This window comes from Flavobacterium ovatum, from assembly GCF_040703125.1.
Classification (GTDB): domain Bacteria; phylum Bacteroidota; class Bacteroidia; order Flavobacteriales; family Flavobacteriaceae; genus Flavobacterium; species Flavobacterium ovatum.
Window position 1 is genome coordinate 4,132,742 of record NZ_CP160035.1, and the last position, 57,671, is coordinate 4,190,412.

45 protein-coding genes and 1 riboswitch (1 of these 46 cut by a window edge) are annotated in these 57,671 nt (G+C 34.8%); of the genes, 22 read left to right on the forward strand and 23 right to left on the reverse strand.

Annotated features, from left to right (window positions below):
- Window positions 1–172, reverse strand: the beginning of a protein-coding gene (locus ABZP37_RS16975) for a TonB-dependent receptor (protein WP_366184428.1). The gene continues 1,664 nt to the left of window position 1, outside the view; 172 of the gene's 1,836 nt are visible here — the first part of the coding sequence; its start codon is at window positions 170–172; its stop codon lies off the left edge, out of view.
- Between the two features lie 32 nt (window positions 173–204).
- Window positions 205–439, reverse strand: a riboswitch (cobalamin riboswitch).
- A 289-nt stretch (window positions 440–728) separates the two neighbouring features.
- On the opposite strand from ABZP37_RS16975, the gene ABZP37_RS16980 reads away from it, so the two are divergent.
- The 6 genes from ABZP37_RS16980 to ABZP37_RS17005 all read left to right on the forward strand — a co-directional run bounded on the left by ABZP37_RS16980 (window position 729) and on the right by ABZP37_RS17005 (window position 7,698).
- Complete coding sequence (locus ABZP37_RS16980) at window positions 729–1,433, forward strand: Crp/Fnr family transcriptional regulator (protein ID WP_366184430.1); 705 nt, start codon at window positions 729–731, stop codon at window positions 1,431–1,433.
- A gap of 324 nt (window positions 1,434–1,757) precedes the next feature.
- Window positions 1,758–3,017: an alginate export family protein gene (locus tag ABZP37_RS16985; RefSeq protein WP_366184432.1), complete on the forward strand. Its 1,260-nt coding sequence runs from the start codon at window positions 1,758–1,760 to the stop codon at window positions 3,015–3,017.
- Window positions 3,018–3,047: 30 nt separating this feature from the next.
- Window positions 3,048–4,427: a CmpA/NrtA family ABC transporter substrate-binding protein gene (locus ABZP37_RS16990; RefSeq protein WP_366184433.1), complete on the forward strand. Its 1,380-nt coding sequence runs from the start codon at window positions 3,048–3,050 to the stop codon at window positions 4,425–4,427.
- Window positions 4,428–4,662: 235 nt separating this feature from the next.
- The gene (locus ABZP37_RS16995; RefSeq protein ID WP_366184435.1) at window positions 4,663–5,751 is read left to right on the forward strand and encodes an ABC transporter permease; all 1,089 of its coding nucleotides are present in this window, start codon (window positions 4,663–4,665) and stop codon (window positions 5,749–5,751) included.
- A 159-nt stretch (window positions 5,752–5,910) separates the two neighbouring features.
- A complete protein-coding gene (locus ABZP37_RS17000) occupies window positions 5,911–6,750 on the forward strand; it encodes an ABC transporter ATP-binding protein (RefSeq protein WP_366184437.1) in 840 nt (279 codons plus the stop codon).
- Between the two features lie 189 nt (window positions 6,751–6,939).
- Window positions 6,940–7,698 carry an ABC transporter ATP-binding protein gene (locus ABZP37_RS17005; RefSeq protein WP_366187555.1) on the forward strand — a complete coding sequence of 253 codons (759 nt, stop codon included), beginning with the start codon at window positions 6,940–6,942 and terminating at the stop codon, window positions 7,696–7,698.
- A gap of 315 nt (window positions 7,699–8,013) precedes the next feature.
- On the opposite strand, the gene ABZP37_RS17010 is transcribed toward ABZP37_RS17005, so the two are convergent.
- The 3 genes from ABZP37_RS17010 to ABZP37_RS17020 all read right to left on the reverse strand — a co-directional run bounded on the left by ABZP37_RS17010 (window position 8,014) and on the right by ABZP37_RS17020 (window position 10,767).
- Window positions 8,014–8,367, reverse strand: coding sequence for a hypothetical protein (locus tag ABZP37_RS17010; protein WP_366184439.1), 354 nt, complete (start codon window positions 8,365–8,367; stop codon window positions 8,014–8,016).
- 115 nt (window positions 8,368–8,482) lie between these two features.
- Entirely contained in the window at window positions 8,483–9,115 is a 633-nt protein-coding gene (locus ABZP37_RS17015; protein ID WP_366184441.1) for a response regulator transcription factor, read from the reverse strand.
- Entirely contained in the window at window positions 9,112–10,767 is a 1,656-nt protein-coding gene (locus ABZP37_RS17020) for a sensor histidine kinase (RefSeq protein ID WP_366184443.1), read from the reverse strand. The genes ABZP37_RS17015 and ABZP37_RS17020 overlap by 4 nt, the downstream gene beginning before the upstream one ends.
- 560 nt (window positions 10,768–11,327) lie before the next feature.
- Between ABZP37_RS17020 and ABZP37_RS17025 the strand changes: the two genes are divergently transcribed.
- Window positions 11,328–12,584: a DUF2254 domain-containing protein gene (locus ABZP37_RS17025; RefSeq protein ID WP_366184445.1), complete on the forward strand. Its 1,257-nt coding sequence runs from the start codon at window positions 11,328–11,330 to the stop codon at window positions 12,582–12,584.
- A gap of 100 nt (window positions 12,585–12,684) precedes the next feature.
- Here the strand turns inward: ABZP37_RS17025 and ABZP37_RS17030 are convergent, their stop codons facing one another.
- The 6 genes from ABZP37_RS17030 to ABZP37_RS17055 all read right to left on the reverse strand — a co-directional run bounded on the left by ABZP37_RS17030 (window position 12,685) and on the right by ABZP37_RS17055 (window position 18,260).
- The gene (locus ABZP37_RS17030; protein WP_366184446.1) at window positions 12,685–12,915 is read right to left on the reverse strand and encodes a hypothetical protein; all 231 of its coding nucleotides are present in this window, start codon (window positions 12,913–12,915) and stop codon (window positions 12,685–12,687) included.
- A 255-nt stretch (window positions 12,916–13,170) separates the two neighbouring features.
- Entirely contained in the window at window positions 13,171–13,719 is a 549-nt protein-coding gene (locus ABZP37_RS17035) for a chlorite dismutase family protein (RefSeq protein ID WP_366184447.1), read from the reverse strand.
- Between the two features lie 223 nt (window positions 13,720–13,942).
- Window positions 13,943–14,749 (reverse strand): ABC transporter ATP-binding protein, encoded by an 807-nt coding sequence (locus ABZP37_RS17040; protein ID WP_366184449.1) that lies wholly within the window; start codon window positions 14,747–14,749, stop codon window positions 13,943–13,945.
- Window positions 14,750–15,039: 290 nt separating this feature from the next.
- Window positions 15,040–15,915: a nitrate ABC transporter permease gene (gene ntrB, locus ABZP37_RS17045; RefSeq protein WP_366184450.1), complete on the reverse strand. Its 876-nt coding sequence runs from the start codon at window positions 15,913–15,915 to the stop codon at window positions 15,040–15,042.
- Between the two features lie 103 nt (window positions 15,916–16,018).
- Window positions 16,019–17,251, reverse strand: a complete 1,233-nt coding sequence (locus ABZP37_RS17050) for a CmpA/NrtA family ABC transporter substrate-binding protein (RefSeq protein WP_366184452.1) — start codon at window positions 17,249–17,251, stop codon at window positions 16,019–16,021.
- 304 nt (window positions 17,252–17,555) lie between these two features.
- Window positions 17,556–18,260 (reverse strand): Crp/Fnr family transcriptional regulator, encoded by a 705-nt coding sequence (locus ABZP37_RS17055; RefSeq protein ID WP_366184453.1) that lies wholly within the window; start codon window positions 18,258–18,260, stop codon window positions 17,556–17,558.
- Window positions 18,261–18,426: 166 nt separating this feature from the next.
- On the opposite strand from ABZP37_RS17055, the gene ABZP37_RS17060 reads away from it, so the two are divergent.
- From ABZP37_RS17060 to ABZP37_RS17070, 3 genes are all read left to right on the forward strand, one after another.
- Window positions 18,427–21,942: a molybdopterin-dependent oxidoreductase gene (locus ABZP37_RS17060; protein WP_366184455.1), complete on the forward strand. Its 3,516-nt coding sequence runs from the start codon at window positions 18,427–18,429 to the stop codon at window positions 21,940–21,942.
- A gap of 115 nt (window positions 21,943–22,057) precedes the next feature.
- Window positions 22,058–23,503 carry a rubredoxin gene (locus tag ABZP37_RS17065; RefSeq protein ID WP_366184457.1) on the forward strand — a complete coding sequence of 482 codons (1,446 nt, stop codon included), beginning with the start codon at window positions 22,058–22,060 and terminating at the stop codon, window positions 23,501–23,503.
- Window positions 23,504–23,518: 15 nt separating this feature from the next.
- Window positions 23,519–24,067, forward strand: coding sequence for an acyl-CoA thioesterase (locus ABZP37_RS17070; protein ID WP_366184459.1), 549 nt, complete (start codon window positions 23,519–23,521; stop codon window positions 24,065–24,067).
- Window positions 24,068–24,191: 124 nt separating this feature from the next.
- On the opposite strand, the gene cobA is transcribed toward ABZP37_RS17070, so the two are convergent.
- Window positions 24,192–24,983 (reverse strand): uroporphyrinogen-III C-methyltransferase, encoded by a 792-nt coding sequence (cobA, locus tag ABZP37_RS17075; protein ID WP_366187557.1) that lies wholly within the window; start codon window positions 24,981–24,983, stop codon window positions 24,192–24,194.
- Window positions 24,984–25,504: 521 nt separating this feature from the next.
- The gene (gene rocD, locus ABZP37_RS17080; protein ID WP_366184461.1) at window positions 25,505–26,791 is read right to left on the reverse strand and encodes an ornithine--oxo-acid transaminase; all 1,287 of its coding nucleotides are present in this window, start codon (window positions 26,789–26,791) and stop codon (window positions 25,505–25,507) included.
- Between the two features lie 324 nt (window positions 26,792–27,115).
- Between rocD and ABZP37_RS17085 the strand changes: the two genes are divergently transcribed.
- Window positions 27,116–28,132 (forward strand): M28 family peptidase, encoded by a 1,017-nt coding sequence (locus ABZP37_RS17085; RefSeq protein WP_366184463.1) that lies wholly within the window; start codon window positions 27,116–27,118, stop codon window positions 28,130–28,132.
- Between the two features lie 160 nt (window positions 28,133–28,292).
- Here the strand turns inward: ABZP37_RS17085 and ABZP37_RS17090 are convergent, their stop codons facing one another.
- The 3 genes from ABZP37_RS17090 to ABZP37_RS17100 all read right to left on the reverse strand — a co-directional run bounded on the left by ABZP37_RS17090 (window position 28,293) and on the right by ABZP37_RS17100 (window position 30,669).
- On the reverse strand, window positions 28,293–28,733 hold the full coding sequence (locus ABZP37_RS17090) for a hypothetical protein (protein WP_366184465.1): 441 nt from the start codon (window positions 28,731–28,733) through the stop codon (window positions 28,293–28,295).
- Window positions 28,734–29,031: 298 nt separating this feature from the next.
- Window positions 29,032–29,397, reverse strand: a complete 366-nt coding sequence (locus ABZP37_RS17095) for a hypothetical protein (RefSeq protein WP_366184466.1) — start codon at window positions 29,395–29,397, stop codon at window positions 29,032–29,034.
- Window positions 29,398–29,490: 93 nt separating this feature from the next.
- Window positions 29,491–30,669 (reverse strand): AIR synthase related protein, encoded by a 1,179-nt coding sequence (locus ABZP37_RS17100; protein ID WP_366184468.1) that lies wholly within the window; start codon window positions 30,667–30,669, stop codon window positions 29,491–29,493.
- 213 nt (window positions 30,670–30,882) lie between these two features.
- On the opposite strand from ABZP37_RS17100, the gene ABZP37_RS17105 reads away from it, so the two are divergent.
- From ABZP37_RS17105 to ABZP37_RS17120, 4 genes are read left to right on the forward strand one after another with little or no spacing between them, the layout of a single operon-like run.
- Complete coding sequence (locus tag ABZP37_RS17105) at window positions 30,883–31,542, forward strand: TetR family transcriptional regulator C-terminal domain-containing protein (protein WP_366184470.1); 660 nt, start codon at window positions 30,883–30,885, stop codon at window positions 31,540–31,542.
- Window positions 31,542–32,846, forward strand: a complete 1,305-nt coding sequence (locus ABZP37_RS17110) for an AarF/ABC1/UbiB kinase family protein (RefSeq protein ID WP_366184472.1) — start codon at window positions 31,542–31,544, stop codon at window positions 32,844–32,846. Before ABZP37_RS17105 ends, ABZP37_RS17110 begins: the two co-directional genes overlap by 1 nt.
- Window positions 32,843–33,121, forward strand: coding sequence for a TIGR03643 family protein (locus tag ABZP37_RS17115; RefSeq protein ID WP_366184474.1), 279 nt, complete (start codon window positions 32,843–32,845; stop codon window positions 33,119–33,121). Before ABZP37_RS17110 ends, ABZP37_RS17115 begins: the two co-directional genes overlap by 4 nt.
- Window positions 33,118–33,801 (forward strand): SDR family oxidoreductase, encoded by a 684-nt coding sequence (locus ABZP37_RS17120; RefSeq protein WP_366184476.1) that lies wholly within the window; start codon window positions 33,118–33,120, stop codon window positions 33,799–33,801. The genes ABZP37_RS17115 and ABZP37_RS17120 overlap by 4 nt, the downstream gene beginning before the upstream one ends.
- 104 nt (window positions 33,802–33,905) lie before the next feature.
- Here ABZP37_RS17120 and ABZP37_RS17125 read toward each other — a convergent pair whose 3' ends face one another.
- Window positions 33,906–36,095, reverse strand: a complete 2,190-nt coding sequence (locus ABZP37_RS17125) for a glutamine synthetase III (RefSeq protein WP_366184478.1) — start codon at window positions 36,093–36,095, stop codon at window positions 33,906–33,908.
- 273 nt (window positions 36,096–36,368) lie between these two features.
- Between ABZP37_RS17125 and ABZP37_RS17130 the strand changes: the two genes are divergently transcribed.
- From ABZP37_RS17130 to ABZP37_RS17140, 3 genes are all read left to right on the forward strand, one after another.
- Window positions 36,369–37,385 (forward strand): glutamine synthetase beta-grasp domain-containing protein, encoded by a 1,017-nt coding sequence (locus tag ABZP37_RS17130; RefSeq protein ID WP_366184480.1) that lies wholly within the window; start codon window positions 36,369–36,371, stop codon window positions 37,383–37,385.
- 285 nt (window positions 37,386–37,670) lie between these two features.
- Window positions 37,671–38,153, forward strand: coding sequence for a hypothetical protein (locus ABZP37_RS17135; protein ID WP_366184482.1), 483 nt, complete (start codon window positions 37,671–37,673; stop codon window positions 38,151–38,153).
- 244 nt (window positions 38,154–38,397) lie between these two features.
- Window positions 38,398–39,351, forward strand: coding sequence for a TerC family protein (locus ABZP37_RS17140; RefSeq protein WP_366184484.1), 954 nt, complete (start codon window positions 38,398–38,400; stop codon window positions 39,349–39,351).
- A gap of 63 nt (window positions 39,352–39,414) precedes the next feature.
- Here the strand turns inward: ABZP37_RS17140 and ABZP37_RS17145 are convergent, their stop codons facing one another.
- The 3 genes from ABZP37_RS17145 to ABZP37_RS17155 all read right to left on the reverse strand — a co-directional run bounded on the left by ABZP37_RS17145 (window position 39,415) and on the right by ABZP37_RS17155 (window position 48,937).
- Window positions 39,415–39,921, reverse strand: a complete 507-nt coding sequence (locus ABZP37_RS17145; protein WP_366184486.1) for a hypothetical protein — start codon at window positions 39,919–39,921, stop codon at window positions 39,415–39,417.
- A 260-nt stretch (window positions 39,922–40,181) separates the two neighbouring features.
- Window positions 40,182–46,643 carry a T9SS type A sorting domain-containing protein gene (locus ABZP37_RS17150; RefSeq protein WP_366184487.1) on the reverse strand — a complete coding sequence of 2,154 codons (6,462 nt, stop codon included), beginning with the start codon at window positions 46,641–46,643 and terminating at the stop codon, window positions 40,182–40,184.
- A 1,091-nt stretch (window positions 46,644–47,734) separates the two neighbouring features.
- Window positions 47,735–48,937, reverse strand: a complete 1,203-nt coding sequence (locus ABZP37_RS17155; protein ID WP_366184489.1) for a 3-oxoacyl-[acyl-carrier-protein] synthase III C-terminal domain-containing protein — start codon at window positions 48,935–48,937, stop codon at window positions 47,735–47,737.
- Between the two features lie 273 nt (window positions 48,938–49,210).
- Between ABZP37_RS17155 and ABZP37_RS17160 the strand changes: the two genes are divergently transcribed.
- Together ABZP37_RS17160 and purU are read left to right on the forward strand one after the other, a co-directional pair.
- On the forward strand, window positions 49,211–49,915 hold the full coding sequence (locus ABZP37_RS17160) for a DUF4197 domain-containing protein (protein WP_366184491.1): 705 nt from the start codon (window positions 49,211–49,213) through the stop codon (window positions 49,913–49,915).
- A gap of 51 nt (window positions 49,916–49,966) precedes the next feature.
- Window positions 49,967–50,821, forward strand: a complete 855-nt coding sequence (gene purU / locus ABZP37_RS17165) for a formyltetrahydrofolate deformylase (RefSeq protein ID WP_366184492.1) — start codon at window positions 49,967–49,969, stop codon at window positions 50,819–50,821.
- Window positions 50,822–51,090: 269 nt separating this feature from the next.
- On the opposite strand, the gene ABZP37_RS17170 is transcribed toward purU, so the two are convergent.
- The 4 genes from ABZP37_RS17170 to def form a co-directional block, all read right to left on the reverse strand.
- Window positions 51,091–51,870: an alpha/beta hydrolase gene (locus ABZP37_RS17170; protein ID WP_366184493.1), complete on the reverse strand. Its 780-nt coding sequence runs from the start codon at window positions 51,868–51,870 to the stop codon at window positions 51,091–51,093.
- Window positions 51,871–51,930: 60 nt separating this feature from the next.
- A complete protein-coding gene (mazG, locus tag ABZP37_RS17175) occupies window positions 51,931–52,704 on the reverse strand; it encodes a nucleoside triphosphate pyrophosphohydrolase (protein ID WP_366184494.1) in 774 nt (257 codons plus the stop codon).
- Between the two features lie 101 nt (window positions 52,705–52,805).
- Window positions 52,806–53,279, reverse strand: coding sequence for a DUF5606 domain-containing protein (locus tag ABZP37_RS17180; RefSeq protein ID WP_366184495.1), 474 nt, complete (start codon window positions 53,277–53,279; stop codon window positions 52,806–52,808).
- An 80-nt stretch (window positions 53,280–53,359) separates the two neighbouring features.
- Window positions 53,360–53,947, reverse strand: a complete 588-nt coding sequence (gene def / locus ABZP37_RS17185) for a peptide deformylase (RefSeq protein WP_366184497.1) — start codon at window positions 53,945–53,947, stop codon at window positions 53,360–53,362.
- A 203-nt stretch (window positions 53,948–54,150) separates the two neighbouring features.
- Here def and ABZP37_RS17190 point away from each other — a divergent pair, with 203 nt between their 5' ends.
- A complete protein-coding gene (locus ABZP37_RS17190; protein ID WP_366184499.1) occupies window positions 54,151–56,367 on the forward strand; it encodes an FUSC family membrane protein in 2,217 nt (738 codons plus the stop codon).
- A gap of 352 nt (window positions 56,368–56,719) precedes the next feature.
- Window positions 56,720–57,658, forward strand: coding sequence for a family 16 glycosylhydrolase (locus ABZP37_RS17195; protein WP_366184501.1), 939 nt, complete (start codon window positions 56,720–56,722; stop codon window positions 57,656–57,658).
- Window positions 57,659–57,671: the final 13 nt, after the last annotated feature.

The window sequence follows — 57,671 nt, forward strand, 5'->3', positions numbered from 1 at the left end:
TTCGACTGATTAAGGAATCATTCAAATGCTGAATAGACTGCGTATTCTTAAACTGTTTAAGGTAAGTGTCTGAAACGACAACTTCCTTTAACTTATGAATACTGTCGGATTGTGCCCATACAAACTGGCACATCAAAAATAAGATGTAAAAAATCGAGTTATTTCTTGTCATAATACTTGAAACCCCTTTTTCCCGAGAGATTTATATTAGTTAAGAAAAAAGGCAGGTCTCCTGGCTTGCGTCTTGTTGTTTACCTTCTCATTCGCCAAGGGGAACAATGGTTGTGTAGATAACAACAAGCTTTCTAGCTTACAGTTGCGGGAACAGCTCAGGATTTTAGATTAATTTTTATTGGCAAAAGCAATGATTAATCTACCACCTGATTCCCTTTTAATGCTCTTTAAAATTTAAAAAGCAACCTCAATTCGAGCGCAAATGTAGTTTTATATTTGCCTTTAAACTAAATAAAAATTGTATTTTTTTTCACAGTTGGGACACAACTACCCAAATTGAACGGCTTAATTTTGGTCTAAATTAATAAAACGGCAATTGCAAAACCAATATAAATTAGTGTCTAATTTTGCTTAATAACTAGAATAACCCTATCTAATTACCAAATTCTCAAATACACAAAAACGAATTACTTTAATCGATACAATTAAGTATAAATACGTATTTTTAACTAAATTTATAAGAAATAGAAGAAATCTTCTAAAATCAAAACGTCATGCAAAGATTAAACGCCGATTGTAGTACTTGTGAAAATGCAAGCTGTTTTATAAAAAAACACCTGCATCTAGAAAAGATGCAAGATTTTGTATTGCAAAAAAATACTTTTGCTTGCAAAAAAGGTCAGCAGTTCATGATTGAAGGCGCACCAATACAAGGGTTATACTTTTTATACCAAGGAAAAGTAAAAATTATAAAAACGGGAATTTATGGCAAAGAGCAAATCGTTCGTTTGGCAGTTCAAGGAGATACTATAGGATTTAGAGGATTTGGAACAAGAAACCGTTACCTTATAGGAGCAGCTGCTATAGAAGATACTGTATTATGTAATTTCAGTAATGAAATCATGGAAAGCATACTCAAAACCATTCCTGAGTTCACCTATGATATGATGCTATTTTATGCCGAAGAACTCAATAAGAGCGAAAATAAAGTAAAAAAAATTGCCCAAATGAATGTACGCGAAAGAGTAATTGACACCTTATTACACTTATACAACAAATTTGGACATACCAACAATCTTATCAATGTGAGTTTGTCTCGAAAAGAAATTGCCGATTTTGCAGGAACTACAGATGAGCAAGTGACGCGTATCTTCTCGAGTCTCAAAAAAGAAGCTTTAATAAATACCGTAGGTAAAAAAATAAGCCTCGTACAAATTAACAAACTACAAGGAGAAATAGTAGAACACAAACAATTCTAAATTCCCACTACAAATACATTTCATAAAGCTCATTTTTAATGAGCTTTTTTTATGCCTTATACTCAAAAACACTAAATACTTACGTAAGAATACTCGATTCTAACAAACAAAAAAACAAAAACCACAAGTTCACATACCACTAACAAACAGATGATTAGCTAAAAAACATGTCAAACAACAGTTTTTTATCTGTACTATATTTGATAAAACACCGCTTAAAAACCTATTCTTTATTGTTTTTTACAATACATATAAGTATAAATACGTACGTATATTTGCCTTATCAATAATTAGAAAAACAATTATCAATCTAAACCCATTATTATGAAGCTACTTAAAACAATTTCCTTTTCAGTATTAGGATTAATTAGCGCTAGTACCTACGCACAAGAATTTAACGCCGACATTCAAATTAGACCACGTTATGAATATACAAACGGTTTTGGAACTTTATTAACTCCAACCACAGAACATACTTCTTTTATAGGGCAACGTTCTAGAGTAAACTTAAACTACGGTGATTCTAAATTAAAAGTAAAAGTGGCATTGCAAAATCTACGTACTTGGGGAGATAGAAATACGATTCCAAAAAGTGATGTAAACGGAGTTGCCATTTATGAAGGATGGGCACAATATAGTTTTACTGATAAATGGAGTACAAAAATTGGTCGTCAAGTACTATCTTATGATAACCAACGTATTTTAGGAGGTTTGGATTGGGCTAATCAAGGTCGTAGCCATGATGCTGCTTTAATCACTTACAAAGACAGTAAAAATCAATTGGATTTAGGATTTGTATTAAATGCAGATAACGAAAACAAAGTCGCTCCATCTACTCCATACAACACAGATCACAAAAACATGCAATATGCTTGGTACCATACCAATGCAAACAAAGTAGGATTGAGTTTCTTGGCAATGAACGTAGGTAGGGATTACTTAAAAGCTCCTGCTGAAATTGAAACCAATTACAATCAAACATTAGGTACATATATAACCTATAAAGGCAAAAAGGTAGCTTTAGACTTTAGTTTTTACGGACAAACAGGAAAAATTGGAACTAACAAAGTTTCTGCCTACAACGCTTCTGCCAATGCAACTTTCGCATTAAGTTCAAAAGTAAAAGCAACTCTAGGATATGAATTTTTATCAGGAAAAGATCAAAACGATTTAAGCACAGATGTAAAATCTTTCAACCCTCTTTTTGGAACCAACCACGCTTTCAATGGTTTTATGGATTACTTCTACGTTGGGAACCACGCAGGTTCTGTAGGATTGCAAGATGTATCGTTAAAATTGGATTTCCCAATCAAAAAAGTAAATCTTTCTTTGACTCCACACCTATTCTATGCTCCTAATAAAGTATTCGCTGGACCAGTTGAAAAAGACGCTTACTTAGGAACAGAGGTGGATTTAACAGCTGCATACAAACTATATAAAGATGTCGTTGTTGTAGCAGGATATTCTCAAATGTTTGGATCAAGCACGATGGAAACCCTTAAAGGTGGAATTGCAGGAACTACCAACAACTGGGCTTGGGTAATGGTAAACATCAATCCACAAATCTTTTCAAGTAAAAAATAATCAAGTTATAAAGAACTAAAAACAAATAAGATGAAAAAATTAGTATTTAAAATTTCATTACTAGCCATAACTGCTTTAGGAGTTATCAGCTGTAAAAAAGACGCAAAAAAAGAAGGAGCTGCAGAAGCAACAACTGAAACTTCTTCTACCACAGAAAAACTAACTTTGGAGAAACCACAAGTAACTTTAGGTTTTATCAAATTGACCGATATGGCGCCACTGGCCATCGCCAAAGAAAAAGGATTCTTTGAAGACGAAGGATTGTTTGTAACACTAGAAGCACAATCCAACTGGAAAAACGTTTTGGACCGTGTAATTGATGAACAGATTGATGGTTCACACATGTTGGCAGGTCAACCGATTGCTGCGGCAGTTGGATTTGGAAGACAAGCCAAATTGGTAACGACTTTCTCCATGGACTTGAACGGAAACGCAATTACAGTTTCTAACGATGTTTGGTCAAAAATGAAACCAGGATTGCCGTTGAAAGATGGAAAGCCAGTGCACCCAATTAGTGCAAGCGCCCTTCTTCCTGTAATTAAGGAATATAAAAACGCTAACAAGCCTTTCAAAATGGGTATGGTATTCCCCGTTTCAACACACAACTACCAACTGCGTTATTGGTTGGCAGCAGGCGGAATCAACCCTGGAATGTACACCAAAGACAATGCACAAGGTATGATCAATGCCGAAGCGCTATTATCAGTAACTCCTCCGCCACAAATGCCAGCAACTCTGGAAGCAGGAACAATCAACGGATATTGTGTAGGAGAACCTTGGAACCAACAAGCAGTTAGTAAAGGAATTGGAGTTCCGGTAATTACTTCAAATGACATTTGGAAAAACCACCCTGAGAAGGTATTTGTAATGACCAAAGCATTCGTAGAGAAAAATCCAAATACAGCCATTGCCATTACCAAAGCTTTAATTAGAGCTGGAAAATGGTTGGATGATCCAAAAAACAGAGACGAAGCAGTGAAAATATTATCGAGTCCTGCTTATGTAGGTGCAGACGAAGCGGTTTTGAAAAACTCAATGACAGGAACTTTCGAATATGAAAAAGGAGACAAACGTGATGCAGCAGATTTCAATGTTTTCTTCAAACACAACGCAACTTACCCTTTCTATTCTGACGGAGTTTGGTACATGACACAAATGAGACGTTGGGGACAAATCACAGAAGCACAACCAGCAGATTGGTATGCATCAAAAATCAAAGAAGTGTATTTACCAGAAATTTGGACCAAAGCAGCTGAATTATTAGTCAAAGAAGGAAACTTAGAGCAAGCTGATATTCCAACAACCGACGGTTACAAAGAAGCAACATCTGACTTTATTGACGGTCTTCAATACGACGGTAAAAAACCATTGGAGTATATTAAGAGTATGAAAATTGGGAATAAGAATTAAGGTGAAAAAGTTATGAGTTATGGGTTATGAGTTTTGGTAGGCGTGGATAGTTGTACCTACTCGATCTAAAAACTTAAAATAAAATAAAAAGCATTTAAAATTGAGGATGCTGTAGTGGCATCCTTAATTTTTTAAAATAAAATAAACTAGATCAGAATAATTTAAAAAGTACGAATCACATTTTACGAAATACCATTCTCCTTTTTAAAACCAACATTAATAAATAAAACAGACTATGAAGACATTAACAATAAAAACCGTGAATTTTATGGGATTGGGTTATCTAGAACCGCTCATTCGATTAATAACAGGTGAAGAAGTGAAAAAAAACGCTACAGCTACTTTCAAAAGAATACTTTTTCCTTTGCTATCTGTACTTCTATTTATTCTTTTATGGCAATCATTTTCGAATTATTTAGCTAATGTAGATTCGCAAATAAAAATCGAAAAAGCGCTTAAAGATCAAGGACCCGAAGCAGCAAAAAAATTAGAAGACTGCATTGCTTCTGGAGATATCAGTTGCAGACCCAATTCGTTGCCTTCTCCAGTGATGGTAGTAGGTGCTTTAGGAAAATTATGGGATGATCACCTAATAATGGCTACTAAAAAAGCGGATTTTATAGACAAATACTCCACTATAAATGCTGAACGAATTGCCAACGGAGAAACTGAAATTGTTTACACAGGACGTCCATCATTTGTAGACCAAATAAAAACGAGTTTGAAAACCGTTTTTGCTGGATTCTTATTATCAATTATTATCGCTGTGCCACTCGGAATCGTATTGGGATTGAGTGATACCTTAAGAACTTCGTTCAACTGGTTAATCCAAATTTTAAAACCCGTTTCTCCTGTTGTTTGGTTATTACTAGTTTCGATGATCGTAAAAACAATGCTTACAAATGTTGATGTCGAAAAATCATTTGTTATTTCATTTATCAGTGTGGGATTATGCTCGATGTGGGCGACTTTGGTTAACACCAGCGTTGGAGTTTCATCGGTTGACAAAGATTTCATGAACGTTGCCAAAGTATTGCAATTGGGAACTTTCAAAAAAATATTCAAAATTATCCTTCCATCTTCTTTCCCAATGATTTTTACGGGATTGCGTATCACGCTTTCAGTAGCTTGGATGGTATTAATTGCGATCGAATTATTAGCACAAAGCCCAGGTTTAGGATCATTTGTTTGGGAGGAATTCCAAAATGGTTCAAGTGATTCGAATTCGAAAATTATTGTTGCCATGTTTGTTATTGGTATTATCGGTTTCATGCTAGACAGAGTGATGATGATTTTCCAAAAATTACTAACGTTTACGGATTAGAGAGTTGCTAAGAGGCTAAGTTTCTAAGAAAAATAGTCACTTAGAAACTAACAACCAATGAATAAACAAACTAAAGGGCTTAGCAATTATGATACACCTGCTCTAAAGAACTTAGAAACTTAGGCACTCAGAAACTCAGCAACTTAAAAAAAGAAAAACATGGCATATTTAGAACTAAAAAATGTTTGTAAATCATACGGTGAAGGCAAGAACAAAACCGAAGTTTTAAGAAACATCAATTTAAGAATAGAAGAAGGCGAATTTGTAGCTATCGTAGGATTTACAGGAAGTGGCAAAACTACTTTGGTCAATTTATTAGCTGGATTAATCGAACCGGATTCGGGTGAAATATTATTTAAAGGACAACCAATCTCAGGAACCAGTCACGAACGTGGAATTATTTTTCAAAACTACTCTTTACTTCCTTGGTTGAGTGTTTATGAAAATATCGCCATGGCAGTGAAAGCCGTTTTTCCAGCTTGGACAAACAAAGAAGTAGAAGCGCATGTTATTTCTTTTATCGAAAAAGTAAATCTTGCTCATGCTACTCATAAAAAACCACGAGAACTTTCTGGAGGTATGCGCCAACGTGTGGCGGTAGCGAGAGCTTTGGCTATGAAACCCGAACTAATCTTGATGGATGAACCGTTGGGTGCACTAGATGCCTTGACTAGAGGAAACTTGCAAGAAGAGATACTTTCGATTTGGAGCGAAGACAAACGCACCGCTTTATTGATTACCAATGATGTAGACGAAGGCGTTTTTATGGCTGACAGAGTGATTCCGTTGCGACCAGGACCAAAAGCAACTTTGGGACCAGAATTTGACATTGCTATTGAACGTCCAAGAAACAAAATCGCATTGAACCACAATGACAATTTCAAAAAACTTAGAAACAAGATTATTGAATATTTAATGCAAATTGGGCAAGAAAGAACCGCAGGATTAGAAGTTCCACAATATGAATTGCCTGATTTGGTTCCAATGAAATTTGATTAAACATTATTTCTGGGAAAACAAATTTTAGAAATTAAAGAAATACAACAAAGATTTCACAGATTAAAAAATTTGACACTGAGGAAATCAGAATTAATCCTTTTAATCAGTGGCTAAAAATTAAAAATCATGACAGATACAACAACTCTTACTCAAAATACTCCCCGTGATCTACAAGGATTTGAAAAATACATGTTGGAATTATCCAATATTACCAAAGTCTACCCCACTCCAAAGGGTGATTTTGTAGTACTCGAAAATTTGAACTTAAAAATAAAAGAAGGCGAATTCGTTTCCATTATCGGACATTCTGGTTGTGGAAAAACAACTTTACTATCCATGATTGCAGGATTGAACCCAATTACAAGTGGCGAAATTATCTTGGACGGAACCCCAATTAAAGGTCCTGGACCAGACCGAGGCGTGATCTTTCAATCGCCTAGTTTGTTGCCTTGGATGAGCGCTCTAGAAAATGTACAATTGGGCGTTGACAAAGTTTTTGCCAATGCTACCAAAAAACAACGTCAAGACATTTGCAAATATTACCTCAGCAAAGTCGGACTTGATGGAGCTTTCGACAAAAAAGCCAAAGACCTTTCACAAGGAATGAAACAACGTGTGGGAATCGCAAGAGCCTTGGCACTAAAACCTCAAGTATTGCTTTTAGACGAACCTTTCGGAATGCTAGATTCCTTAACAAGAGGAGAATTGCAAGATGTTTTACTCGAAGTTCTCGATAAAGAAAAAACAACAGGAATTATGATTACCCACGATGTCGATGAATCTATTTTCTTGGCCGATAGAGTGATTATGATGACCTCGGGACCAAGAGCACAAATTGGCGACATTCTAGACATTACCTACGATCGCCCCCGAAACCGTAAAGCGATTTTAGAACACGAAACCTATTACAGCAATAGAGAACACTTAATCAATTTCTTGGAGCATTAATATTTTGCCCCAAATCTATTAATTCCAAAAAAACCGAACAGGAGATATTTTCTTGTTCGGTTTTTTTTGTACGTATTTAAACTTTTTCTTTATTTGTCAGCAATTCCACCTAAATATATTTTATACTCCAATATCGTATTGATAGCTAATATGCGTAACAAATCAAACCACCCCAAAAAAAATGAGCCCGATACACTATCGAGCTCATTATTAACAAAACTAACTTAAATTTACCTAAACTTTTGGGTGTAGTCTAGTGTTTCAATTTGCACTTAAAAGAAACACCTATTTGACTTATAATAAGCTATCCCGTCTCTAATTTTCTACTTGGACAATTGCATTGTTCTTATTTACGTTTTTTACCCAAGGTCCGTGATTTTTATAGGCTGGCCCAGTTAAATTTCGGCTTTCACTACCCGATGTACTTACTAGAACTAAGTCTTTTTCTCTTGTATCTCTCGACACTTGATGATTTTTGTATGCTGGTCCTTTGAGCGCTTGTTTATTATTATCTGTATATATTTTAATTGGCTCAGATTTATCCATCCAAACTTTATAATTTTTATAAGCGGGCCCTTTTAAATCACTCTGTTTCACATTAGTTTCTGCTTGTGCAAACGCACTAAAAGAAATTAATAAAACTCCTAAAATCATTGCTACTTCTTTCATGGCTATTACTTTTTTTGTTCCTTACAAAGATACATTCAGTAATAGGTGTTTAGAATTATGGGAATCTACCCAATCTCCATCCGTATAAATACGGATAGCGACTATTTTTAAAGTGTTATACCAAATTCATTTCTGTTGCTTTTTTAATGAGTTCGGCGGTATTTTTTACTTCCAATTTTTTCAAAATATTGGCGCGATGGGTTTCTATGGTACGGGAACTTACAAATAGTTTAGCAGCAATTCCCTTGGTTGTCAAACCCGTAGCGATCAATCCCAAAACTTCTGTTTCTTTATTTGACAAAATGTTTTCACTAATGCTTTGAGTGGACATAAAGTTGATCATTTTTTCAGAAATCTCGGCGCTGAAATATTTTTTTCCTTTATTCACTGTTCGAATGGCAAGGATCAATTCAGCTTCATCTGTGTTTTTTAATAGATAGCCATAAGCACCCATTTTGGCACATTTTGCGATGTAATTGCCATCATTGTGCATCGATATCACAATAGGTTTGATACCTGAATCTGTTGCTTGTAATTCTTTCAAAACCTGAAAACCATCCATATTAGGCATGGTAATGTCTAGCAAAACAATATCTGCTTCAAACTGATTATTAATCAGCTCCATAAACTCAATACCATCAGCAACACTTTTGACTATTTTTATGTCGTCCTGTTTTCGTAGTAACTCTGCAAGTCCTTTTCGAAAAAGTTCATGATCATCGGCTATTATTAATTTGATTTCGTTCATAATTCTATGGGTAATTCAATTTCAAAGGTTGTGTTTCCAGGTACTTCATTGATGGTAATGGTACCATTGCAAATTTCTACCCGCTCTTTGATGTTACTAATTCCTAAACCTAATTTGACTGTGCAAATATCAAAACCAATTCCGTCATCAAAATAAAAAAGCGAAATAAATTCATCAAATTCCGAAAGTGTAATTCGGATATTTTTAGCATTTGCATGTTTTAATGAATTATTAATGAGTTCTTGGCTTATTCGAAAAAGATTAATAGCCTGATGGTTGGTGATATTAGAATTTTCTTGTTTGGTTAAATCTTCATATTCGATAGTTACATTTGTCGATTTTTTGAGGCTTTCAATAAAGTTGGTCAGCGCAACTCCAATTCCGAAATCATCTATAGAAGCAGGCATTAAGGCGTTTGACATCAATCTGATTTCTGAAATAGTATCATCTACTATTTTTTTCATTTCTGTTTTCTTCACTTCATCTACAACCCTATTTTCAATATAGTGTTTCAAAGAAGTCAAATACGGGCCTACACCATCATGCAGCTCACGCGAAAGTCGGCGCCGCTCATTTTCCATACCGTTTACCAACATCCGTTTTGATTGTATTCTGGTATTTTCTTCATTATTTCGAAATTCGATCAGCTTATCTCTCATCGCCAAAAGGCTTTTTCCTAAAAGATCATTCGAACTTTTTGGTTGATAATCGGTATTTAAATTCATAGTACCAATAGCATCCGAAAATTTGACGGCACCTTGCAAAGAAGCTTTCAAATTGGCTAAAGCATCAAACATTTCCTTTATTTCTTTAGAATTTTTTATAAATTCATTGGTTTGATTATAATCTCCTTCGGCCATAATTCGGAGACTATTCCGCATATTTTTGATGGGATTGGTAATAATTCTGGTAAGAAAAAGAGAAAGCATAACCGCTAGTAAAAAAATAGCCAGCGTTAAACCTACCAGTCTTTCTTTTAATTCTTTTAGCGGAATTGTGACCTCATCAACATCCATTTCAGACAAGATAACCATCTTTAAATTGGGAACTTCTATAAGGCTATACACACTATACACATCAATACCTCTATAATCCTTAAATACTCCTCTACCATTTTTTCCTTTAAAAGCATTTGCCACACCTTTTGTATTCACGGTTAAAGAGTAAGGAGTTTTATTGGGATAAAAACGAGACTGAGAACGCATTCGAAAATCTTCACCTACGAGATAAGATTCTCCACTATTCCCCATTCCGGTGCGTTCAAGTAGTATTTTTTTTACTTTGTTGTAATCCAAAACTTTAATCAACGTCCCTTTTTTGGAGTTAGAGACAAAACCTATGGTCGTTTTATTTGCAACATGGTAGGGTGTAAAATCGTGAATTCCATCAATCTTTTTAATACTATCCGGTAGTTTTAAAACGCTACTATCAATATTTTGGTTGTACGAATCATAACTCTCAAACCGCTCCCACTCTGATTTTAGTAAATGTTCAATCTGGTTTTTCTTGAGTGTTTTAATCGAATTCAATTGCAGTAAAATACGATCGTTCAAAACGCTTGAAAACTGTTGGTAGGATGAAAAAGACAAGACCGTAATTACCAATGCAATTAAACTATTAATGATAATAAGTATTACTGTTTTGATGTTCATTACAATCTATTTTAAAGATTTAGATACCATTTATTTAGCATTATAAAAATAGGTATTTAAAAAACAATTGAGAAAATCTCTAATAATCGCCAACTATTTCCCAAGCCGATTAGACAAACATACAACCAAAATGGTTATAAAACTTAACTTCTATGCAACCAATTCTTGCTATTGTGCTCAGATCATCAAACTAAATAGTAAAAAACAAATTAGCCTTTTTTTTATAAAAATAACTGTTTTTATTATCATACAAAAATCAAACTACTCCTAAGAAAAGAAGATTCCCGATAGACGAATAGTTAATGGAAAAACTAAATATATCTTCACCACCGTTCATACTCTCTTTACTTCGGACGAATTCCTATTGTCTACCCAATTAGTCTGATAAATAATTGCGTAAACTTTTAGATTTGCATTACGAAATTGTCTTAATTGATAACTCCTTCACAACTACCTGCGACACAACAAATTCAAGTCTAGTTCCAAAATTGCAATATTAATTTAGTATTTTTAAGAAACCTATCTTTTATAAACGAGTTAAGTAGATAAAATACAGTATCATGAAAAAAAACATCCTTATTTACTATTCTAAAATTCGAAGACAATTGTGGTTTCGCCCACTTCTTTTTTGCTTATTCTCGGTTGCGGGCGCGCTGGTAGCACATCAAGTGGATGGTTTAGGATTGAGCGATCTTGTTCCCGATATTGAAACAGAATCAATTGAGGGGCTTTTGGACACTATATCTGCCAGCATGTTGGTCATCTCTATTTTCGCAGTAGGATCGATGCTGTCTGCATTTTCTACAGCCAGTAGTAATGCCACTCCCCGCTCTTTCAAAATTGTAGTTACTGATGATGTTTCCCAAAACGCACTTTCTGTTTTTATTGGGGCATTTATCTTTAGTATTGTAGCAACCATTGCTCTAGATAATGGTTATTATGGCAAAGCAGGTCGGTTTGTACTGTTTCTATTTACCCTGTTTTTATTTACCATTGTCATCCTTACTTTTTTACGATGGGTGGACCGAATTTCAAGATTAGGACGACTGGAACATACCATCGACCAAGTGGAAGCCGTTGCCGCCAAATCACTTTCTGAATACATCAAACATCCTTACTTAAAAGCATTGCCCGCTATAGGCGAACCAATTGCAAGTACTGCAATAACAAGCAATTGTGTAGGCTATGTGCAACACATCAACATGGCAGGCTTGCAATCATTGGCCAAAGACAACGATTTGAAAATTAGGCTGAATTGTCTTCCTGGTAAATTTGTACATGAAAATTTCACTATTGCCTATGTAGCCTCCGTAAAACAGATTGACCTTGATAAAATAGCACAAAAAATCAACTATGCTATTCGTGTTGGTCATACTAGATTATTTGAAGACGATCCACGTTTTGGAATTATCGCCTTAACAGAAATTGCTAGTAGAGCCTTGTCTCCCGGTATTAATGATCCTGGAACTGCCATACAAATTATTGGTAGCCAAGAAAGATTGTTGTTTTTATGGAATCAGGAAAGCAAAGATCATAAAACAGAAAAAACACAATATGACTGCATAGAGGTACCAACAATTTCGATGAATGATTTCTTTGATGATGCTTTCAGACCTATTGCAAGAGATGGCGCCAATAACATTGAAGTAATGTTACGCTTACAAAAGGCTTTTACCTCATTAGAAACCATCAACAACGCCGACATAAAATTATCGGCTATCCAACATTCGAAAGAAGCTTTTAGCAGAGCAAAAGGAGCTCTTGAGTCCCAAAAAGATCTCCTTATTTTAGAAGCAGAATGTTCCTTTAATAGATAATTTTAAATTGACTGGATAGCAAAAAAAAACTCAAAGCCTAAACAGACTTTGAGTTTTTCTTGGATTGTGTAAAATCCATTCTTACAGTTTAAAAAGAGTACTAATTTCCTATTTTCACATCTACTTTGTCAGCCTCTACTTTTAAACCATTTTTATCTACAGTAATACTTGTGCCTGATGAACTATCAACCGTTGTTGTTTCTTTTTCAATTACTGTTGTTGTGCCTGGCATGACAATAACTTCTTTATCTGCTTCTTTGTCTTTACATCCCATTACGGTTAACATCACTACTAAAGATAACAACCCGATTATTTTTTTACTATTTTTCATTTTATTTAATTTATTAAAGTGATTACTACTGTTTATTTTAATTGGTCTGTACAAAGGTGCGTTTAATGAACACAGTAGCTGTTATAAAATTTCGCAAATACCTTATATCATTCACACATTAACCATAACAAACTACCTGATTTACAAAACTTTAAAAGCCGTTTTTGAACTAAGGAGAAATCAATCCCTTTATTTTAAATAACTATAAAGTCTATTTATCCAATTCAATTGCATTATATATAATAGAAACAAAAACTACACTCTTACCATCCGAATATCAATCTCTCTATCTACAAATTCCCATTCTTCAGATTGGCGCAATTTACTGAGTAGTTCATTAAATGCAGGTTCGTCTTCTGGAGCAAATTCAAACCAAGTTAAAAAATCAAAAGGTTCATCAATGTCTCTAGAATGAAACAATTGACGGGCAATGGCTGGTAAATATTGCATTCCATGATGCGTATGACGGGATTGCTTTTCCATGATTTGTCGGCGTTCATCTTGAGCCAGATTCCACCAAGCTTCATTTTTTCGAATGGGAATGAAAGCGGCATAAGTAGCTTTTTTTCGACCGAGGTCTTCTTGTTTGGCAGTGAGTTTGTCTTTTTCAGCTTTTTCGGTGTAGCGCAAATTACTAATCACTCCTTTCAATGACCAAATCCCTTCAAAACGATTGATTAACGAACTTTGAATTTTATCTACATGCGTCACTTTTGGCAAAGACTCGCCTATCAAAGTGGTTGATTTAATTATTTTCCAATCTCCTGTGGTACCGCCTATAAAGTCAAAAATAGTATTGTTCATGAAAGTTGTTTTTATAATTTAAGTATAAACTTGTAAATAATAGCTCCTATGGCTAATTACTATCATTTTATTTATAACCTAAATATAAACAAGCATTTAGACAAATCTCCCGCATAAAAACTATAAGAAAGTTGTTTTTTGACAAGTTAAAACTGGCGAAAAAGCAAAAAACCCCTATCGTTCTAGTGCGATAGGGATTTGGAAACAAACAAAACAAATTAAACTAATTTTTATACTTCATTCCCATGTCTTCGATAGAAAACTTATCGGTTAATAGGTGTAATAATTTATCTCTAAGTTCGATGTACTCAGGCATTTTTACGATTTCGATTTTATTTCTAGGTCTTGGCAAATGCACTTCTACAATCTCACGAATGGTGGATGACGGTCCATTGTTTAGTACCACAATTCGGTCAGACAAGAACAAAGCTTCTTCGATATCATGGGTTATCATGATAATGGTTTTTTCGCGATTGTCTAAGTTCCAAAGTTTCAACACTTCAAGTTGCATCGATCCTTTGGTCAAAGCATCCAAAGCCCCAAACGGCTCGTCCATTAATAACACTCCTGGATTGATAGCAAAAGCACGAGCGATGGCTACTCTCTGTTTCATTCCGCCCGATAGTTGTCCTGGTAGTTTGTCTTTGTGTTCGAATAAGTTGACCATTTTTAGATTGTTATCTACAATAGCTTTTTTTTCTTCGGTAGAACATTTCATTACAGAATCTACTACTTGAAAAATGTTTTGGTAAACGGATAACCAAGGTAATAAAGAATAGTTTTGAAAAACGATTCCGCGATCTGGACCTGGTCCTTTGATGCTTTGATTGTCCAGCACTACAGATCCTTGAGACGGTGTAAGCATTCCTGCGATTGCATTTAGGATAGTTGATTTCCCGCAACCTGAATGGCCGATGATGGATATGATTTCGCCTTTTTGAATGGATAAATTAATATCTTTTACGGCTGTATATTTTCCTTTTGGAGTTGGGAATGATATTTCTAGGTTTTTGATTTCTAAATAACTCATGATCGTATGATTTAAGAATTTATATATAAAATTGGTGATGGAAATGAGAATTGGTAATTGGTAGGTTTTGCGTGAGTGATGGAAGTGGAGCTCTTTTTTGAGCCATTTTTCTTGGCTCAAAAAAAGCGGGAACAGACAGCACGACCCGTAGGGGCACGCCCAAAGAAAAATAAGATTTGTGATTAACGATTTGTGAAGGACTAGACCTTTTAAAATCTACTTCTATTTATAAATTCTTGATTCTAACAAAATCTAAAATCGTTATTCGTTACTCAAAAATCTAAAATATTCTACGCTTTGTAAGCTACTTTGTTTTCGATATAAGTAAATAATTTGTCGAAAAGCAATCCTACGACACCGATGATTATGATGGCTGATATTACTTTTTCAAGACTTAAAGCATTCCAACTGTCCCAAACAAAGAATCCGATTCCAGCGCCTCCTGAAAGCATTTCGCCCGCAACGATTACCAACCATGCTACACTAATTGACAAACGTAAACCTGTGATGATATGTGGTAAACTAAACGGAATTAAGATTTTGGTCAAATATCTCATTTTTGAAAATCCGAATGCTTTGGCCACATTTTTATGGTCTTGTGGCAACGATTTGATTCCGAATGAGGTATTAATTAATGTCGACCACAACGAAGTGATGAACACGATGAATATGGTTGCAAGTCCTGTATCTTTGAAAACTACTAACCCAATTGGGAACCACGCTAATGGCGAAACTGGTTTTAACAATTGTACGATTGGGTAGAAAATTTGTTTGGCTATTGTGCTAGCGCCCATCAATATTCCGATTGGAATAGCGACTAGTGACCCTAAAAAGAAACCTAATAATACGGTTTTGATAGAGTTGAATAATTGCAGACCGATTCCTTTATCGTTGGGTCCATAATCGTAAAACGGATCGCTAACCATTTCGTATAAAACGGTTAATGTTGGAATTGGCCCTGGTAATGCGTCTTTGGTTATGCTGCTTAATAATTCCCAAAATCCTCCAACGATTATTAGACCTATTGCTGCAAAAGAGATTGATTTTGTGCTTTCTAAAAATTTCGCACCAAAAAGGTTGAATTTCTTGGTAGTTTTATTTTGAGAGGGAGTCATAGTTGACTTCGCTTCTCCAAGTGTTTCTAGTGTTAAGGTTGTGTTTGACATGATTGTATATTTTTTAGTTTAATGTTTTGTTTATGCAACTGATGGAATGATATTATTTGATAATCCCTCTCTAGATTTGAGGGATTATCGAATATTTACTTGCTTATCTTTTCACCACTTTTAAGTATGCTGCGGGATTAGCAGGATCAAAAACAGTTTTATCCATCGTTAATGAAAACGGTTTCATATCATCTGCAGGAACTTTTACCTTCATACTAGCAGCAACTTCTTTGTACAAATCGGTAAGAATTAATTTATCTGCAATCGCTTTGTAGTTTGGACTTGCAGTCAAATAACCAAATCGTACAAACTGTGCCATTGCCCAGATAGCGTGTGATTTTCTAGGAAAGTTTACAGCACCACCTTTGTGAAACAACATATAATCTGTGGCATACATTTTGGATCCTAAGCTACAGCCTAAGTCATAATCACCCATTAATCTGTTTTCAATAACTTCTGCAGGAGCATTTACATAAGGAGCTCTACCTATGATTGACGCTGCTTTTTTACGATTGGCAGGAACATCCAACCAGATACAAGCTTCCATTACTGCTTTCATGACTTTTTTAAGATCTTCTTTGCGTTTTACTGGAACATCTTTGTTTACTACTAAAGCTTTTTCAGGATGATCTTTCCAGATATCTTGAGAAGCAATTTGTGTAAAACCAATTCCTTGTTTTACAGCTACTCCACCCCATGGCTCTCCTACGCAAAACCCATCCATGTTGCCCACTTTCATATTAGCCACCATTTGTGGAGGTGGAATCGTGATGATTTTTGATGTTTTTTGACTTACACCTGCAATTGCTAACCAGTTACGCAACCATAAATCATGTGTTCCGCCAGGGAAAGTCATAGCAAAAGTCACTTCTTTCTCTTCTTTTAATTTGGCTGCCACTACTGGAGCCACTTTGTTCATTTGTTTGAAACCTACTTTTCCGCAGAAATCGTTTGATAAAGAAATCGCTTGTCCGTTTACGTTTAGCATCATGGCAATTTTCATTTCTGATCCTGCTTTTCCTCCTACACCAGTGTATACCGAGAACGGCATAGAATACAAACAGTGCGCTCCGTCTAGCTCTCCTGTTAATATTTTGTCACGAACATTGGCCCATGAAGATTCTTTGGTTACGATTACCTCTACTCCATATTTTTTGAATAAACCAAGCTCTTTGGCCATTACAATTGGAGAACAGTCTGTCAAGGGAATGAAACCTAATTTTATTGGCTCACCTTGAGCGTACACTGACATTGCCGAGAATGAAAATAGGGTTACTACCGCTGCCAACATTACTTTTGATAAACTACTTGTTGATTTTTGAATTGAATTTTTCATTGCTATGATTTTAATTTTAGTATGGAGCAAATCTACATAAGTACTAATACGTATACTCTATCTAAAAAACAATCATAAACAACTTTTTTCGACAAAAAATAACGTGAAAATGAAAGATTAAAAACTGCTAAATAGCAGAAAACCGCAACAAAGCACCGTGTTTACTATACTTATCAAAATAAAACACTTAGTTACAAGTACGTATATTTAATAAAAATCGAAAACTAACTATTAAAAAAGACAAAAAAAAAGAGGCTTTACAGACTTAAAATCTATAAAACCTCTTTAAAGAATTAAAAAAAAATCAAAAATACTTATGTTCCTTAATTTCTGACCGTAGCTTTTCTACCTGAATCAAACCAATCCGTTTTCCAACTGTGTTTATTAAACCTTCTTTCTTTAAACTTGACACCACCCTAATGACCTGCTCCTCGGTAGTTCCTGCAAAATCAGCAATTTCTTTTCGAGATAAATCAATTTGGATTAAATCGTTTTCTTGTCCAAATTTTCGATAAATATATAATAGTGTATCTATTACCCGCTCCCGCACATTCATATGAGCAATTTTTCGAATATTGTTTTCACTCTTATTCAATTCATCTGCATAAAACAACATTAAATCAAAGGTAAGTTCAGGAATAGCGTGCAGCATCTCTAGCATATCATCATTGCCGAAGTTACAAAGAACAGTATCCTCAAGTGCATAGGCACCTATAAAGTAACGTTTACTAGTTCCAAATCCTCTAAAACCTACCGTTTCACCATCTTTTGTAAAGCGCACAATTTGCTCTCTACCATTTATACCCGTTTTTATTGTCTTAACTTTTCCTTTATATACAAAATACAACCCTTGAATTGGTGCGCCTTCTATGATAAATTGCTGGTTTTTTTTACACAGAAAACTATTTTTTCTATCTATAAATTGCTTTATTTGTTCTAAATGAACATGTTTTTTTATAAAACAATTTTCATTTACACAAGTACTACAAATTGCTAAATCTTCTTTCATAATCGAAATATTAAACGATAATAATGTAAATAGGTACTTAATATTAATTTTTCCCAAAAATATAAAAAAAATCATCTCTATTACGTAGTTATACGTAAAAATACGTATTTTTACACCCTAGAAATTAATTAAGACCTAGTTTTAGTAACAAAAAAGTAGTTCAGCAATGCAAAATTCAGAAATAAAAACGACTTGTTCCTATTGTGGTGTAGGATGTGGAATAATTGTAACCAATGATTCTAAAAATGGAGTAAGCGTAAAAGGAGATAAAGACCACCCAGTAAATAGAGGTATGCTTTGTTCTAAAGGAATGAATCTGCACTATGTTGCTAATGACACTTCAGACCGAATACTATATCCCGAAATGAGATGGAGTAAATCACACCCTAAAGAACGTGTGAGTTGGGACGATGCACTTGATCGTGCAGCAGCGGTATTTTCTTCAATCATCAAAAAACATGGACCTGATAGCGTAGGTTTTTATATATCTGGACAATGTTTGACTGAAGAATATTATTTGGTAAACAAATTAGTTAAAGGTTTCTTGAAAACCAACAATATAGATACCAACTCCAGACTTTGTATGAGTTCGGCAGTTGTAGGTTACAAAAAGACTTTTGGAGAAGATTCTGTGCCAATATCTTATGATGATATTGAATTGGCAGATACATTCTTGATAACAGGAGCCAATCCTGCTTATTGCCACCCAATTCTGTTTAGAAGAATTGAACAACACAAAGAGAAAAATCCAAAAACAAAAATTATTGTTGTTGATCCTAGAAAAACGGATTCGGCACTTACTGCCGACCTGCATTTGCAGATTCTTCCAGGTACTGATATTTATTTGTATCATGCCATTGCAAAATGCTTGATTGACAAAGGGTACATCGATAATGATTTTATAAAAAATCATACCGAAAACTATCAGGCTTACAAAGAATTAATTGTCAATACTTCTTTGGAAAAAGCATCTCAAGTATGTGGGATTCCGATAAGTGAAATTAAACAAGCGGCAGATATCATCGCCAAAGCCAAAGGATTCTTGTCATTATGGGCAATGGGATTGAACCAAAGTGCTATTGGAGTAGATAAAAATACTGCCTTATTAAATCTGTCCTTATTAACAGGACATGTTGGAAAACCTGGTTCTGGACCTTTTTCACTAACAGGACAACCCAATGCAATGGGTGGACGTGAAGTAGGTGGAATGGCAAATTTATTAGCGGTTCATAAAGAACTAGCCAATCCAGAGCATCGTCAAGAAGTAGCTGATTTTTGGGGAGTAGATTCTATTTCTGAAAAACCAGGATTGACGGCTACCGAAATGTTTGATGCCTTAGAATCTGGTAAAATGAAAGCGATTTGGATTATTTGTACCAATCCACTAGTGAGTATGCCTGACGCACGTAGAGTCGAAAAAGCTTTAGCCAATGCAAAATTTGTAGTGGTTCAAGAAATCTCACATAAATCGGATACCGCAAAATTTGCCGATTTACTACTTCCCGCAGCAGGATGGCTGGAAAAAGAAGGAACGATGACCAATTCAGAAAGACGTATTTCCTATTTACCAAAAGGGATTAATGCGCCTGGTGAAGCACTTTCGGATGTTGAAATCATAACTCGTTTTGCTAAAAAAATGAATTTCAGCGGTTTCAACTTTAATTCTACCGAAGAAGTTTATAAAGAATACTGTGCACTAACCAAAAACACAAAAATTGATATTTCCTTTTTAAATTATACTCGTTTGAAAAACGAAGGTACGTTTCAATGGCCTGTTCCTGATTATGGACACCCTGGAACTCCCCGTTTATTTACCGATAAAAAGTTTTATACGCCTTCGCAAAAGGCCATCTTCAACTTGCCTGTTTCTATTGAAAACACCTCCGAACAACCAAATGATAAATATCCTTTTATCTTAACAACGGGGCGTATTAGAGACCAATGGCATACGATGACCAAGACTGGAAAAGTATCTCGATTACTGTCACACATTCCGAGTCCGATGCTTGAAATTAATCCTATTGATGCCTTTAAAACAGGAATAAATGATGGAGACATTGCTGTTGTTCTAAGTAAAAATGGTGAAGTACGTGTCAAAGCTAAGGTTTCAGATTCCATCAAAGAAGGAGTTGTTTTCTTACCGATGCATTGGGGGAAACAATTGGAAAACGATTTGAATAGAACCAACAACTTAACCAATACGGTTGTTGACCCCATTTCAAAAGAACCTGATTTTAAATTTACTACGGTTTCCGTTACTAAGTACGAAAAACCATTTCAGAAAATAGCTGTTGTAGGAGCTGGAGCAGCCGCTTTTAGATTCATACAAAACTACCGTGAAATTAATACTCGGGATGAAATTATTGTTTTCTCTAATGAAGAAAACCCTTTTTACAACCGTGTATTATTACCCGAATATGTAACAGATGAACTTTCTTGGGACAGTTTACAAAAAATAAAAGCAGACTCGTTAAGCAAACTAAATATTACGATGAAATCGGGTGTTGCTATTGAAAACATCAACAAAAACGAAAATATAATTACAGATAGTGATGGAAACACCCACAACTTTGATTCCCTAATCTTAGCTACTGGAAGTAGACCATTTGTTCCCGAAAATGCACAACTTCATTTACCAGGACGCTTTACCATTAGAAAAAAAGAAGATGCTGACCGATTAAAGAATTACCTAGACGGCACAAAATTGCCCGTACAAGAGCAACATGTTGTTATTGTAGGTGGTGGATTATTAGGTCTTGAATTAGCCGCGGCTTTAAAACATAAAAAAGTAAAAATCACGATTATCCAACGAGCTTCTCGATTGATGGAGCGTCAATTAGACCGTATTTCCAGTAAATTATTAGCCGAAGAAGTTCAAATTAGAGATATCCAAATTTACTTTGATAATGAGGTAAGCACTGTTTTTGAAACAGATAATCCTAACGAAATTGAAATTGGACTTAAAAGTGGACGAATCCTAACAGCAAACGCCATTGTTTACACCATTGGAACTATTCCGAATATCGAAATCGCTAAAGAAACGGGTATTGCATGCGGACGTGGAGTGAAAGTAAATCAATATTTACAATCCTCTCAACCTAATATTTTTGCTATTGGTGAAATCGCTGAGTTTAACGGTCAATTATTTGGAATTACCTCAGCAGCTGAGGAACAAGCTGATATTTTAGCTAATTTTATTGGAGGTGATATCAGTAGTTATTACAAAGGTTCTGTTTTGATGAATATTTTAAAACTGGAAGATATTAACCTATGTAGTATTGGAGAAATTGAAGTTCCTGAAAATGATGATTCCTACGAGGAGATTGTTTTCTCTGATTTGAAAAAACGCTATTACAAGAAGTGTATCGTTAAAAACGATTTGCTCGTTGGTGCTATTTTGATGGGAGATAAAAACGAATTTGCTGAATTCAAAACGATGATTGAAAGCAAAATAGAATTGTCTGACAAAAGAGACATGCTTTTACGCGGTAGCGGTTCACAAGCCAAACCCGTAATCGGTAAATTAGTTTGTTCTTGTAGTCAAGTAGGAAGCGGAAATATTGAAGAAGCGATCAAAACTGGATGTACTAATTTCACAGAACTGTGCAAAACCACAGGAGCAGGTCTAGGTTGTGGAAGTTGTAAAACGGAGGTAAAAGAGCTATTGGCTAAATGTAAATAAAAAATTAGTGTTCAGTAGTCAGTTTTCCTTTGTGGAAAATTAAAAATCTAATATCTAATTAGGTTCTAACTACTCTTTTTAAACTATAAACCGAACATTGTAAACGAGAAATAAAATGGAATTAACACGATTGATAGTAAAAGGAGGCGTATTATCTCCCGGAGAATTGAGAGAGATTGTCAACATGGCTTTAGATCAAGGTCTAGAAACAATTTCATTTGGTTCTAGACAAGATATTATATTCCCGCAAGGATTTCAAAATATAGACAAAGACAACAATGGAAAGCACCATTTTGTATTTCCTGATGAACATAGTGGTAACAACATTGTCTCCTCTTATGTTTCAACCGATGTACTTAGAAATACACCTTGGTTAACTGGAAATAAGTTTCTTTATGTTTTGGAGCAATTCAAAAGTCAACCTGATTTAAAAGTTAATATCACCGATCCAAAACAACAGCTCGTACCATTATTTACAGGACACGTTAACTTCATTGCCTCTGAGCATGAAGATTATTGGTACTTATACATTCGTTTGCCTAAATGGGAACGCATGGAAGTATATCCTGTATTAATTTACAGCTGGGATATTGCTGAAATTTATTATGAAATTGAAAAAATCGTACGGGAAGAATCCTGTGGAATCGATATGATTTTCAGTTTGGTTAGTGAAGCTTTAGACACTAATAATAGAACTATTGACAAGCCCTTGAATGTCCCTTTTTATCCTTTCCCATATTATGAAGGAATGAATAGAATGGGTATTGACCAATACTGGCTAGGATTGTACTGGAGAAATAACCTTTATGATTTGCAGTTCTTGAAAGAAATGTGCGATTTATGTTTTGAATGTAAAATTGGTAAAATATGTATCACGCCATGGAAATCATTTATCATAAAAGGAATTCCTAAAGATAAAAAATTAGAATGGGAGAAGTTCCTTGGCCAAAACGGTATCAACGTCCGCCACTCTTTATTGGAACTGAACTGGCATTTACCTGTGGCGACCGAATGGGCTTTGAATCTAAAAACATTCTTAGTAAGAACTTTGGATCAATTCGATATTAGTACTTATGGCTTGACATTTGGAATTTCAGACTACAATCGTGACGGACATTACTTTACCTCTATCGTTGTAGAAAAAAATGAATTGCCAAAGGATTTAGAATCGATAAAAATCAGAGATACTTTTAACGTCCTACATGCTAAAAATTTCGACCCCAATAGTCGTGAATACATTGTTCACGCACAAGATGTGGATAAATTAGAATTACCCAATATCTTAATTGAATTAAGCCGAAAATATTTCAACCAATTAGGAGACTCAATTGTAGAAACAAATAACGAATCTACTGTTATCAAAAAAGAAAATAAAATTCAAGATGTATATCAATGCCAAGAGTGCCTGACTATTTACAATTCAGAATATGGTGACATTAGTCAAGAAATAGCCAAAGGAACTTTATTTAAAAACATTCCCGAAGACTATTGCTGTTCGCTCTGTGAAGCACCAAAAAATAATTTCATAGCTTTGACATCTGAAAAACAAGAAATACAATAATCTAAGAACGAATACATGAATACAACTTTTAAAACAGTAAGCTCATCGCATATTACCATTTCAGAATTAATGCTTCCTTCCCATACTAACTTTAGTGGAAAAATTCACGGGGGATATATTTTGTCACTAATGGATCAAATTGCCTTCGCTTGTGCTTCTAAGTTTTCTGGGAATTATTGTGTAACTGCCTCTGTAGACACGGTAAACTTCCTGATGCCAATTGAAGTTGGGGAATTAGTAACTATGAAAGCTAGTGTAAATTATGTAGGTAATAGCTCTATGATTGTGGGTATTCGAGTAGAAGCCGAAAACATTCAAACAGGCGTAATCAAACATTGTAATTCTTCCTATTTCACCATGGTTTCTAAAGACAAGGATGGGAAAACTGCACATGTACCCGGATTAATTCTTACTACACTTAAAGAAGTCAGTCGTTTTCAACACGGTTTGCGTCAAATTGAAATGAAACGTCTCAGAGAAGAACAAAAAAGTATTGCAACCTTTAGTTCTATTGATACCATTATAAATTCAAATAAGTACAAGATCAAAGTTGAATTGCAATAGCAATTTAGATTTATCAAATACAACAATCCCGTTCTAACAAACGGGATTATTTTTTGTTTTAAACACAAAAAAACAGCTCTAAAAGCTGTTTTTCTACTATATTATAACATGACATGACTTGAGGCTAAAAACTCAAATTTTGATATACAAATTCATCCTCTATATTTTCATCTTCTAAATACTCTGTCAATTTAGAAATATTCCCAACTACCTCACCAATAACGATAATCGCTGGTGACGAAATCCCCTGATCTTTAACCAATTCAGCTATGGTACTAATTGCTCCAATCACTTTCTTTTGATCGGCTCTCGTACCGTTTTGAATAATTCCAATAGGCAAATCATCCGTTCTATTCGCTTGATAAACTGCTACTATTTCGCTTAGTTTATGCATTCCCATTAATATTACAACCGTAGCCGAGGATTTCGAAGCAAGTGTAACATCTTTAGATAACTTATGGTCCGAAGTCGTACCTGTAATTACCCAAAAACTTTCGGCTACCTTACGTTGCGTTAAACTAATTCCGTTCAAAGCAGGAACTCCCATTGAAGACGAAATCCCAGGAACAATTGCTGTTTCTAAACCATTTTCATGAGCAAATTCAATTTCTTCACTCCCACGTCCAAAAACAAAAGGATCACCACCTTTCAAACGTACTACATGTCCGTGTTGATATGCCAAAGCCACTATCAATTCATTAATCTGATCCTGACTGTACGCATGACAACCCAAACGTTTGCCTACAAATACAATTTCAGCACCAGCGGCATATTGCAATAAGTCTTCATTTACTAAAGCATCATATAAAACCACATCTGCAGCCTCAAGCGCTTTAATCGCTTTCACAGTGATTAACTCTACATCCCCTGGTCCTGCTCCTACTATCGTTAATTTTGGTGTTTTTGACTTATTCATTTTATCTTCATTTAATAATTCGAAAATAACTCTTGTTCTTTTTAACCATTGGTTTAAAAATTGTGCCATTCTATTTTCAAATTTGATTACAATTTTATACTTACGCATTAATACTTATGCAAATATAAGTATTAATACGTAATAAAACCAAAAAATAATCAAATTTACGTACTACTGAAAAATTAATTCTTTTTAACCGAAATCAATTCACCAACAGAATGTCATTATTTTGGGCTTGCACCGCCAAAAAAATCGGTCGGGCTCCCGACGTTTCGGGACATTTCAAGTCCTCAACAAATTCCGCTATCGCTACACTTGTTTATGGGTTTTTCTCCCGATGCTTCTGGACTATCCCTCACGCAAAGCTCGGGTCAATAGTTGATTTATTTCAAAATTATATTCATCTAGAACCATTCATTTTATAAACCACTAAGAAATTTAGACTACTAAAACTAAATGAACCTAAATTTATTGATGGTTAATTTTTTTAGAACTGAATTTTTTTTTTAAATAAACAAATGTTATATTTTAAATTCGCTCATTGCTTTTTCTATAATAACCAAACATTCTTCTATTTGTCCTTCCGTGATCACTAATGGTGGTGCCAAACGAATTTTATTTCCATGTGTTGGCTTAGCCAACAAACCATAGTCTCTAAATTTCAAACAGATATTCCAAGCCAAATCCGACTCTTCATCACAATCAATTACAATCGCATTCAGCAATCCTTTTCCTCTAACTAGAGTAATTAAAGAATTCTGTTCCGCAATTTTATTTAACCCATCTCTTAGAATAATCCCTAAACGTTCCGCATTTTCTGCTAGATTTTCATCTTTCACAACTTCAAGAGCTGCAATTGCTACTGCCGCAGCCACTGGATTTCCACCAAAAGTAGAACCGTGTTGCCCTGGCTTGATAACATTCATAATCGCATCATTAGCCAAAACCGCAGAGACTGGATAAACACCGCCAGAAATCGCTTTCCCTAAAATTAAAATATCAGGTTTTACCTCTGGTTTATTTTCACAACCATTTGTGCAAGAACAATTCCCGCAAGTTGCTAATAGTCTTCCCGTACGTGCAATTCCTGTTTGTACCTCATCAGCAATAAACAATACATTATACTTTTCACAAAGTGCTTTGGCTTTCGCTAAATATCCTTCTGTTGGTACAAAAACTCCCGCTTCACCTTGGATAGGTTCTACAAGAAAACCTGCTATATTTTTTGAAGACGCTAAAGTCTTTTCTAATGCTTCAATATCATCATAAGGAATTTTGATAAATCCTTCTGTAAAAGGACCAAAGTTCTTGCGAGCTCCTTCATCATTTGAAAACGAAATAATTGTAGTCGTTCTTCCGTGAAAATTATTTTCACAAACCACAATTTGCGCTTGATTTTCAGCAATACCTTTTACTTCATAAGCCCATTTTCTACATAGTTTCAAAGCCGTTTCTACAGCTTCAGCACCAGTATTCATTGGCAAAACCTTATCAAAACCAAAATATTTAGTTACATATTCCTCGTAAACGCCTAACTGGTCATTATGAAACGCACGAGAAGTTAACGTTAAAGTTTGTGCCTGCTTGATCATTGCACCAACAATTTTAGGGTGACAATGCCCTTGATTTACTGCAGAATACGCTGATAAGAAATCAAAATATTTTTTTCCATCAACATCCCAAACATACACTCCTTCTCCTCGATCCAAAACTACTGGCAAAGGATGATAATTATGAGCACCATACTTATTTTCTTTATTGATTAAAAGTGTTGATTTTGAAGAAAGTTCTTGTTGTACTTGTTCCATGTTGTTGTTTTTTGAGTCCTACTAAAGTGCAAAAATAACGCTATTTTTTAACTTAAGTACTTAAAACACTCCTAAAACCGACCGTTTCTGAAACAAACTAAGATCATTCGAATTAAAACCACAGCCATAGAAAAAAGATAGATTTAGATATTTTATTGAACTACGCATCAAACTCTCAAAATAAAATGTATTTTCGTAATGACAATACCACCAAATCTCAAATTGAAATTAACCTAAGCAATCTTTTCGTTTTAAATTCTATTTAATAGTTTACATTACCTCTAATAAACGTACTAAACACCTTCGCATATAACCATTTGAGAAATGAAAAAAAGCATTCTTATTTTAATCGTATTACTTACTTTTTCCTGTGCCAATACTAGAGTATTTGAAATCAAAATACCTTCCGATACTACCAAATATCTAAATACTATTACTGAAGCAGAATTAAAAGAACATCTTTACATTATTGCTTCTGACTCCATGCAAGGCCGAGAAACAGGTTCTTTAGGACAAAAAAAAGCTGCCAATTATTTAGTCAGTCAATACCAAAAGAATGATATTTCATATCCAGAAAGCTTATCAAATTATTCTCAGAAAGTCCCCTCTAAATCTTTAAAAGCTAGAAACGGACAGTATTTAAATGACTCTGAGAACATCTGTGCCTTTATAAAAGGGACTGAAAAACCTGAAGAAATCATTGTACTTTCAGCTCATTACGATCATGTTGGTTCTAGGAATGGACAAGTTTTTTACGGAGCGGATGACAATGGCACGGGAACAGCCGCATTACTGGAAATTGCTCAAGCTTTTAAAATTGCAGCAAAAGAAGGAAATGGGCCAAAAAGATCTATTTTATTTTTGCATGTTACCGGAGAAGAACATGGTTTACTAGGCTCTAAATACTACTCTGAAAATCCTATTTTCCCATTAGCAAATACTGTGAGCGACATTAATATTGATATGATTGGACGTCGCGATTCTGATCACAGCCAAAATAACAATTATGTTTACGCTATTGGAGCTGAACGCTTATCGAGTGATTTATACAATATACTGGTAGCAGTTAATGAAAAATATACCAAACTGGATGTGGATTTTAGATACACCGCTAATAATGACCCCAGCAATTACTACACTCGTTCCGACCACTACAATTTTGCTAAATTTGGAATCCCATCTGTTTTCTTTTTTAATGGGGTGCATCCTGATTATCACAGATCTACTGATACCGCTGATAAAATCGAATTTGATGCCTTAAAAAAAAGAACACAACTTGCTTTTGTCCTTGCTTGGGAACTCGCTAATAGAGAAAACCGAATTGTAGTTGACAAAAAATAAACTTTGATGAAATAAAAAACAACCGCAAATTGCACAAATTTCCACAAATTGATCTGTGGAAATTTGTGCAATTTGCGGTTAAAAAATTTTTGACACCAAAAAATTCAACAAAAAAACCGCCAATTCTGCAATTAGCGGCTTTTTCATTTTATAGTAATTTTTATTTTTTACCAAACTTCCAGTCAAATTCATCTTTTTGATTGATGATAGCTCCAATTTCAAACTTAACTACTTCGTCAAATTCGGTTTGGAAAATAATCCAATTTTCTTCGTTGAAGTAATTCTCAAAAGTATCAAATTCTTCCTGGGTGAATTTTATGATGCTACTTTTAGCCAAGTCTTTTTTGACGTCAGCTATTTTTTTGCCGATGATTTTGTTACCAAATAACTCAAGATTTGGACTTGACGCTACAATATAACCTAATTTAAACTCCTCATCTTGGTAAAAAGTCAAACGCATTTTAAGTGTATTGTACACTAAGATTAAGTTGTCATCTTCGTCTTTATATTCCTTACTAGGTTTACCATAATCTGCGATTACGTCTTTTTGTTTCATCCCGAATAGCAATTTGTCTATTCCACTTTTGAGATTTATTTTCATTTTCTAATTTAGTATTTAGGAATTGGAATGTTAGATTTTTTTCAAATCACAAACTAAACCAATTATTTTATTTTTTTAATCTTGCGTGTCTTTTTTTAACACATAGAGACATAGATTTTCTTTGTCTTTATTTAGGCGAATCACTTGTAGAGGAAATACAAATTTAGTTGTGTTTAACTATGGATTTACGCTGATTTTTTATATTTCTATATTCCTTACATCTGTGTTCTAGAAAAACCTCAATCACCATTCAACTTAACTATGATAGAGACTGAAACTATTTACTGAACACTAAATACTACTCTTCGTCTTCGTAAAACTCATCGTAACGTGCAGGGATTTGAGGATCAAATAATGGACATTTGAATTCTTCCATGACACTTACTAGTTTGTCCATCGTTTTTCCTTGGGTGCCGTAGCAGTCAATGGAAATACTTTCTGGTGTGGTTTTTACTTGAAAAGCACCTTTACCTTTAGAGTTCTGCCAACTGTTTTCGTCTACTTTTTCCCAGTCTGAGAAAACAGAAGCGATGCGGTTAAGTATCACTTGCACCGGGAGAATTTCTAATCCCTCAGCAGCTTCTTCTTCAATTAAGGCTTCATAAACCAGTTGATGATTGAGGTAAACCTCTTCTTGATATTGCCAAAATACGAGTTCGTACATTTTTTTTTAAGTTGCTAAGTTACTAAGGTTCTTAGTTGCTAAGACTCTAAATAACTTAGAAACTAAGCCACTTAGAAACTTAGAATCTATATTCTAATACTCGAAAGTACCGTATTCGCTAGTAATGGTTAATTTCTTTTCATCAGCTGCTTCTACTCTACCTACGATTTGAGCATCTACATTGAATGATTTTGATATCGCAATAATATCCTGAGCCACAGCTTCTGGAACATATATTTCCATACGGTGACCACAGTTGAATACTTGGTACATTTCTTTCCAATCGGTTTTGGATTGCTCCTGAATCAATTGAAATAATGGTGGTACTGGAAACAAATTATCTTTTATAATATGTAGATTATTCACGAAATGCAAGATTTTCGTTTGCGCTCCACCACTACAGTGAACCATTCCGTGAATATCTTCTGAATTGTATTTATCTAAAATCGTTTTGATAATCGGTGCATAGGTACGTGTTGGCGAAAGCACCAATTGTCCTGCATCGATAGGTGAATTCTCAACAGCATCAGTCAATTTTACTTGTCCTGAGTAAATTAAATCGTTTGGCACAGCAGCGTCAAAACTTTCTGGGTATTTGGTAGCCAAATATTTTTCGAAAACATCATGACGAGCAGACGTTAAACCGTTACTCCCCATTCCGCCATTGTATCCTTTTTCATAAGAAGCTTGACCGAATGAAGCCAAACCTACAATAACATCACCCGCTTTAATATTGGCATTGTCAATGACTTTACTACGTGGCATGCGCGCTGTAACAGTAGAATCGACAATAATAGTACGAACAATATCTCCAACATCGGCCGTTTCTCCTCCTGTTGAATGAATGGTTACTCCAAAAGAGTCCAATTCTTTGATTAATTCCTCCGTTCCGTTGATGATAGCAGAAATAACATCGGCAGGAATCAAGTTTTTATTTCGACCAATAGTCGAAGAAAGCAAAATATTATCGGTTGCTCCCACGCACAATAAATCGTCAATGTTCATAATCAACGCATCTTGAGCGATCCCTTTCCAAACAGATAAATCTCCAGTTTCTTTCCAATACATATACGCTAGAGAGGATTTTGTTCCCGCTCCATCGGCATGCATAATCAAGCAATAATCCTCGTCCTGAGTCAAATAATCAGGTACAATTTTGCAAAATGCTTGTGGAAATAATCCTTTATCAATGTTTTTTATAGCGTTATGCACATCTTCTTTGGATGCCGAAACCCCGCGAAGGGCATATCTTTTTGAAGTATCTGAACTCATGGATTGTTATTATGTAAGTGGTTTTGACCAACTAGTTTGCGTGCGCAAAGATAATAAAAGAATATAGATTTTTGATTGTACTTTTAGCAAGCTTACCGACATCCATTACATTTATACAACAAAACAAATATTAACAAAACTTTTGTTTAACCTTTTCGGTAAACTGTTAAACATTTTTGTATCTTTACTCAATAATTCAAACAGTACACAATCATGACAACTCAAAATAGCGCAACAGATAAAGAAAGTATCATCTCCATGTATATGGAATACACTTTGGAACACAATAAAAAACCCGATTCGGTTTATTTATTTGCAAAAGCTAACAATATCAGCGAAGCCGATTTCTACAAAGAATTTGGTACTTTGGAATCCGTTGACAAAGCTATTTTTGGCTTGTTTTTTTCGAAGACCGTTACTTTAATAGAAAAAGATCCTGCTTATGCAGAATATGAGACCAAAAACAAACTTTTGAGTTTTTACTTTACTTTTTTCGAAATGTTGACTATGAATCGTTCTTACGTAACAATGACATTGAAGGAACATAAAAACATGTTGAAAAACTTATCACAACTAACTTCCTTGCGCAACGATTTCAGGAATTACATAGGTGAAATTCTAGACGAGAACTATTTGCTAAAGCAAGAAAAAGTTCAAAAAATTCAATTGAAGGGATTGCAAGAAAGTGCTTGGATTCAGTTTTTATTTACACTAAAATTCTGGATAGAAGATGATTCAGCCGCTTTTGAAAAAACAGATATTTTTATCGAAAAGTCGGTAAAATTGAGTTTTGAATTGATAAACATAGCACCAATAGACAGTTTGATTGACTTTGGTAAATTTCTTTTTAAAGAAAAAACACAAAAAATGTAATGAAAACACTAGATCACATTCCCACATCCAAAATAGAAAGAGCTACCAAATTAGTGCAAACCGGCGCTAAAGTTGGCGTGAATTACATTAAATATTATGGAGAAAAAATCATCAATTCGGAACTTACCAAAGACAAGTTGAACGAAAGTAATGCCGCCGATATTTATGACGGACTAAAAGATTTGAAAGGAAGTGCCTTGAAAGTAGCTCAAATGTTGAGCATGGACAAAAACTTCCTACCACAAGCGTATGTAGAAAAGTTCTCGTTATCTCAATTTTCTGTTCCGCCACTTTCTGCTCCTTTGGTTTTAAAAACTTTCAAAAATAGTTTAGGTAAAAATCCAAATGAAATATTTGATGAATTCAATGCTAATTCTGTAAACGCAGCCAGCATTGGTCAAGTACACAAAGCCACAAAAGACGGTAAAAAATTGGCCGTAAAAATTCAATATCCTGGAGTTGCCAATAGCATTTCATCTGATTTAGCGATGGTAAAACCCGTTGCAATTAGAATGTTTAATTTACAAGGAAAAGATTCTGATAAATACTTCAAAGAGGTTGAGGATAAATTAATCGAAGAAACAAATTACGAATTAGAACTCCAGCAAAGTCAAGAGATTGCAGCAGCTTGCAGCCATATTCCCAACCTAATTATGCCTCAATATTATCCAGAGTATTCATCGGATAAAATTTTAACCATGGATTGGATGGAAGGCGTTCATTTGTCTGAATTTAAAAATAACGACCCTATAATTGCCAATCAATTAGGACAAGCACTTTGGGATTTTTATATGTTTCAACTTCATATCCTCAAAAAAGTACATGCTGACCCACATCCCGGAAATTTTTTGATTAATAAAAATAATCAATTAATAGCGATTGATTTTGGTTGTATGAAAATTATTCCTGAATCGTTTTATATTCCTTATTTCGAATTGGTAGATCCCAAAATAATCAACGATCCTTTTATTTTCGAAGCTAAACTTACTTTACTCGAAATCATCAAACCAGAAGATACAAAGGAAGAAAAAGAATATTTCTCGAAAATGTTCTACGATTTATTATCATTATTCACCCAACCTTTTCAAGGAGAAACTTTTGATTTCTCAGACGGAATATTTTTTGAAAAAATTGCTCAATTGGGAGAGCGATTTGCTAAAGATACTAACCTCAAAAAAATGAATGGAAGCCGAGGTTCGAAACACTTTATTTACATGAATCGAACATTCTTTGGCCTATACAATTTACTATTTGACTTAAAAGCCAATATAATTGTCAATCAATACAAAGATTTAAAAAGATGAATCTGCCTTTAAACGCAATAGAAAGCGACCGAATTATTGAAATGGCTTGGGAAGACCGAACCACTTTTGAAGCCATTTTTATGCAATTTGGATTGAATGAACAAGAAGTCATTAATCACATGCGTCAGGAACTGAAACCATCTAGCTTTAAACGTTGGCGATCTAGAGTTCAAGGTAGAAGAACCAAACATGCCAAACTTAGAACTTTCATCGAAGGAAGATTCAAATGCAACAGACAGCGACCAATCACCCAAAATAAAATATCAAAAAGATGAAAAACATCCTAATTATTGGCGGTAGCAAAGGAATAGGAAATGCTATTTTACAACAGCAGTTGCAAAGCAACAAAGTAATAAACATCAGTAGAACGGCTCCTGAAATTACAAATACAAATCTCACTCATTTTTCTGCGGACATCAGTAAAGACGAACTGCCTGAAATCGAAAATATTGACAGTATCATTTATTGTCCCGGAACGATTAATCTAAAACCCATTACTGGTTTAAGTCTAGATGACTTTCGCCATGATTTTGAAGTTAATGTTATTGGTGCTATCAAAACAATACAAAAATATCTACCCGTTCTCAAAAAAGGAAACAAACCTTCTATACTATTATTTAGCACTGTTGCCGTAAAACTTGGTATGCCGTATCATGCGAGTGTAGCTGCATCCAAAGCTGCTATCGAGGGATTGGTAAAATCATTGGGGGCAGAATTGGCGCCAACCATTCGAGTAAACGCCATTGCGCCTACGATTACAGACACAACCTTGGCCGCAAACATCTTGAGAAACGACCGCATGAAAGAAAACATGGTAGAACGCCACCCAATGAAAGGCTATTTGAATACCGAAGAAGTCGCTTCAATGGCCAACTTCTTGATTTCAGACCAAGCACAATCGATGTCAGGACAAATCATCCCAATGGATTACGGAATAGTTTCTTTTAAAATTTAAAATGTACCACGAATTGCAATAGTCACAAAAACAAATTATTTAATCCAAAAAAAATGCTTGTCAAAAATATTGACAAGCATTTTTTATATTCAATCGAGACCATATTATTTAGTCAACAACAATTCTCTGTATTTAGTTAAAGTCCACAATTCATTATCGACCAAAAGCTCCAGCTTATCGCAGTGCTCTCTGATGATTTCAAAATATGGTTTTACATTATTGCAATACGCTTCTGCCATTTGTTGTGCATCTGTCAACACATTGGCTTTCTTTCTTTCGTTTGTCATTTCGACTACTTTAGAATTGATTCCCTCAATATGTTTCGAAATATTTCTTATCAATCGAATCTGTTCTTTTGCAATAGTTTCAAATTCAGTTCCAAAAATATCTTTCAGTCCTTTTACATTTTCAATCAAAGTATTTTGATATCTAATGGCGGTTGGCGTCACATGATTGGTAGCGATATCACCCAAGACACGACTTTCGATTTGAATTTTCTTCACATATTCTTCCAATTCAATTTCGTATCTCGCTTCTACTTCAATTTGGTTCATAATTCCCATTTCAGAGAATAACTCCAATGCTTCTTTAGATATTTTTGCTTTTAAAGCTTCAGGAGTAGTTTTAAAATTACTCAACCCTCTTTTAGCCGCTTCTTCTTCCCAAGCTAGACTGTATCCGTCGCCTTCAAAAAGTATTTTCTTCAATTTCTTGATGTATTCTCTCAAGACATTAAATATAGCATCATCTTTTTTCATGGCTTTTGCATCAATCAATGCGTCAACTTCAATTTTGAAATCTTTTAATTGTTTGGCAACAATGGTATTTAAAGTAGTCATCGCATTCGAACAATTTGCAGACGAACCAACGGCGCGAAATTCAAATTTATTACCTGTAAAGGCAAAAGGTGAAGTTCTATTTCTATCAGTATTATCCAAAATCACTTCTGGAATTTTCCCAACCACATTTAATTTTAAGTCAGTTTTTTCTTCTGGAGACAATTTTCCTTTTGTAACTTCTTTTAACTCGTTCAAAACTTTAGTCAATTGCCCCCCAATAAATACTGAAATAATTGCTGGAGGTGCTTCATTTGCACCTAATCTATGATCGTTACTTGCTGTTGCAATAGACGAACGCAATAACGATTCATAATCATTAACTGCTTTGATGGTATTGATAAAAAAGGTCAAAAATTGTAAGTTAGTCATTGGTGTTTTACTAGGACTCAATAAGTTTATCCCAGTATCAGTAGCTAATGACCAGTTGTTATGTTTACCAGAACCGTTTACTCCTTTAAATGGTTTTTCGTGTAACAACACTTTAAACTGATGTCTTTCAGCTACTTTTTGCATCACATCCATTAACAAGCAGTTGTGGTCAACAGCTAAATTCGTTTCTTCAAAAATAGGTGCAAATTCAAATTGATTTGGCGCTACCTCGTTATGACGTGTTTTTACAGGAATCCCAAGCAACATACATTCTTGCTCTAAATCCCTCATATATACTAAGGCACGCGTAGGAATCGCTCCAAAATAATGATCATCTAATTGTTGTCCTTTTGCAGAAGTATGCCCCAATAAGGTTCTTCCTGTCATCATAATATCCGGACGAGATTCGGCCAAGGCTTTATCTATTAGGAAATATTCTTGCTCCCATCCTAGGGTTGCAGTTACTTTTTTGACGTTTTTATCAAAATATTTACAAACTTCAGTAGCGGCTTCATCAATGGCTGACAAGGCTCTCAAAAGTGGAATTTTATTATCTAAAGCTTCTCCAGTATAGGATATAAAAACAGTAGGAATACACAAAGTAGTTCCAAAAATAAATGCTGGCGATGTTGGATCCCAAGCCGTATAGCCACGAGCTTCAAATGTATTACGGATTCCTCCGTTTGGAAAACTAGAAGCATCTGGTTCTTGTTGCACCAATTGAGCTCCACCAAATTTTTCAACAGATTCACTTCCGTCAAATGACGTTTCAAAAAAGGCGTCGTGCTTTTCAGCAGTAGCACCTGTTAAGGGCTGAAACCAGTGTGTATAATGGGTTACCCCTTTAGATAATGCCCATTCTTTCATTCCCATAGCAATATAATCCGCTAATTTTCTATCAATTTTAGTTCCATGCTGATTTGCACCTTGAACCGCTTTGTAAGCATCTGAAGTCAGATATTGCTTCATTGCTTTTTGATTAAAAACATTAGTACCAAAAATGGCTGATTTCCTTCCAGATTCCTCAAAATGAACTGGTTTTCTTGCTGAAGCTTCTCTTAAAGCCTGAAAACGAATTGTTGACATAAAATTTACTTATTTCAAGATGAATTATATAATTTGCACAAATATAACAAACAATTAGTGGTAATGTTTATAATGACCAAATCAGTTCCTTATTTTTTACAAAATTATTCATCAGACCCCCTCAAAATGATTATTTCTAAAATATCCCCCATGAAAATTGCAAGAATCAAAAAAATAAGTACCAATTGAACATTTTATACCCCCTAATTTTTACCTCTAAAAAAAATTCTTTACATTTGCACTGTTTAAAAATCATAAATAATTTAAAACATTATGGCTAAAATAAAATTAGAATACCTTTGGTTAGATGGATATGTACCAACTCAAAATCTAAGAAGTAAAACTAAAGTTGAAGAGCACGATAACTTTCAAGGAACATTAGAAGAGATCGGAGACTGGTCTTTTGACGGTTCATCTACTAAGCAAGCTGAAGGTGGATCTTCTGATTGCCTTTTAGTACCAGTCGCTATTTACACAGATCCAGATCGTATCAACGGATACTTAGTTATGTGTGAAGTTATGAATGCTGATGGAACACCACACGCTTCAAACGGTAGAGCTACTATCAATGATGATAATGACGATTTCTGGTTTGGTTTCGAACAAGAATATTTCATCATGGACACTAAAACTTTATTACCATTAGGATTCCCTATTGGTGGTTACCCTGCTCCACAAGGTATGTACTACTGTTCAGTAGGTGGAAAAAACACTCACGGTAGAGCTATTGTAGAAAAGCATGCTGACTTATGTATTGATGCAGGTCTAAACTTTGAAGGTATCAACCAAGAGGTTGCTGCTGGTCAATGGGAATACCAATTATTTGCAAAAGGAGCTAAAAAAGCAGGTGATGAAATCTGGGTTTCTAGATACTTACTAGATCGTTTGACTGAAAAACATGGTTACTATATTGAATACCACCCAAAACCGTTAGGTGATACTGACTGGAATGGTTCTGGTATGCATGCTAATTTCTCTAACAACGTTTTAAGAACATGTGGAGATAGAGCGACTTTCGAAAAAATTTGTGAGGCTTTCCGTCCCGTAACTAAAGAGCATATTGCTGTTTACGGTGCTCATAATGAAGAACGTTTAACTGGTAAACATGAAACTGCATCTATCCACGATTTCTCTTATGGAATTTCTGATAGAGGATGTTCAATCCGTATTCCTTTGATGGTTGTTCAAAAAGGATGGAAAGGATGGTTGGAAGACAGAAGACCAGCATCTAACGGTGACCCATACAAAATTGCTGCAAGAATCATCAAAACAGTTAACTCTGCTTTGTAATTTTTTCTTCATAAATATAAAAGTGCCTTCAAAATTTTTGAAGGCACTTTTTTTATGCTTTAAACTCAAACCAACCTCTGAGTTACCCAAGTTGCTAACACTAGATTTTTAACTATTATTTATGTAGACAGCTAGCGAAGCAGATTTCTACAGGTTAAAAATTAACACATTGAGTCATAAGAACCAAACAGGCTGAACTTTATACCTAATTTGCTAAAACATAAGGTGTTTTATTTGTAAATTAGCATTGGATACTACAAAAACCATTAACTAAATATATGTATTATGAAAAACCTAAGTCTATTTTGTTTACTGTTAATTTGTTTTGGATTCGAAAGTTGCAAAAAAAATGAAACTAAAAAAACCGTTGAAGCTACAGAAGCCCTAACTGAAAAACCAATAAGCACAGAGTGCTACAAAGCTCTTTATGAAAAAGACACACTTGACTTAACAATCAATACTTTAAAAAATGGGGAAATAAGTGGCACAATGGAGATGCAAATTTTAAATATGCCAAAAAAAGTTGGGGAAATTGTCGGCGAATTTCGTGGTGATACATTATTTGCCAGCTACACCTTTACGCAGGGAGCAAATAAAGAGATTACATTTAAAAACCCTATGGCTTTTCTAAAACGAGGAAAAGAACTCATTTTAGGTAATGGAAAAATAGAAAATTATATGGGCGCTTCATATTTTGTTAAAGGAGAACCTATTGATTTTGAACGCGTGAAATATAAATTTACAACTGTTGATTGCGTTGACAACTAACAGGCAAAAATAAGGATGAGTAAAACTTTTATATCGAGGAGCTATCCCCTCCGTTGGTATAAACCGATTTCAGGATAAGACAATTTTAAGAATCATCATCAGTTAATTATAAGTTTAAAAGTGCTTTCAGATTTTTCGAAAGCACTTTTTTTTTTGCACTTAATTATTCTCTTTTTAATCCGCTAAAACACAAAAATTCTACAATCAAAAAAGTATCTTTGAGCAAATAATAAAACTCATTATTATGATTGTTTGGATTTGTTTTTTAAGCGCTATCTTATTATTCTTAGCATTAGATCTTGGTGTTTTCAATAAAACGCCTCATGTAATTAGCTCTAAAGAAGCTGGAAAATGGACTGCCATTTGGGTTTCATTGTCTTTTGTTTTTTCGGCTGTTATCTATTGGTTGTATGATAACAATTATGTAGCGAATCCTGATCAATTAAAACCCGCTGTAGCATCCATGAAATATATTACAGGATACCTCATCGAACTTTCTTTGAGCGTTGATAATATATTTGTAATCGCTATTATTTTTTCCGCTTTTAAAATCCCTAAAAAATATCAGCATAGAGTGTTATTTTGGGGAATTATAGGCGCTATTATTTTTAGAGGCGCCATGATCTATTTTGGAGTACTTATCATCAATAAATTTGCCTGGACGACTTATATATTTGGTGCTTTTCTGGTCTATACTGCAATGAAAATGTTATTTTCCAAAGAAGACGAGGCACAGTTTAACCCTAAAAAATCATTTGTTTATCGCTATTTACGAAAACTAACTCCTATAACTACTCAAATTGATGGGGAACATTTTTTTGTTAAAAGAAGACATATAAAAGCCGCTACACCTTTATTTGTTGCTTTAATTGTTATTGAAGTCATGGATGTGATTTTTGCTCTAGACAGTGTTCCTGCTATTTTAGCAATCACCTCTGACCCGTTTTTAGTTTTTAGTTCAAACATATTTGCAATTCTAGGATTGCGTTCCATGTATTTCTTTTTGGCTAATATGCTAGAAAGATTTAGCTACCTAGAATATAGTTTGATTGCTATTTTGAGTTTTGTGGGAATCAAAATGTTAGTTCATAATTTTGTTACAATACCTGAATGGGCCTCCTTAGCATTTATTGCCATAGCACTCATAACAGGAATTATTGTTTCCTTACGGATCAACAAAAAAGAAAACAATCAGTAATCAAATTTCTTCATAAAAAAAAGAGCCATATGGCTCTTTTTTTTATGGAGAAATTATATAAGTTTAAAATTCTATTTTTTGGATTTCTTTATCTTTAAGATTTAATGTTGCTATAACCTCGTTATAGTTTGTTATATCAACCGATTTTGAAAAACTACCTGGAACAATTACAATTCTCAAAACTTGACTCAACCTAAAGTCAGTCGAAACAGATCCTAAATCATTCCCTACCATATAGACGTTGATACTATATTTAGTAAAATCATATCGGTAACCAAAATCTAAAGATCCGTTGCTAAAGTAAAAACTTTCAGGCATCAATTTCCAAACATCATTACCTTGATAGGTTCCATTTAATCTATACATCAACACTACATCCGAGGAATAAATAGCAGGACTTAAACTTACTACTTTACTATAATTGTTAGTAGAGTTAAATGAAGTTACAACTTCAAACACTTCGCTAATAGTGTCGTTATCCACAACGGATACTGATCGATCTTCTTGTACGGTACAACTCTGGATCGCAAATATTCCCAATAGGGAAAAAAGTAAAATTATCTTTTTCATGACTTTGATTTTTTAATGGTTATCTATTTGGTCTATATCCATTTATTGTGCCAAAGTTTTTTTACACTCCTCTTCTCTTTAAAAAAGCAGTCTATTTTTATCTATTATACAAGCCTCTTTTCTTTCTAAACAATCTCTTTCTCAAAGTAACTTTTATAGCAATCACTTGCATTTATTACTTGAATCTAAGAGAATAAAAAATTAAGGCAAAAAAAAACACCCGCCGAAACGGATGTTTTTAATTTTAAGATTAATAATTATTAATTAGAAGACATTATTTTCTTGATACTACTTCCTCTGTCTGTAGTCAATTTCACAATATAAACTTGTTCTTGTTCTGAATTCGTACCAACAGTTATTGTAACTTCTTTGTTCAAATAACTTTTAGCATCTACAGTAGAGAACACTAATTCACTTTGTGCATTAAACACCTCGATTTTCACATCAGAAACATAATCAAAATCATATTTGATCGTTAACTGATCTTTAAAAGGAACTGGATAAGCAGTAAAACTAGCCACATCAGCTGTTTTTGCAGCTAAATCTGTAGTTGTTACTAGTACTGGACACACTAACGGTGCAATACCATACCCTACTGGAATTCTACATTCATCAAAAGCATTGTTGATTAAATCAGCCATACCCGCAATTTGTGAAAGTGAAAGTCCATTTGTAGAACCTCCTCCTAACGCTTGGTTAGCCAAATTAAATACCCCTTGAACAGTAGGATTAGCTCCTAAAGCCGTAACAACAGCACCTGGAATGGTATAATATTTATACTCATTATTTACTGTTCCATCAGGATTACAAGTACGTGCTTTAGCTGTATCCGTTCCACAACCTCCGTCTGGAACTGCCACTGCTAAGATTCCATCTTGCAATACAAAATTACCAAGAGCTCCATTGATTCCAATGTTAAGACCTAAAGCAATAGTTTGAGCCAATAAGGTATTATTAATTCTACCTTTTTTCAACATACTATTTGGCAAACTACTGATAGAGAACAATCCACTATTAGGATTACTTGGCAGTATACTACTTCCACCACCACCTGGCATTACGGAAATAAGTGCGTTTATATCTGTATCATTATTCATTATTGATACATGGCGTACATCTTTTATACCAATATACATAGTTCCATTTTCATAAGAAGCTAACGCTTTTGCGATTAATCCTTTAGTAGAATAGGAAATACCCTCAGCACAAGATGTTCCTCCTGCGTTACCATAATACCCTTGAGTATAGGTACATAAGGCTTTAGCACAAATTTCAATTGTTACCACAACTGGCTTGATATCAAAACATCCTGCAGTTGTTGTTGCTTTAATATAGTACATTCCTGAAGCGTCGACCATATTTGGATTTGATAACGCATTCGTTGCTTCAACATTTGTCCAATAAGTTAAGCTTGCTCCATATAAAGTACTTCCAGCTGTTACTGCAGGTACAGTCAAATCAACTGTTAATGGTGAACATACTGCTACAGGATTTGTAACATTCAATATTGGTGTTGGAGGTTGAACTGGTATTACAATTTGTGTAGGACCAGAAATACAACCAGCTGCATTCTTAGCTTTTACACTATGTGAACCAGAAGCCAAACCACACCAGCCATTAGCAGGATAGGTAACATATGCTCCATCATCAATACTAAAGGTCAAACCTGCAGTTGATGATGTTACGGTTACACAACCTGTAGCAACGGTACATGTTGGGTCTACTTTACCCAATGTTGGTGCCGAAGGTGTTGGAGGCTGAACTGGTATTACAATTTGTGTAGGACCAGAAATACATCCGTCTGCATTCTTAGCTTTTACACTATGTGAACCAGAAGCCAAACCACACCAGCCATTAGCAGGATAGGTAACATATGCTCCATCATCGATACTAAAGGTCAAACCTGCAGTTGATGATGTTACGGTTACACAACCTGTAGCAACGGTACATGTTGGGTCTACTTTACCCAATGTTGGTGCCGAAGGTGTTGGAGGTTGAACTGGTATTACAATTTGTGTAGGACCAGAAATACATCCGTCTGCATTCTTAGCTTTTACACTATGTGAACCAGAAGCCAAACCACACCAGCCATTAGCAGGATAGGTAACATATGCTCCATCATCAATACTAAAGGTCAAACCTGCAGTTGATGATGTTACGGTTACACAACCTGTAGCAACGGTACATGTTGGGTCTACTTTACCCAATGTTGGTGCCGAAGGTGTTGGAGGCTGAACTGGTATTACAATTTGTGTAGGACCAGAAATACATCCGTCTGCATTCTTAGCTTTTACACTATGTGAACTAGAAGCCAAACCACACCAGCCATTAGCAGGATAGGTAACATATGCTCCATCATCAATACTAAAGGTCAAACCTGCAGTTGATGATGTTACGGTTACACAACCTGTAGCAACGGTACATGTTGGATCTACTTTACCCAATATTGGTGCCGAAGGTGTTGGAGGCTGAACTGGTATTACAATTTGTGTAGGACCAGAAATACATCCGTCTGCATTCTTAGCTTTTACACTATGTGAACCAGAAGCCAAACCACACCAGCCATTAGCAGGATAGGTAACATATGCTCCATCATCGATACTAAAGGTCAAACCTGCAGTTGATGATGTTACGGTTACACAACCTGTAGCAACGGTACATGTTGGATCTACTTTACCCAATGTTGGTGCCGAAGGTGTTGGAGGTTGAACCGGTATTACAATTTGTGTAGGACCAGAAATACAACCAGCTGCATTCTTAGCTTTTACACTATGTGAACCAGAAGCCAAACCACACCAGCCATTAGCAGGATAGGTAACATATGCTCCATCATCAATACTAAAGGTCAAACCTGCAGTTGATGATGTTACGGTTACACAACCTGTAGCAACGGTACATGTTGGGTCTACTTTACCCAATGTTGGTGCCGAAGGTGTTGGAGGCTGAACTGGTATTACAATTTGTGTAGGACCAGAAATACATCCGTCTGCATTCTTAGCTTTTACACTATGTGAACCAGAAGCCAAACCACACCAGCCATTAGCAGGATAGGTAACATATGCTCCATCATCAATACTAAAGGTCAAACCTGCAGTTGATGATGTTACGGTTACACAACCTGTAGCAACGGTACATGTTGGGTCTACTTTACCCAATGTTGGTGCCGAAGGTGTTGGAGGCTGAACTGGTATTACAATTTGTGTAGGACCAGAAATACATCCGTCTGCATTCTTAGCTTTTACACTATGTGAACCAGAAGCCAAACCACACCAGCCATTAGCAGGATAGGTAACATATGCTCCATCATCGATACTAAAGGTCAAACCTGCAGTTGATGATGTTACGGTTACACAACCTGTAGCAACGGTACATGTTGGGTCTACTTTACCCAATGTTGGTGCCGAAGGTGTTGGAGGTTGAACTGGTATTACAATTTGTGTAGGACCAGAAATACATCCGTCTGCATTCTTAGCTTTTACACTATGTGAACCAGAAGCCAAACCACACCAGCCATTAGCAGGATAGGTAACATATGCTCCATCATCAATACTAAAGGTCAAACCTGCAGTTGATGATGTTACGGTTACACAACCTGTAGCAACGGTACATGTTGGGTCTACTTTACCCAATGTTGGTGCCGAAGGTGTTGGAGGCTGAACTGGTATTACAATTTGTGTAGGACCAGAAATACATCCGTCTGCATTCTTAGCTTTTACACTATGTGAACCAGAAGCCAAACCACACCAGCCATTAGCAGGATAGGTAACATATGCTCCATCATCGATACTAAAGGTCAAACCTGCAGTTGATGATGTTACGGTTACACAACCTGTAGCAACGGTACATGTTGGGTCTACTTTACCCAATGTTGGTGCCGAAGGTGTTGGAGGTTGAACTGGTATTACAATTTGTGTAGGACCAGAAATACATCCGTCTGCATTCTTAGCTTTTACACTATGTGAACCAGAAGCCAAACCACACCAGCCATTAGCAGGATAGGTAACATATGCTCCATCATCGATACTAAAGGTCAAACCTGCAGTTGATGATGTTACGGTTACACAACCTGTAGCAACGGTACATGTTGGATCTACTTTACCCAATGTTGGTGCCGAAGGTGTTGGAGGTTGAACTGGTATTACAATTTGTGTAGGACCAGAAATACATCCGTCTGCATTCTTAGCTTTTACACTATGTGAACCAGAAACCAAACCACACCAGCCATTAGCAGGATAGGTAACATATGCTCCATCATCAATACTAAAGGTCAAACCTGCAGTTGATGATGTTACGGTTACACAACCTGTAGCAACGGTACATGTTGGGTCTACTTTACCCAATGTTGGTGCCGAAGGTGTTGGAGGCTGAACTGGTATTACAATTTGTGTAGGACCAGAAATACATCCGTCTGCATTCTTAGCTTTTACACTATGTGAACCAGAAGCCAAACCACACCAGCCATTAGCAGGATAGGTAACATATGCTCCATCATCGATACTAAAGGTCAAACCTGCAGTTGATGATGTTACGGTTACACAACCTGTAGCAACGGTACATGTTGGGTCTACTTTACCCAATGTTGGTGCCGAAGGTGTTGGAGGTTGAACTGGTATTACAATTTGTGTAGGACCAGAAATACATCCGTCTGCATTCTTAGCTTTTACACTATGTGAACCAGAAGCCAAACCACACCAGCCATTAGCAGGATAGGTAACATATGCTCCATCATCAATACTAAAGGTCAAACCTGCAGTTGATGATGTTACGGTTACACAACCTGTAGCAACGGTACATGTTGGGTCTACTTTACCCAATGTTGGTGCCGAAGGTGTTGGAGGCTGAACTGGTATTACAATTTGTGTAGGACCAGAAATACATCCGTCTGCATTCTTAGCTTTTACACTATGTGAACCAGAAGCCAAACCACACCAGCCATTAGCAGGATAGGTAACATATGCTCCATCATCGATACTAAAGGTCAAACCTGCAGTTGATGATGTTACGGTTACACAACCTGTAGCAACGGTACATGTTGGGTCTACTTTACCCAATGTTGGCGCATTTGGTGGAGCATTCACCGTAACCGTAAATGAATTAAATCCATAACAACCAGGATTACTCAATTTTTCACTACGAACGTAAATAGTGGTTGTACCAAGAGGTGCAGCGTAAGTTGTTGGCGTCATAATTTGCCCTGTGTAATCAGCATTTAAGAAATACTGTATTGCACCACCTCCACCTGTAACTGATGTACCCATGGTCAAGTTAACTTCCGCTGTAGTCGGATTACCAGATCCGCAAGCTTCTTTATTCGCAACTTTTATTTCTGGAGGAGTTCCAGTATTCCCAAATAAGAATGGCCCTGCAAAATCTTTCAGCTCACTACCAAAAGCTCCTTCATTAGGACCACCACCACTAGAACGGGTTTTAACCAATAAACTTCCTAGTATATTGGAACATGGTGACTGTTCACCTCTTTTATCCAATCCGAAAGCAGTCAAATTGATACCTATTTCAACAAATTGTAGTGGTTGATAGTCAGCTACAGCACTTGGTCCTGAACCTTCAAAGGTTCCCCAAGGTGGTGCCTGGGTACTAGCATTTATATTGACTCTACCCCAAATATTAGTATCTCCTACATTTTCCACAATCGCAGCATAACCAAAGGTACCTGAACCAGATCCTTTTTCAAATGCTACATTTTTATCAATAGTAAAAGGACGATTCACATTTGTATTATCGTAAGTATTAAAAATGGCTTCATCCATCCATACTCTGATTCTTACCTGTGGTACATTACCTCCATTTGTATAATCTATAGAAATAATTATAGTACCCGGAACATCAACCGTTCCATCAGGATTAAAAGTAAATGCCGTACGTCCGCCATCTGGTCCTGTTTTTCCAGGAACAGCCAAGTCTGCGGGTGTTTCTAATGCCGTACGGAAGAATTCAAAATCGATATGTTTGTTCCCATTGGTAACCACTAAAGAAGCAGCAGCATACGCATAAAGTGTTGTAAAAGGTCTTGGATCTAGCATTGTAGGATCTTTAGGTCCTTCCCCTCTCAAATGCGCATAGACATCAATAATATCATCTTTTGCTGGTACACTTCCAGCAGTTCCAATACTCCAAGTTGATGGATTAGCGGCGTTTTTATCTGACCCACTTGAAAAGTAAGATTTTTCAGCGCCACCACCTTTTGTATAGGTATCTCTACCGTAAACAGCATCTAACCACAAATAAGCTCCTGCATTGGCACCAGTTCCACTTGGCACAAGAGGAAAAGGAAAAGGAACAGAAGGGGTGGTTATTGATAATCTTCTTGTAAAAGCCGTATTAGGAACGGCTTCAGCAGGAGTTAACGGACTTTGATCAATCACTCCAAAACCTGGCCCTGGATAACTGGTTTGAAACCAGTCATCAGTAGCTACTGCGCTACCAAGGCCAATTGGAGGATTTGCAATATTACTAAACTGCAAAAGGTCTGAATAGACATCTGCATCTATACCAAAGTTTGCTTTAACAGCAGAACTTCCTACCAATTGCCCATAACTGTATGGCATAGAAAAAGTCATCAGCAACATGGTTGCATAAAAAATGAGTTTTTTAGTAAACGCTTTGTTCCCCAAAAAACCCAATAAAGCCGTTGTCAAGCAACAGAAACAGCTGCCCCAATTCACTGGCATCTTTTTTTTCGTGTAAAAAATATTTTTTTTCATAATAAAAGTATTTTTTTTTCATAAGAATATAAATTAGGTAGAACATTAAAAGATTTAGGGATAAGCCCTCTTCATTTCTAAACAGCAATGAAGTCACACGTCATTAAAGAAATAGTTATTCCATAAAAGGAATAATGCTATAACTTTAGCAATCAATTAGTCATTATAAAAATGACTTAAAAAAATTATACTTTAAAAATAGATTGAAACAATAGTTTTCAAACTTGGGGGAGAAAACTTGCTAGAACAAATAATCTTCAAAAATGAATTTGAAGTACTCCGTCAACACTTAAATGGTTATTGTAAAAGCAACATTAAAAAAAGCGTTTTATACGATTTTAGTTTTAGTAATAAGTTCAACTTTTAATGAATCTAATAAATGCCGTTCGTGGTAATGGCATCTATCTAAGCTTATTTACACTTTAATACGAAAGGACTCTAAATAAGAAACAAATCCTTATACTGATTGATTCAAAGGTAGTTAGAATCACCAAAAAGAAGAATAAAAAACACCTAAATAAGACTAATTACAAATAATCCCGACAAAGAGCATCAATGAGTAAGAAAACAAATATAATACTGAGATTTTCGCAAAAAAAATATCGTTAAATAATTGAAAATCAAATTATTAATATAATTCTTGTTTATTTTCAATTAATACAAAAGTTATGTTAAAACGGCTAATTTCAGCTGTTATTATTGTCAATTTTTATTTCATTTTACTAAATAATATTTCTAATTAAATTCAAGACTTATGCTTATCCATAATTGGTGATTTTTGCTTACAAAAACTTAAACAATCAAGTTAATTCTTAATTTTAACAAAAAATTTAGATAAAAAAAAACAGTAGTAAATTTACATTTACTACTGTTGATTAATGACTCCATGTAATTAATTCATTTTATTAAAAAAATACTTTTAAAATTTATATTTTGTGTTCTTTTTCCAAAATAAGAGTAGTTAAAATCGACTTATCACTCTTTATTTGCTTTCTTTCATTTTATTTAAACTTTAAAACTTATAAAATAACCCTTATTTTTAAGGCTTTATACCACAAAAGTAAAAGCTTATTAGACTTGGCATACTAATATCATAGTTTCTCCAACAAAAGTCCTGTTGCAGTAAGTCCAGGGCCAAATGCCATTGCCACCACTTTTTTCCCTGATTCAATATGGGGATCGTTTATGATTTTATCAAATATATGCGGAATTGTAGCGGAAGACATATTGCCATGCATCCTCAGTACCTCATACGACCAGCTCGCCTGTTCTTGTAACAATCCCAACTCCCCTACTACATAATCAATAATCTTAGGACCTCCGGGATGAATTGCAAAATGCATTTCAGACTTTTGTTTTTCTAGATCTACATTCGCTTTCTCACAAAGAGCGGTTAAAAATGACTTTATATTTTTTCGGATAAAAACAGGTACCCTTTTAGAAAGCGTCATCAAAAAATTATATTCTCCTAAATCCCAAGACATGTCTTCCAACGAATCTGGAATAATAACTTCGTGAGCCGCTAAAATTCGTAACCCTTTTTTTTCTTTGATCGTTTCATCCTTAAAAAAGGAATCTTCTTCATATAGAGAATAGCCTATAAATCCGTCTGCAAAGAGCGAACAAATCATAGTATTGGCTGGAGAAAACTCAGTTAAATTTAAATGCGAGGATAACAACTCTGTGTGAACTACATCTGAACGACCGTTAACAATACTAGCACAAATTAAACTGCTGGCAGTACGAATGGCTGGAAAAGCACCGTAACAGCCCATGTGATAAGAATGTGTTACTTGAACCGTTCCCCAATCTCTTCCTATTACGGCTTCTTGAGCCACACTCGGAGAAGAATATCCTGAACAAGTAACATGAATAAGGTTTTCAGGTTTTGATGTGTTTTTATCATAAAAATGATCGAAAACAAATCTCATTTTTCTTTTGAACCATTCCATCCGAATTTCAATTTTGGGTCCTGAAGAATGACCTCCTACCACCTCAAATCCTTTTGGAAAATGATAATCATTAGGAGAGGCGACCTCAAATATCCTATCTATAAAGTCTTCGACTTCTTCAAAAATGATACATTGTCGGCTATTAATGCCTTCTTTTGACACCGAATACTTATCTACTTGATCAGAAATAGACATAAAACTAACTGGTTCGTGAAAACCGTGCTGCAATGCAAGATTCTGAAAATGATAATATAAAAACTTAGTGTACTGGTTAAGCTTCGCCTGATCGATTAATTTACCGACTTGAATAGGGTGAAAATTTGAAATAATTATCTTCTTCATAACCTTTCATTTTAATTAGTCCCTTAAATTTAATACAAAAAAACTATATATGAATAAGATCTCAACAGAAGCTTTACAAATCAATACATTTGAAATAAAACACTGACAACCATATTGTTATGTTATTTTAACAATGGAATAAATCAATAAAAAAATACCTTAATGGATCTCCTTTCATATAAATAAAAAAATCATGGTTAATCTTTGAATATATAGTATTTTTGACATTGACTATAAATGAATTTACGTAGCACAAAAAAATAAAAACTCAAGATGAAAAAAACATTCCTAATAATACTCACATTTTCTTTAACTAGCTGTGCTGAGTTACAGCAAATAGCCAATCAATTGCCTCAGTCTTCAACAACTGCTCTGGATATTTCAGGCGGACTAAAAGAAGCCTTAAATAATGGAATCAGCAAGCAAGTAACTAAATTAACTGCCACTGATGGTTTTTATAAAAATGCTGCTGTTAGAATATTACTTCCCGCAGAATTACAAAAGGTAGATTCTGGTTTACGAAAAGTAGGATTGAGTTCCCTTGCTGATGAAGGTATAAAAATGCTTAACAGAGCTGCTGAAGATGCAGTGAAAGAAGCAACTCCCATTTTTGTAAGTGCTATAAAGAACATGACTATAACTGACGCAAGAGGAATCTTAATGGGGAATGAATTTGCTGCGACTACTTATTTACAAAGTTCAACCTCAACGGCTTTATATTCTAAATTCAACCCTGTAGTAAAAAATTCATTTAGTAAAGTAGGTGCTGACAAAGTTTGGTTAAATATCATTACTAAATACAATAGTATTCCATTAGTAAACAAAGTAAACCCAGACTTGAATGATTATGTAACCAATCAAGCGATGAGCGGAGTTTTCAAGATGATTGCTGTAGAAGAAAAAGATATTAGAACGAATATTAGTGCCCGAACATCCGTTTTATTGCAGAGAGTTTTTGCAATACAAGATAAAAAATAACTTTTTCTAAAATTAGCTGAATTATTATTTAAAATATACAAGACCTAAAAAATGCAACATTTCACCCTACTGATTCACTGTAAAGACCAAAAAGGAATCGTCGCAGCAGTTACTAATTTTATTCTAAAAGTAGAAGGAAACATTATATATCTGGACCAGCACGTGGTGGTTGAACAAAATATATTCTTCATGCGATTAGAATGTGAACTCACAAACACAACCCACACTGTAGCCTCTGTAAAAGAAGATTTCAGTACTAGCATCGCTACCGACTTCAAGATGTCATGGGAATTTTACAACAAAGATTTAAAACCAAAAATGGCAATATTTGTATCTAAATATACGCATTGCTTGTATGATATTCTGGGTCGTTATAGCTCAGGAGAATTGAATGTGGAAATTCCTTTAATCATTAGTAATCATGAAGATTTAAGACCTATTGCGGAACAATTTAATATTCCCTTTTTCCATATACCTTTTACCAAAGATAACAAAGAGGAAGGTGAAAAAAGGCAAATCGAATTGCTTCAAGAATTCAATGTAAACTTTATTGTTTTGGCTCGCTACATGCAAATCATCACTCCAAAGTTAATTGAGTTATACGAGAATAAAATCATCAATATACATCATTCGTTTTTACCTGCTTTTCCTGGAGCAAAACCGTACCACTCCGCTTTTAAACGTGGTGTAAAAATCATTGGTGCTACTAGTCATTATGTAACTGAAGAATTAGATGAAGGTCCAATTATTGACCAAGATATTAGTCGTGTTTCACATGTTAATTCCGTCGATGATTTTATTATGAAAGGAAAAGATCTGGAACGTACAGTATTGGCTAGAGCTATCAAATTACATTCAGAAAGAAAAATGATGGTGTATTGCAATAAAACTGTTGTGTTTTACTAATAAATACAAGACTTAAAAAAATATAACTCCTACATTGCAGGTCTATTTTTTTGAATAATTCGTTCAAAAACAAAAAAACCTAACACCTGTAAATCAACAACATACGCAAAGTCGTAAAAATCTTAACTTATTTCCAACAAAGTAATAACTAAATTTTAACAACATTAAGTCCTTAACTGTAGCATCTTTGCAGAGTAATAAATTGGTTATTTATTATTTGGTTTTGGTTAGTTAAAAAGATTGCCGCTATTTATTTAATAGCGGCTTTTTTATTTTAAATTCCCAAGAAAAGAAAGAACCGATGCGTTAAACAAAACTGCTTGTTCTACATTTACAACATGCCCAGACTGAGCTATAACTATGAGTTTAGCACTTTTAGAATGATTTTTTACTACATTAACCACTGAAGGCAAAAACATATAATCTTGTTCCCCCATGATATAAAGTGTTTCAATAGGCACTTCCGTTTCCCTGAAATATTTCAAAAGCGAATTTACTTCAGCAGTTAATTTAAACCATTTTAAAAATTCTTTTTGTTGCATTTTTTTAGCCTCATTGACAAACAAAGTCCGAGATTGTCTATGATTCTTTTTAGGCATAATTACAAATGCAAAAAATCGGTACAAAATAAGATAAGGCAAGACGTATTTAAAGAAATCCCCTAATTTAATTAACACTTGAGAACGAAAATTTAATTTTAAGATTGCTCCTCCCAGCACCATGCTTTGAACACGATTTGGATGTTCTTCGGCTAATTGTCTCACCAAAATAGTCCCTAGAGAAATCCCCACAAAATGTGATTTTTTTATTTTAACAGCATCTAAAACTTCTAAAATATCATGAGCCAGAAATGAAAAAGTATAGCGTTCATTATTATGGGTTTCAGCCTTTGAAGCCCCATGTCCTCTCAAATCCACTAATAAGAGATTAAATTCCTTTTTAAAATCTCTAATTTGTTTAAACCAAATGGAAGAACTCCCCCCGGCACCATGAACAAAAGTGACCCATTGGTCCGTAGTACTGTTCTCGTATATAGTATAGTTTAGCAATGGTCATTATATTTAAGTTGAATGCAATTAGCCTATTCGAAACCAAAAAACAATACCTTGTTAAAGCTTCTTAGCTTCTTCCCAAAATACATCCATCTCCGCCAGTGTCATGTCCATTAATGGCTTTCCTAATAATCCTGCCTTACTTTCTAGATATTGAAAGCGTTTGATGAATTTTTTATTGGTTCTTTCTAAAGCATCTTCTGGATTGATATTTAGAAAACGAGCATAATTGATCATCGAGAATAAAACATCACCAAATTCGGCCTCCATTTTATCTTGATCGCCTACTTTAACCTCTTCTTGAAGTTCCTGAAGTTCTTCTTGCACTTTATCCCAAACTTGGTGCGGTTCGTCCCAATCAAACCCAACTCCTTTTACTTTATCTTGTATTCGGCTCGCTTTCACTAAAGCAGGTAAACTTTTAGGTACACCTTCCAGTACCGACTTTTTACCTTCTTTCAATTTGAGCTTTTCCCAGTTCTGCTTGACTTCTTCTTCGTCTGCAACTACAGTATCACTATAAATATGAGGATGGCGGTGAATTAATTTATCACAAATTTCATTACACACATCGGCTATATCAAAATCGTTTGTCTCACTTCCTATTTTTGCATAAAAAACAATGTGTAACAATACATCTCCTAATTCTTTTTTGACTTCGTTCAAATCATTGTCTAAAATAGCATCTCCCAATTCATACGTTTCTTCAATCGTAAGGTGTCTTAAACTTTGTAATGTTTGCTTTTTATCCCATGGACATTGCTCGCGCAATTCGTCCATAATAGTCAATAATCGATCAAAGGCTTGTAGTTGGATTTCTCTTGTATTCATAGGAATTGATTTTTTAGGCTCTCAAACGGAGGTTTGTAAAAATAACAAATCCTGTAATCTTCAACAAGATTACAGGATTTATTTATAATGGAAAAGGAAAATTATTCTTTAACTTTCTTTGCCGCTTTTGGTTTCTCCGTTTCTGGAGCCGCTTCTTCAACAACTGCTTCTGCAGTAGCTTCCTCCGCTTTTTCTTCAATCACCATTCCTTTAGCTTGCAAAGTGTTGTACCAGTTCAAAATTTTCTTTACATCCGAAGCGTATACTCTTTCTTCATCGTAAGTTGGTAACACTTCTTTCAAATAAGCTAACAACGTATCGTTATCTGCTTTATGAGAAATTGCTGGACCATTTTCATGTTTTGCTGCAATAGCTTCCATAATTTCTACCAAAGGTTTTTCACCATCATGAGTATAAATAGAAATCTCAGATAATAAGCTTACGTTACTTTTCAAGTTAACAGTTATTTTTTTTCCATCTGACAATGACTCTGCTACAAATCCTGAACGAGTTTGCACTCTTAAAACATATAAACCTGGCTTACCAGAAATAGATAAAATTTTTTCTAAATTCATTTTTATATTTTTTTTCTAATTTTTTATTACGCTTTTAATCTTAAAGAATTCTTAGTTAAAAACTTCTAAGAACTTTCAATCTACCTTCCTTTTCTACCAAAAAATTTCATTCGGTAATCTTGGAACGTCTTCCCTTCCATGATGTTTTTTAATTTCTTTTGAATCAAACGTTTTTTTAACGACGATATTTTGTCTGTAAACAAAACTCCTTCGATATGGTCGTATTCGTGTTGAATTACTCTCGCAATTAAACCATCAAAAACCTCCGTTTTCATTACGAAATCTTCTTCGCAATACTCAATAGTAATTCTTTCTTTTCTGTACACATCCTCACGAACATCAGGAATACTCAAACAGCCTTCGTTAAAAACCCATTCTTCACCCTCTTCAGTTATCATTTTAGCATTGATAAAAGTTTTCTTGAAACCGTTCATTTTCTTTTGTTCAGCTTCTTCTAAATCTTCATCATCACTAAAGGGAGTAGTGTCAATCATAAACAACCTTAATGCTAATCCTACTTGAGGAGCCGCTAGTCCTACACCTGATGCATTATACATCGTTTCATACATATTAGCAATAGTTTCTTTTAAATCAGGATGCTCTGGAGTTAAAGAAGCACCTACTTTTCGTAAAACTGGATCGCCATATCCGATTATTGGTAAAATCATTGTTTTCTATTTAATATTTACATTGGCAATTTCCGGAATTCTATTTTCTAAAATCACCATGGATGGCAAAAATAGTAAAAAAATAGACAAGGACTATTTTCAAAGAAACAAAACCTATTTTTTAACTTTTTATCAAATTTCCAACTTGAATTGTAGCTCAATTCCACTTTACAATTCCTATTTTTGTAGTCAACACTAATACTATGGTTTCTCACATACAGAAGTTTAAAGAAAGTACGGAATTCACCAATGCTTTAAAAGTAACCATTTCAGGTATTCTTCCGGTTTTACTTTTTTCTTATTTTGGTCAAATTGGTACTGGAATTACTATTGCATTAGGAGCTTTTTTTGTTTTTCCGAGTGACGTTCCAAGTAATTTAAAGCATAAAATAAATGGGTTAATTATCACTAGCTTCATAGTATCTGGTGCTAATTTAATCATTAATTTATTTCATCCTTACCCATTATTTTTTTACCCAGTACTGACGGTTTTAATTTTCCTCATATCCATGTTAGCCGCTTATGACCAACGTGCCACTATGGTTGCTTTCTCCGGATTATTATCCATTTCATTATCTTTTGCTCACCTCAACACAGGCATCGTTACTATTATACAACATGCCGGATTATTACTTAGTGGAGGTTTATTTTATTTATTAATCTCTATTTTATTTTACTACATCCGTCCCAATCGGTATATTGAACTACAACTAGTGGAGTGTATGAAACTCACTTCTAAATATTTAAACCTAAGAGGTGATTTATGGGAATTTAATTCTGATCGAAAAGAAATCACTAACAAACAACTACACCTACAAGTAGAACTGAATACTATTCACGAAAATATTCGTGAAATTTTGATTCGCAATAGAACCAACTACGGTTCTTCTAATCAAAATAGAAAAATGCTTTTGTCATTTATTTCATTAGTTGAAATCATGGAATTGGCTATTTCTACTTCCTTTGACCATAATAAATTACATCAAAAATTTGATGCTCATCCTTTTGTATTAATCACCTATCAAAATTTAGCCTATAACTTAAGTAAAAGCTTAAATCAATTATCACAAAGCATCTTAAACAAAACGGCCTATAAGTCTAAACACAGTTTGATTGATGATTTGACACAATTAGAAGAGGCCATAGAGCAATACAAAAAAGAGCTTGGGCCTGTAAACTCTATCGAAGGGGTATTGATGTTGACCACCATGCTTCACTACGCCGAAAAACAAGTTGAAAAAATCAAAATTCTAGAAAGAGCTTTTACTAAAATAGTTCAATTGAAAGACTTAAATGGTCGTGATAAAGATTTGGAAAAACTAGTTCAACATCATTATTATCCAGTGAGTACGCTAATCGAAAACTTTAGCTTTTCATCTACAATTTTCCGTCATTCACTAAGGATTACCATCACGATTTTACTAGGTTTCATTATTGGAAAAATACTTCCGTTTCAAAATGTATATTGGATATTATTAACCATAGTCGTTATTATGAGACCTGGTTATGGTTTGACTAAGAAACGAACATATCACCGATTTATAGGGACCGTAATTGGGGGAATTATTGCTTTCTCGATTCTTGCTTTTTCACCTAACACTACCTTCTTAGGTTGTATTGCTATTTTATGCATGATTTTAGGGTTTTCTTTTAATCCAACTAATTATAAAATAGGAACTACTTTTATTACCCTCCATGTTATTTTCGTTTTTGCCATCTTAACGCCTAATATGGAAAACCTAATTCAATACCGAATTTTAGACACTATTGTAGGAGCAATTCTTGCTATCATGGCCAATTATTTTTTGTGGCCAAGTTGGGAATTCTTAAACGTTCCTGAATATCTCGAAAAATCGATTAAAGCCAATAGAAATTATTTAAAAGAATTCTCTGCACTATACAATAATAAAGGAGCAGTATCATCAGCCTACAGACAAGCTAGAAACCAGGCTTTTATTGAAGTAGGAAATCTTATGGCTTCCTTTCAAAGAATGGTACAAGAGCCCAAATCCAAACAAAACAAACTCCCCGTTTTCTACAAATTAACGGTTCTAAACAACGCCCTACTATCTTCGGCAGCTTCCTTAGGAACTTATACACAATCTCACAAAACGACTGATGCTTCTGATGCGTTCAATAACGCCATTGATCAAATCATCCAAAAACTGGATTACGCCATCTTACTATTAAATGAAAACAATTCTGAAATTCATGAAGAAATAGCAACTGAGGAATCTTCACAAAATTTTACCGAACTAAGAAATATTCGAGCAAGAGAATTAAAGCAAGGCGCCACGATGAGTGAAGCATCATTCCATCATAAAATGCAGGAAGTACAACTTGTAATTGAACAACTTATTTGGTTGACTAACCTTTCTGACAACATTGTCAAAACCACTAAACAATTACTAGCTGCTTAACACCTACATCATAGTAAATAACCAAACCACTCTTATGGACTTAAAGTCAATAGATTTGGTTGGCAGACATAAAGTCTGCAAGGATGAATTACAAAAAAAGAAAATTAGCCACTGATTAAATTGATTTCCACAGATTAAATCCTTCTAATCCAAATAATCTGTGGCAAAAAGTTTTTAGTAGCTAAAGCGAAATGCACTAAAGTACATAGTTTTAACTATAATTTGAGACCAACAAATTACATCAATATGTTGGTCTAATGTAATAGGTAAAAAAAGTTTAGTACTTGATAAAAACTACCTAATATCAAGATTTATTTATTTGTAATTTTGATAAAACACTTAATTTACAAAAATGAATAAGCTCCTTTTAACCGCATTAATATTTCATTTGACTTTAAATTCTATTTATAGTCAATATGTTCCCTTTATTAATTCACCTGATAAAAATAAAAAGTGGAACTACGTGACCCATTTGTCAGACGAGTTTAACTCCTCCACTATAGATTGGAAAAACAAATTTTACATGGACAGCAACCTTCCCAATGTGAATGCTTGGAAATGGAACAACGCAACCAATGTAACCATTGTAAATAATGCTGCCCAAATTTCTATGAGGCACAATCAAGATAATATTCCTGTAAATGGGACTTATTTTAATTCCGGGATCTTAAAAACCAAAGGTACTTTTACAACAGGTTATGTTGAAGCAAAAATAAAAGGAGCAGTAATGAATATTCCAGGACAAGATAACGGTCGTGGAGTATGCCCATCATTTTGGCTATACAGTGACTTTGACCGTTCAGCTGAAGAAGGAAGAACAGTATATTCAGAAATTGATATAGTCGAATTACAACAATTTGATTATTACAATAACGAGCAAGATGATGTTTACGATATGGAACATAATTTACACTTAGTACTCAAAGAATCAGGTAAAGACGTTTGGTATCGTCCAAAAGCGAATGCTGCAACTCAAAAAAATCACTATACAGCGACATTCGATCCTAGTCAAGACTATCATATTTATGGCTGCGAGGTAACCGAAACGCAAATCACTTGGTATGTTGATGGTGTTCAAGTAGGAAGCAAACCTAATACATACTGGTACCGACCAATGAACGTAACACTTTCATTAGGCCTCAGAGTTCCTTTTGTAGTATTTAAAGACAACAGGTTCCAACCTACAGACCCTACTATTGCCGACACACGAGCCAACAAACAACTAGCAGCCATGCCAGCGTCAATGTCAGTGGATTACGTAAGGGTTTGGACTCCTAAAACCAGTAAATAGCAAAAAAATAATC

What these genes read in the sequence shown, in the direction of transcription:
- ABZP37_RS16980 (WP_366184430.1), top strand. Translation starts at nt 729, where the DNA reads ATGCAAAGATTAAACGCCGATTGTAGTACTTGTGAAAATGCAAGCTGT.
- ABZP37_RS16985 (WP_366184432.1), top strand. Translation starts at nt 1,758, where the DNA reads ATGAAGCTACTTAAAACAATTTCCTTTTCAGTATTAGGATTAATTAGC.
- ABZP37_RS16990 (WP_366184433.1), top strand. Translation starts at nt 3,048, where the DNA reads ATGAAAAAATTAGTATTTAAAATTTCATTACTAGCCATAACTGCTTTA.
- ABZP37_RS16995 (WP_366184435.1), top strand. Translation starts at nt 4,663, where the DNA reads ATGAAGACATTAACAATAAAAACCGTGAATTTTATGGGATTGGGTTAT.
- ABZP37_RS17000 (WP_366184437.1), top strand. Translation starts at nt 5,911, where the DNA reads ATGGCATATTTAGAACTAAAAAATGTTTGTAAATCATACGGTGAAGGC.
- ABZP37_RS17005 (WP_366187555.1), top strand. Translation starts at nt 6,940, where the DNA reads ATGTTGGAATTATCCAATATTACCAAAGTCTACCCCACTCCAAAGGGT.
- ABZP37_RS17010 (WP_366184439.1), bottom strand. Translation starts at nt 8,367, where the DNA reads ATGAAAGAAGTAGCAATGATTTTAGGAGTTTTATTAATTTCTTTTAGT.
- ABZP37_RS17015 (WP_366184441.1), bottom strand. Translation starts at nt 9,115, where the DNA reads ATGAACGAAATCAAATTAATAATAGCCGATGATCATGAACTTTTTCGA.
- ABZP37_RS17020 (WP_366184443.1), bottom strand. Translation starts at nt 10,767, where the DNA reads ATGAACATCAAAACAGTAATACTTATTATCATTAATAGTTTAATTGCA.
- ABZP37_RS17025 (WP_366184445.1), top strand. Translation starts at nt 11,328, where the DNA reads ATGAAAAAAAACATCCTTATTTACTATTCTAAAATTCGAAGACAATTG.
- ABZP37_RS17030 (WP_366184446.1), bottom strand. Translation starts at nt 12,915, where the DNA reads ATGAAAAATAGTAAAAAAATAATCGGGTTGTTATCTTTAGTAGTGATG.
- ABZP37_RS17035 (WP_366184447.1), bottom strand. Translation starts at nt 13,719, where the DNA reads ATGAACAATACTATTTTTGACTTTATAGGCGGTACCACAGGAGATTGG.
- ABZP37_RS17040 (WP_366184449.1), bottom strand. Translation starts at nt 14,749, where the DNA reads ATGAGTTATTTAGAAATCAAAAACCTAGAAATATCATTCCCAACTCCA.
- ntrB (WP_366184450.1), bottom strand. Translation starts at nt 15,915, where the DNA reads ATGTCAAACACAACCTTAACACTAGAAACACTTGGAGAAGCGAAGTCA.
- ABZP37_RS17050 (WP_366184452.1), bottom strand. Translation starts at nt 17,251, where the DNA reads ATGAAAAATTCAATTCAAAAATCAACAAGTAGTTTATCAAAAGTAATG.
- ABZP37_RS17055 (WP_366184453.1), bottom strand. Translation starts at nt 18,260, where the DNA reads ATGAAAGAAGATTTAGCAATTTGTAGTACTTGTGTAAATGAAAATTGT.
- ABZP37_RS17060 (WP_366184455.1), top strand. Translation starts at nt 18,427, where the DNA reads ATGCAAAATTCAGAAATAAAAACGACTTGTTCCTATTGTGGTGTAGGA.
- ABZP37_RS17065 (WP_366184457.1), top strand. Translation starts at nt 22,058, where the DNA reads ATGGAATTAACACGATTGATAGTAAAAGGAGGCGTATTATCTCCCGGA.
- ABZP37_RS17070 (WP_366184459.1), top strand. Translation starts at nt 23,519, where the DNA reads ATGAATACAACTTTTAAAACAGTAAGCTCATCGCATATTACCATTTCA.
- cobA (WP_366187557.1), bottom strand. Translation starts at nt 24,983, where the DNA reads ATGAATAAGTCAAAAACACCAAAATTAACGATAGTAGGAGCAGGACCA.
- rocD (WP_366184461.1), bottom strand. Translation starts at nt 26,791, where the DNA reads ATGGAACAAGTACAACAAGAACTTTCTTCAAAATCAACACTTTTAATC.
- ABZP37_RS17085 (WP_366184463.1), top strand. Translation starts at nt 27,116, where the DNA reads ATGAAAAAAAGCATTCTTATTTTAATCGTATTACTTACTTTTTCCTGT.
- ABZP37_RS17090 (WP_366184465.1), bottom strand. Translation starts at nt 28,733, where the DNA reads ATGAAAATAAATCTCAAAAGTGGAATAGACAAATTGCTATTCGGGATG.
- ABZP37_RS17095 (WP_366184466.1), bottom strand. Translation starts at nt 29,397, where the DNA reads ATGTACGAACTCGTATTTTGGCAATATCAAGAAGAGGTTTACCTCAAT.
- ABZP37_RS17100 (WP_366184468.1), bottom strand. Translation starts at nt 30,669, where the DNA reads ATGAGTTCAGATACTTCAAAAAGATATGCCCTTCGCGGGGTTTCGGCA.
- ABZP37_RS17105 (WP_366184470.1), top strand. Translation starts at nt 30,883, where the DNA reads ATGACAACTCAAAATAGCGCAACAGATAAAGAAAGTATCATCTCCATG.
- ABZP37_RS17110 (WP_366184472.1), top strand. Translation starts at nt 31,542, where the DNA reads ATGAAAACACTAGATCACATTCCCACATCCAAAATAGAAAGAGCTACC.
- ABZP37_RS17115 (WP_366184474.1), top strand. Translation starts at nt 32,843, where the DNA reads ATGAATCTGCCTTTAAACGCAATAGAAAGCGACCGAATTATTGAAATG.
- ABZP37_RS17120 (WP_366184476.1), top strand. Translation starts at nt 33,118, where the DNA reads ATGAAAAACATCCTAATTATTGGCGGTAGCAAAGGAATAGGAAATGCT.
- ABZP37_RS17125 (WP_366184478.1), bottom strand. Translation starts at nt 36,095, where the DNA reads ATGTCAACAATTCGTTTTCAGGCTTTAAGAGAAGCTTCAGCAAGAAAA.
- ABZP37_RS17130 (WP_366184480.1), top strand. Translation starts at nt 36,369, where the DNA reads ATGGCTAAAATAAAATTAGAATACCTTTGGTTAGATGGATATGTACCA.
- ABZP37_RS17135 (WP_366184482.1), top strand. Translation starts at nt 37,671, where the DNA reads ATGAAAAACCTAAGTCTATTTTGTTTACTGTTAATTTGTTTTGGATTC.
- ABZP37_RS17140 (WP_366184484.1), top strand. Translation starts at nt 38,398, where the DNA reads ATGATTGTTTGGATTTGTTTTTTAAGCGCTATCTTATTATTCTTAGCA.
- ABZP37_RS17145 (WP_366184486.1), bottom strand. Translation starts at nt 39,921, where the DNA reads ATGAAAAAGATAATTTTACTTTTTTCCCTATTGGGAATATTTGCGATC.
- ABZP37_RS17150 (WP_366184487.1), bottom strand. Translation starts at nt 46,643, where the DNA reads ATGAAAAAAAATATTTTTTACACGAAAAAAAAGATGCCAGTGAATTGG.
- ABZP37_RS17155 (WP_366184489.1), bottom strand. Translation starts at nt 48,937, where the DNA reads ATGAAGAAGATAATTATTTCAAATTTTCACCCTATTCAAGTCGGTAAA.
- ABZP37_RS17160 (WP_366184491.1), top strand. Translation starts at nt 49,211, where the DNA reads ATGAAAAAAACATTCCTAATAATACTCACATTTTCTTTAACTAGCTGT.
- purU (WP_366184492.1), top strand. Translation starts at nt 49,967, where the DNA reads ATGCAACATTTCACCCTACTGATTCACTGTAAAGACCAAAAAGGAATC.
- mazG (WP_366184494.1), bottom strand. Translation starts at nt 52,704, where the DNA reads ATGAATACAAGAGAAATCCAACTACAAGCCTTTGATCGATTATTGACT.
- ABZP37_RS17180 (WP_366184495.1), bottom strand. Translation starts at nt 53,279, where the DNA reads ATGAATTTAGAAAAAATTTTATCTATTTCTGGTAAGCCAGGTTTATAT.
- def (WP_366184497.1), bottom strand. Translation starts at nt 53,947, where the DNA reads ATGATTTTACCAATAATCGGATATGGCGATCCAGTTTTACGAAAAGTA.
- ABZP37_RS17190 (WP_366184499.1), top strand. Translation starts at nt 54,151, where the DNA reads ATGGTTTCTCACATACAGAAGTTTAAAGAAAGTACGGAATTCACCAAT.
- ABZP37_RS17195 (WP_366184501.1), top strand. Translation starts at nt 56,720, where the DNA reads ATGAATAAGCTCCTTTTAACCGCATTAATATTTCATTTGACTTTAAAT.